This window comes from Youngiibacter multivorans, from assembly GCF_017873395.1.
Taxonomy (GTDB): domain Bacteria; phylum Bacillota; class Clostridia; order Clostridiales; family Clostridiaceae; genus Youngiibacter; species Youngiibacter multivorans.
Genome location: NZ_JAGGKC010000006.1, coordinates 1 through 57671 on the forward strand (window position 1 = coordinate 1; position 57671 = coordinate 57671).

Annotated in this window: 57 protein-coding genes (1 of these 57 running past the window's edge); 12 read left to right on the plus strand and 45 right to left on the minus strand. The window is 45.4% G+C overall.

Annotated elements, in window-relative coordinates; genetic code table 11:
- Nucleotides 1-176 precede the first annotated feature (176 nt).
- The 15 genes from J2Z34_RS04620 to J2Z34_RS04690 form a co-directional block, all read right to left on the minus strand.
- Nucleotides 177-881, minus strand: a complete 705-nt coding sequence (locus J2Z34_RS04620; protein WP_209458699.1) for an ABC transporter ATP-binding protein — start codon at nt 879-881, stop codon at nt 177-179.
- Complete coding sequence (locus J2Z34_RS04625) at nt 874-1656, minus strand: ABC transporter ATP-binding protein (RefSeq protein ID WP_209458700.1); 783 nt, start codon at nt 1654-1656, stop codon at nt 874-876. The genes J2Z34_RS04620 and J2Z34_RS04625 overlap by 8 nt, the downstream gene beginning before the upstream one ends.
- 15 nt (nt 1657-1671) lie before the next feature.
- Nucleotides 1672-2661: a branched-chain amino acid ABC transporter permease gene (locus tag J2Z34_RS04630; RefSeq protein WP_245250514.1), complete on the minus strand. Its 990-nt coding sequence runs from the start codon at nt 2659-2661 to the stop codon at nt 1672-1674.
- A 1-nt stretch (nt 2662) separates the two neighbouring features.
- Nucleotides 2663-3538, minus strand: a complete 876-nt coding sequence (locus J2Z34_RS04635; RefSeq protein WP_209458701.1) for a branched-chain amino acid ABC transporter permease — start codon at nt 3536-3538, stop codon at nt 2663-2665.
- A 24-nt stretch (nt 3539-3562) separates the two neighbouring features.
- Nucleotides 3563-4726, minus strand: a complete 1164-nt coding sequence (locus J2Z34_RS04640) for an ABC transporter substrate-binding protein (protein WP_209458702.1) — start codon at nt 4724-4726, stop codon at nt 3563-3565.
- Nucleotides 4727-4992: 266 nt separating this feature from the next.
- The gene (locus tag J2Z34_RS04645) at nt 4993-5604 is read right to left on the minus strand and encodes a histidine phosphatase family protein (RefSeq protein WP_209458703.1); all 612 of its coding nucleotides are present in this window, start codon (nt 5602-5604) and stop codon (nt 4993-4995) included.
- Nucleotides 5605-5631: 27 nt separating this feature from the next.
- Nucleotides 5632-6084: a MarR family winged helix-turn-helix transcriptional regulator gene (locus J2Z34_RS04650; protein WP_209458704.1), complete on the minus strand. Its 453-nt coding sequence runs from the start codon at nt 6082-6084 to the stop codon at nt 5632-5634.
- 4 nt (nt 6085-6088) lie between these two features.
- Entirely contained in the window at nt 6089-6886 is a 798-nt protein-coding gene (locus J2Z34_RS04655) for a PHP domain-containing protein (RefSeq protein WP_209458705.1), read from the minus strand.
- Nucleotides 6876-7385, minus strand: coding sequence for a flavin reductase family protein (locus J2Z34_RS04660; RefSeq protein ID WP_209458706.1), 510 nt, complete (start codon nt 7383-7385; stop codon nt 6876-6878). The genes J2Z34_RS04655 and J2Z34_RS04660 overlap by 11 nt, the downstream gene beginning before the upstream one ends.
- 144 nt (nt 7386-7529) lie before the next feature.
- Nucleotides 7530-7958 carry a Fe-S cluster assembly sulfur transfer protein SufU gene (gene sufU / locus J2Z34_RS04665; RefSeq protein WP_209458707.1) on the minus strand — a complete coding sequence of 143 codons (429 nt, stop codon included), beginning with the start codon at nt 7956-7958 and terminating at the stop codon, nt 7530-7532.
- Nucleotides 7948-9177 (minus strand): cysteine desulfurase, encoded by a 1230-nt coding sequence (locus J2Z34_RS04670; protein ID WP_342453101.1) that lies wholly within the window; start codon nt 9175-9177, stop codon nt 7948-7950. The genes sufU and J2Z34_RS04670 overlap by 11 nt, the downstream gene beginning before the upstream one ends.
- Entirely contained in the window at nt 9170-10243 is a 1074-nt protein-coding gene (gene sufD / locus J2Z34_RS04675; RefSeq protein ID WP_209458708.1) for a Fe-S cluster assembly protein SufD, read from the minus strand. Before sufD ends, J2Z34_RS04670 begins: the two co-directional genes overlap by 8 nt.
- A gap of 14 nt (nt 10244-10257) precedes the next feature.
- On the minus strand, nt 10258-11667 hold the full coding sequence (sufB, locus tag J2Z34_RS04680; protein WP_209458709.1) for a Fe-S cluster assembly protein SufB: 1410 nt from the start codon (nt 11665-11667) through the stop codon (nt 10258-10260).
- The gene (gene sufC / locus J2Z34_RS04685; RefSeq protein ID WP_209458710.1) at nt 11640-12422 is read right to left on the minus strand and encodes a Fe-S cluster assembly ATPase SufC; all 783 of its coding nucleotides are present in this window, start codon (nt 12420-12422) and stop codon (nt 11640-11642) included. The genes sufB and sufC overlap by 28 nt, the downstream gene beginning before the upstream one ends.
- Nucleotides 12423-12633: 211 nt before the next feature.
- Complete coding sequence (locus tag J2Z34_RS04690) at nt 12634-13872, minus strand: serine hydroxymethyltransferase (RefSeq protein ID WP_209458711.1); 1239 nt, start codon at nt 13870-13872, stop codon at nt 12634-12636.
- Nucleotides 13873-14187: 315 nt separating this feature from the next.
- On the opposite strand from J2Z34_RS04690, the gene J2Z34_RS04695 reads away from it, so the two are divergent.
- From J2Z34_RS04695 to J2Z34_RS04715, 5 genes are read left to right on the plus strand one after another with little or no spacing between them, the layout of a single operon-like run.
- Nucleotides 14188-14937 (plus strand): threonine/serine exporter family protein, encoded by a 750-nt coding sequence (locus tag J2Z34_RS04695; RefSeq protein WP_209458712.1) that lies wholly within the window; start codon nt 14188-14190, stop codon nt 14935-14937.
- Between the two features lie 10 nt (nt 14938-14947).
- Nucleotides 14948-15391 carry a threonine/serine exporter family protein gene (locus J2Z34_RS04700; RefSeq protein WP_209458713.1) on the plus strand — a complete coding sequence of 148 codons (444 nt, stop codon included), beginning with the start codon at nt 14948-14950 and terminating at the stop codon, nt 15389-15391.
- Nucleotides 15388-15573, plus strand: a complete 186-nt coding sequence (locus J2Z34_RS04705; protein ID WP_209458714.1) for a hypothetical protein — start codon at nt 15388-15390, stop codon at nt 15571-15573. The genes J2Z34_RS04700 and J2Z34_RS04705 overlap by 4 nt, the downstream gene beginning before the upstream one ends.
- Nucleotides 15573-16301 (plus strand): HAD family hydrolase, encoded by a 729-nt coding sequence (locus tag J2Z34_RS04710; RefSeq protein WP_209458715.1) that lies wholly within the window; start codon nt 15573-15575, stop codon nt 16299-16301. The genes J2Z34_RS04705 and J2Z34_RS04710 overlap by 1 nt, the downstream gene beginning before the upstream one ends.
- Before the next feature lie 29 nt (nt 16302-16330).
- Nucleotides 16331-16771 carry a DUF1648 domain-containing protein gene (locus J2Z34_RS04715; protein WP_209458716.1) on the plus strand — a complete coding sequence of 147 codons (441 nt, stop codon included), beginning with the start codon at nt 16331-16333 and terminating at the stop codon, nt 16769-16771.
- Between the two features lie 158 nt (nt 16772-16929).
- On the opposite strand, the gene J2Z34_RS04720 is transcribed toward J2Z34_RS04715, so the two are convergent.
- The 10 genes from J2Z34_RS04720 to J2Z34_RS04765 all read right to left on the minus strand — a co-directional run bounded on the left by J2Z34_RS04720 (nt 16930) and on the right by J2Z34_RS04765 (nt 27582).
- Nucleotides 16930-18066 (minus strand): acetylornithine transaminase, encoded by a 1137-nt coding sequence (locus tag J2Z34_RS04720; protein ID WP_245250515.1) that lies wholly within the window; start codon nt 18064-18066, stop codon nt 16930-16932.
- Complete coding sequence (argB, locus tag J2Z34_RS04725; RefSeq protein WP_209458718.1) at nt 18066-18827, minus strand: acetylglutamate kinase; 762 nt, start codon at nt 18825-18827, stop codon at nt 18066-18068. Before argB ends, J2Z34_RS04720 begins: the two co-directional genes overlap by 1 nt.
- An 11-nt stretch (nt 18828-18838) precedes the next feature.
- Entirely contained in the window at nt 18839-20056 is a 1218-nt protein-coding gene (gene argJ / locus J2Z34_RS04730; RefSeq protein ID WP_209458719.1) for a bifunctional ornithine acetyltransferase/N-acetylglutamate synthase, read from the minus strand.
- Nucleotides 20057-20077: 21 nt separating this feature from the next.
- Nucleotides 20078-21115: an N-acetyl-gamma-glutamyl-phosphate reductase gene (argC, locus tag J2Z34_RS04735; RefSeq protein ID WP_209458720.1), complete on the minus strand. Its 1038-nt coding sequence runs from the start codon at nt 21113-21115 to the stop codon at nt 20078-20080.
- 391 nt (nt 21116-21506) lie between these two features.
- A complete protein-coding gene (locus J2Z34_RS04740) occupies nt 21507-22232 on the minus strand; it encodes an amino acid ABC transporter ATP-binding protein (protein WP_209458721.1) in 726 nt (241 codons plus the stop codon).
- Nucleotides 22219-22875, minus strand: a complete 657-nt coding sequence (locus J2Z34_RS04745) for an amino acid ABC transporter permease (RefSeq protein ID WP_209458722.1) — start codon at nt 22873-22875, stop codon at nt 22219-22221. The genes J2Z34_RS04740 and J2Z34_RS04745 overlap by 14 nt, the downstream gene beginning before the upstream one ends.
- Nucleotides 22876-22979: 104 nt before the next feature.
- On the minus strand, nt 22980-23828 hold the full coding sequence (locus J2Z34_RS04750) for a transporter substrate-binding domain-containing protein (RefSeq protein WP_425348038.1): 849 nt from the start codon (nt 23826-23828) through the stop codon (nt 22980-22982).
- A gap of 235 nt (nt 23829-24063) precedes the next feature.
- On the minus strand, nt 24064-24312 hold the full coding sequence (locus tag J2Z34_RS04755) for a GlsB/YeaQ/YmgE family stress response membrane protein (protein ID WP_209458724.1): 249 nt from the start codon (nt 24310-24312) through the stop codon (nt 24064-24066).
- 180 nt (nt 24313-24492) lie between these two features.
- Nucleotides 24493-25083, minus strand: coding sequence for a CDP-diacylglycerol--glycerol-3-phosphate 3-phosphatidyltransferase (pgsA, locus tag J2Z34_RS04760; RefSeq protein ID WP_209458725.1), 591 nt, complete (start codon nt 25081-25083; stop codon nt 24493-24495).
- 39 nt (nt 25084-25122) lie between these two features.
- The gene (locus J2Z34_RS04765; protein WP_209458726.1) at nt 25123-27582 is read right to left on the minus strand and encodes an FtsK/SpoIIIE family DNA translocase; all 2460 of its coding nucleotides are present in this window, start codon (nt 27580-27582) and stop codon (nt 25123-25125) included.
- 387 nt (nt 27583-27969) lie between these two features.
- On the opposite strand from J2Z34_RS04765, the gene J2Z34_RS04770 reads away from it, so the two are divergent.
- From J2Z34_RS04770 to J2Z34_RS04790, 5 genes are read left to right on the plus strand one after another with little or no spacing between them, the layout of a single operon-like run.
- Entirely contained in the window at nt 27970-28794 is an 825-nt protein-coding gene (locus J2Z34_RS04770) for an ABC transporter permease (RefSeq protein WP_209458727.1), read from the plus strand.
- Entirely contained in the window at nt 28795-29577 is a 783-nt protein-coding gene (locus tag J2Z34_RS04775) for an ABC transporter permease (RefSeq protein ID WP_209458728.1), read from the plus strand.
- 11 nt (nt 29578-29588) lie between these two features.
- A complete protein-coding gene (locus tag J2Z34_RS04780; protein ID WP_209458729.1) occupies nt 29589-30626 on the plus strand; it encodes an ABC transporter ATP-binding protein in 1038 nt (345 codons plus the stop codon).
- Between the two features lie 20 nt (nt 30627-30646).
- Nucleotides 30647-31690, plus strand: coding sequence for an ABC transporter substrate-binding protein (locus J2Z34_RS04785; RefSeq protein ID WP_209458730.1), 1044 nt, complete (start codon nt 30647-30649; stop codon nt 31688-31690).
- An 8-nt stretch (nt 31691-31698) separates the two neighbouring features.
- The gene (locus J2Z34_RS04790; protein ID WP_209458731.1) at nt 31699-33405 is read left to right on the plus strand and encodes an adenine deaminase C-terminal domain-containing protein; all 1707 of its coding nucleotides are present in this window, start codon (nt 31699-31701) and stop codon (nt 33403-33405) included.
- A 39-nt stretch (nt 33406-33444) separates the two neighbouring features.
- Here J2Z34_RS04790 and J2Z34_RS04795 read toward each other — a convergent pair whose 3' ends face one another.
- From J2Z34_RS04795 to J2Z34_RS04830, 8 genes are all read right to left on the minus strand, one after another.
- Nucleotides 33445-34818 carry a glycoside hydrolase family 32 protein gene (locus J2Z34_RS04795; RefSeq protein ID WP_209458732.1) on the minus strand — a complete coding sequence of 458 codons (1374 nt, stop codon included), beginning with the start codon at nt 34816-34818 and terminating at the stop codon, nt 33445-33447.
- Between the two features lie 58 nt (nt 34819-34876).
- Nucleotides 34877-36253: a PTS transporter subunit EIIC gene (locus tag J2Z34_RS04800; RefSeq protein WP_209458733.1), complete on the minus strand. Its 1377-nt coding sequence runs from the start codon at nt 36251-36253 to the stop codon at nt 34877-34879.
- A 510-nt stretch (nt 36254-36763) separates the two neighbouring features.
- Nucleotides 36764-37744: a LacI family DNA-binding transcriptional regulator gene (locus J2Z34_RS04805; protein WP_209458734.1), complete on the minus strand. Its 981-nt coding sequence runs from the start codon at nt 37742-37744 to the stop codon at nt 36764-36766.
- Nucleotides 37745-38289: 545 nt separating this feature from the next.
- Nucleotides 38290-38973, minus strand: a complete 684-nt coding sequence (locus J2Z34_RS04810) for an ABC transporter ATP-binding protein (RefSeq protein ID WP_209458735.1) — start codon at nt 38971-38973, stop codon at nt 38290-38292.
- Between the two features lies 1 nt (nt 38974).
- A complete protein-coding gene (locus tag J2Z34_RS04815; RefSeq protein WP_209458736.1) occupies nt 38975-40108 on the minus strand; it encodes a hypothetical protein in 1134 nt (377 codons plus the stop codon).
- Between the two features lie 4 nt (nt 40109-40112).
- Nucleotides 40113-41120, minus strand: coding sequence for a hypothetical protein (locus J2Z34_RS04820; protein ID WP_209458737.1), 1008 nt, complete (start codon nt 41118-41120; stop codon nt 40113-40115).
- A 178-nt stretch (nt 41121-41298) separates the two neighbouring features.
- On the minus strand, nt 41299-41727 hold the full coding sequence (locus J2Z34_RS04825; RefSeq protein WP_209458738.1) for a hypothetical protein: 429 nt from the start codon (nt 41725-41727) through the stop codon (nt 41299-41301).
- 752 nt (nt 41728-42479) lie between these two features.
- Nucleotides 42480-44210 (minus strand): IS1634 family transposase, encoded by a 1731-nt coding sequence (locus J2Z34_RS04830; RefSeq protein ID WP_209458739.1) that lies wholly within the window; start codon nt 44208-44210, stop codon nt 42480-42482.
- 294 nt (nt 44211-44504) lie between these two features.
- Here J2Z34_RS04830 and J2Z34_RS04835 point away from each other — a divergent pair, with 294 nt between their 5' ends.
- The gene (locus tag J2Z34_RS04835) at nt 44505-44948 is read left to right on the plus strand and encodes an SRPBCC family protein (protein WP_209458740.1); all 444 of its coding nucleotides are present in this window, start codon (nt 44505-44507) and stop codon (nt 44946-44948) included.
- A gap of 273 nt (nt 44949-45221) precedes the next feature.
- Nucleotides 45222-46472 carry a L,D-transpeptidase family protein gene (locus J2Z34_RS04840; protein ID WP_209458741.1) on the plus strand — a complete coding sequence of 417 codons (1251 nt, stop codon included), beginning with the start codon at nt 45222-45224 and terminating at the stop codon, nt 46470-46472.
- A gap of 50 nt (nt 46473-46522) precedes the next feature.
- On the opposite strand, the gene J2Z34_RS04845 is transcribed toward J2Z34_RS04840, so the two are convergent.
- The 12 genes from J2Z34_RS04845 to J2Z34_RS04900 all read right to left on the minus strand — a co-directional run.
- Nucleotides 46523-48661 carry a polyribonucleotide nucleotidyltransferase gene (locus tag J2Z34_RS04845; RefSeq protein WP_209458742.1) on the minus strand — a complete coding sequence of 713 codons (2139 nt, stop codon included), beginning with the start codon at nt 48659-48661 and terminating at the stop codon, nt 46523-46525.
- 226 nt (nt 48662-48887) lie between these two features.
- The gene (gene rpsO / locus J2Z34_RS04850) at nt 48888-49151 is read right to left on the minus strand and encodes a 30S ribosomal protein S15 (protein ID WP_209458831.1); all 264 of its coding nucleotides are present in this window, start codon (nt 49149-49151) and stop codon (nt 48888-48890) included.
- Nucleotides 49152-49275: 124 nt separating this feature from the next.
- The gene (locus J2Z34_RS04855) at nt 49276-50208 is read right to left on the minus strand and encodes a bifunctional riboflavin kinase/FAD synthetase (protein WP_209458743.1); all 933 of its coding nucleotides are present in this window, start codon (nt 50206-50208) and stop codon (nt 49276-49278) included.
- Nucleotides 50209-50216: 8 nt separating this feature from the next.
- Nucleotides 50217-51080, minus strand: coding sequence for a tRNA pseudouridine(55) synthase TruB (gene truB / locus J2Z34_RS04860; RefSeq protein WP_209458744.1), 864 nt, complete (start codon nt 51078-51080; stop codon nt 50217-50219).
- Nucleotides 51064-52038, minus strand: coding sequence for a DHH family phosphoesterase (locus tag J2Z34_RS04865; RefSeq protein ID WP_209458745.1), 975 nt, complete (start codon nt 52036-52038; stop codon nt 51064-51066). The genes truB and J2Z34_RS04865 overlap by 17 nt, the downstream gene beginning before the upstream one ends.
- Nucleotides 52025-52396 carry a 30S ribosome-binding factor RbfA gene (gene rbfA, locus J2Z34_RS04870; RefSeq protein ID WP_209458746.1) on the minus strand — a complete coding sequence of 124 codons (372 nt, stop codon included), beginning with the start codon at nt 52394-52396 and terminating at the stop codon, nt 52025-52027. Before rbfA ends, J2Z34_RS04865 begins: the two co-directional genes overlap by 14 nt.
- Nucleotides 52397-52411: 15 nt before the next feature.
- Nucleotides 52412-54496 carry a translation initiation factor IF-2 gene (gene infB / locus J2Z34_RS04875; protein ID WP_209458747.1) on the minus strand — a complete coding sequence of 695 codons (2085 nt, stop codon included), beginning with the start codon at nt 54494-54496 and terminating at the stop codon, nt 52412-52414.
- Between the two features lie 14 nt (nt 54497-54510).
- Nucleotides 54511-54828, minus strand: coding sequence for a ribosomal L7Ae/L30e/S12e/Gadd45 family protein (locus tag J2Z34_RS04880; protein ID WP_342453103.1), 318 nt, complete (start codon nt 54826-54828; stop codon nt 54511-54513).
- A complete protein-coding gene (gene rnpM / locus J2Z34_RS17580; RefSeq protein WP_342453104.1) occupies nt 54821-55087 on the minus strand; it encodes an RNase P modulator RnpM in 267 nt (88 codons plus the stop codon). The genes J2Z34_RS04880 and rnpM overlap by 8 nt, the downstream gene beginning before the upstream one ends.
- A gap of 30 nt (nt 55088-55117) precedes the next feature.
- Nucleotides 55118-56194, minus strand: coding sequence for a transcription termination factor NusA (gene nusA, locus J2Z34_RS04890; protein ID WP_209458749.1), 1077 nt, complete (start codon nt 56192-56194; stop codon nt 55118-55120).
- A 10-nt stretch (nt 56195-56204) separates the two neighbouring features.
- A complete protein-coding gene (rimP, locus tag J2Z34_RS04895; protein ID WP_245250517.1) occupies nt 56205-56657 on the minus strand; it encodes a ribosome maturation factor RimP in 453 nt (150 codons plus the stop codon).
- A gap of 138 nt (nt 56658-56795) precedes the next feature.
- On the minus strand, nt 56796-57671 hold the end of the coding sequence (locus tag J2Z34_RS04900) for a PolC-type DNA polymerase III (RefSeq protein ID WP_245250518.1). It continues 3354 nt past the right edge of the window; only the last 876 of its 4230 coding nucleotides appear in the window; the start codon falls outside the window, past its right edge — the gene reads right to left on this strand; its stop codon occupies nt 56796-56798.

A 57671-nucleotide genomic window follows, 5' to 3' on the forward strand; every position in this document is an offset into this window, starting at 1 on the left:
GGATCCCTTTTAATTTTTGCCATGTTTAAAACCTCCGATTTAAGATTATTATAATCTTAAGCCAGAGGTCCAAACACAAAATTTTCTACACTCTCAATTTCGCCTAAAAAACATGGACCGGCAATTGCCGGTCCATTCCATTTACCTTACATATTTTCTTATCTGTTTTTATCTTACTATTCGCCCAGGTACGCAGCCTTTACAGCCGGGTCATTCATGAGCTCCTTGGCATCGCCTGACTTGACAATCTTTCCAGTTTCCAGGATATATGCCCTGTTAGAAATGGAAAGTGCCATGTTGGCGTTCTGCTCAACGAGAAGGATCGTCGTTCCTGACTTATTTATCTCAACTATAGTGTCAAATATCTTCTGCACTATGAGTGGAGCAAGTCCCATTGACGGTTCGTCAAGAAGTAGCATTGAAGGTCTCGACATTAAAGCCCTACCTATTGCAAGCATCTGCTGCTCTCCTCCGGAGAGTGTCCCAGCCTTCTGCTTCTGCCTTTCCCTTAGGATAGGGAACTTCTGGTAGACCATCTCGTAGTCACCCTTGAGGTTCTCTTTGTCCTTCCTGGTGAAGGCTCCAAGCTCGAGGTTTTCAAATACTGTTAGGTTGGCAAATATCTTCCTGCCTTCAGGAACCTGTACAAGTCCCATTGCAGGTATAAGCTCTGCCTTCTTCTTTGTTATGTCCTGGCCCTTGTAGGTTATGGTTCCGCTCTTTACTTCAGCAAGCGATGATATCGCCCTTAGTGTCGAGCTCTTTCCGGCACCGTTGGCGCCGATAAGGGAGATTATCTCCCCTTCCTTTACCTCAATTGAGATGTCTTTAAGTGCATGTATGACACCGTAGTATACGTTCAAGTTTTCAATCTTAAGCATTCTTAGCCGTCCCTTCTCCGCCCTTTTCTCCAAGGTAGGCCTTTATTACTTCCTCGTTGTTCCTTATCTCGTAAGGATTGCCGCTGGCGATCTTCTTACCGAAGTTGAGGACATTTATCCTGTCACAGATTCCCATGACGAGCTTCATGTCGTGCTCTATGAGGAGTATGGACACGTCAAACTCATCCCTGAGCCTTCCGATAAGATTCATGAGGTCGTGGGTCTCAGCAGGGTTCATTCCTGCTGCAGGCTCGTCAAGCAGAAGCAGCTTCGGATCTGTTGCCAGAGCCCTCACTATCTCAAGCCTTCTCTGTTCTCCGTATGAAAGGTTCCTGGCCTTCTCCTCCCTCTTCTCGTATAGGTTGAAGAGAGCAAGAAGACTATGTACCTTCTCATCAAGAGCAGCTTCGGCCTTGAAGAACCTTGGAAGTCTCAGAACAGCCTCAGCCAGATTGTAGTCTGTCTTGTTGGTGTGTGAGATCCTTACGTTGTCTCCGACAGTGAGGTTTGAGAAAAGCCTTATGTTCTGGAAGGTCCTGGCGATTCCCATGGATGATATCTTATGGGGCTTTATCCCGTTAATGACCTTGCCTTCGTATTTTATCTCTCCTTCAGTAGGAGTGTATATTCCAGTAAGCATATTAAATACCGTAGTCTTGCCTGCTCCGTTGGGACCAATCAAGCCAACCACTTCATTCTTGCCTATTTCGAGATTCAGCTGTGAAACAGCGCTGAGACCGCCGAACTTCATGGTGACATTTTCAACATTCAGCATGATTCATCCCCCTTTCTAAGAAATCTGGTCTTTGTCATCTTTTTTCCGTCCAAACCCCTTGAAGCTGTTCCTGAATATGTTCAGGGAGAGCTCTTTGGATCCCATGAGACCCTGCGGCCTGAATATCATGAGTATGATAAGCGAGGCGGAGTAGATGATCATCCTGAGGTCGCTTACGCTCCTCAGAAGCTCCGGAAGGAACGTGAGGAATATCGCTCCGAATATGCTTCCGGTTATGGATCCAAGTCCGCCAAGGACAGCATATGTCAGGATCTCTATTGACCTTGTGAAGCTGAAGACCTCAGGCTTCAGGTATCCGATATAGTGTGCGTACAGAGCTCCACCAACGCCGGCTATGAAGGCCGCTATCATGAAGGACTGTATCTTGAATTTTGTAGTATCGACTCCCATTGCTTCCGCTGCAATCTCGTTTTCTCTCACAGAAAGCATGGCCCTTCCCGGTGCCGACTTGATGATGTTCCTTATGCCTATGGCAACAAGGACCGTCACTATGAAGGTCAGAGTGAAGTTGGTTTCAAGGGGAATCCCAGTGAAGCCTCTAGGGCCGCCAACATAATTGATGTTGACGAGGACAACCCTGATTATCTCTCCGAAGCCAAGGGTCGTTATGGCGAAATAGTCGCCTCTGAGCTTCAGTGTGGGGATACCTATAAGCAGCGATATTGCAGCCGCAAGGATTCCACCGACAATAAGTGCTGGAATGAAGGGAATGTCAAACTTCGCTGTAAGCACAGCAGAGCCATAGGCTCCGATCGACATGAACCCTGCATGTCCCAGTGAAAGCTGTCCCGTGAAGCCTGTAATTAGGTTCAGGGAAAGCGCAAGAATTATGTTGATAAGGCTCAGGTTGATTATACCCGCATAGTACCTGTTTATCATGCCTGCATTCTTAAGGCTGATAAGAACAACATAAAGCACTATTATGAGGACGACCTTCAAAGCCATTTCAAGATTCTTTTTTGGCATCTTCTTTATTCTGTCCATACTATACCTTCTCACTTTCAACTTTTCCAAGTATTCCCGTAGGCTTTACGAGGAGCACTATGATAAGTATGGAGAAAGCTATTGCGTCTGAAAGGCTTGTAGAAATGTATGCCTTGGTGAGGGTCTCAGCTATGCCTATGAAGACTCCGCCGATAAGCGCACCCGGGATTATTCCGATACCGCCGAGAACCGCAGAGACGAAGGCCTTAAGGCCTGGCATCATACCCATGTATGGGTCAATGCTTGTCCAGCTTAAGGCAACCATTATACCAGCAGCTCCAGCCAGGATGGATCCCAGGAAGAACGTGAAGGAAATGGTCTTGTTTACACTTATTCCCATAAGCTGTGCAGCCTCCATATCATACGAGACAGCTCTCATGGCTTTGCCCATCTTAGTCCTGAATACTATGTACTGCAGGAGTATGACGAGAAGTATGGAGATCCCGAAGGTAAGAAGCTGGATGTTTGTAACCTGAAAAAGACCCAAATCATATTTGTGCACCGGAATAAGCTCCGGGAATGATTTTGGTGACGGTCCGACTATATACCTCATACCGTTCTCAAGGAGAAGACTTACTCCGATAGCGGATATGAGAAGTGTGATCCTTGGTGATTTTCTAAGAGGTCTGTAAGCAACTCTCTCAATCAATACTCCTAAAGCACCAGATGCCAGCATGGCTATTGCTAAAGTCGGAAAAAATGGCAGATTATACGCCTTAGAGGCGTAGAATCCAGCCATTGCTCCAACCATGTAAATATCGCCGTGGGCGAAATTGATGAGACCTATGATCCCATAAACCATTGTGTAACCTAATGCCAGAAGAGCATAAATACTTCCGATCGACAAGCCGTTAATTAGCTGTTGAAAAAACTGCATTTTATGCCTCCCTGGTAGTAACCCTTAAGGGTTGACCTTGTCTACGAGCTTGAGCTTTCCGTCCTCAACCTCAACTATTACAGCGCCCTTTACAGCGGTTCTGTCAGCGTCGAATGTGAGCTTGCCTGTAACGGCTTCTACATTCGTCTTAAGAAGTGCTGCCTGTATTGCTGCTCCGTCAAGTGAGTCTGCTGCATCAATAGCTGAAAGAAGAACCTTCGCTGCATCATATCCAAGAGCTGAGAATGTATCCGGAGCCTTCTTGTATTCTGCCTCGAACTGCTTTACGAAGTTAGAAACAACTGCTGCCTCATCTCCTGAGAAATAGTGAGTAACGAACCTTGAGCCTTCAACCGCGTCTCCGCCGATTGTGAAGAGCTCAGCTGATTCCCAGCCGTCTCCACCGAGAAGCTGTGCATCTATTCCTGAATTCCTTGCCTGCTTTGCAATAAGTCCTACAGTAGTGTAGTAGTCAGGAAGAACGAGAACGTCTACTCCTGCTGCTGCTATTGTAGTAAGCTGTGCGCTGAAATCCTTGTCTCCATCGTTGTAAGTGAGGAATTCAACAACCTTTCCGCCCTTTGACTCATAGGTTGACTTGAATGAATCCGCTATTCCCTTTGAATAGTCTGATCCAACATTGTAAAGAACTGCTGCCTTGGCGCTCTTCAGCGTGTCTACGCTGTAGTTTGCAAGAGCTACTCCCTGATATGAATCGATGAAGCATACCCTGAACATGTAGTTTCCGCCGACCTTTGTTACAGTAGGCTCGGTAGCACTTGGGGATACCATAGGTATCTTTGACTGAGTTCCCTTAGGTCCTGTCGCAAGAGCCGCACCTGAAGTGACCGCTCCGACTATTCCTACAACCTTGTCATTCTCGACGAGCTTGTTGAATGCGTTGCTTGCGTTTGTTCCGTCTGCCTGGTCATCCTCGAAGATTACCTTAACGGTCTTTCCGTCGATTCCACCCTTTGCATTGACTTCCTTGACATAAAGCTCTACACCCTGCTTAACTGACTGTCCGTATGTAGCTGCTCCGCCAGTTAGAGGTCCTATTCCGCCTATAGTGAATTCCTTCACTGCAGGGGCAGTTGTAGGGGTAGTTGGCGTCTTCTCTCCACATGCCGCGAGAAGAGCTGTTGAAAGTGCTGCAACAGTAAATATTGCAAATAATCTTTTCTTCATTTTGTCACCTTCCTTGAAATAATAGCTTTAATATACCAGTTTAAAATCGCAATATCAATAGTAAAATTAATTTCCTGTTAACATTATTGAAGAAAACCCCTATAAAAAATGACGATATCAAATGAGGACAAAATAGTCGTTGTCGGTTTGATATTTATGTCAAAATTGTAAACGATACCTGTGATTAATTCATATTTTTTGTCAATCGCATGATAAAATGAAAAAACACCAGGAATCACTTGTCATGATCCCGGTGCTTATATTCACTAAATGTCAAAATCCACCACATTGTATAGCGCATCCACCTTGAAGCCTTCCCTGGTTAACCTCACCCTAAGTATGGAACAGTTGTAGATCTCAAGCTGGTTGAAGCGGTATGACACATCTCCAAGTATTATGGAGATGATTGTCTTCATGGTGCCTCCGTGGGTTGCTACAAGAACCTTCCCAGGTTTGTTGTCGGAAGCCTTAAGCTCCTCCAGATAATCCCTTACCCTTCCGGAAAACTCCCTCTGGCTTTCTCCACCGTCAGGTGCAAAGTCCAGCCAGTCATTGTCCCAGCTCTCAAAGAGATCCGGATACTTCACAGATATCTCAGGAAAGGTCAAGCCCTCCAGGACTCCAAGACTCCGTTCATCAAGCCTTGGCTCGATTTCAGCGTCATCCATGGAGAATCCCATAGCCTTCAGTGTCTCGTGTGTCCTTTTAAGACCTGATACGACTATCCTGTCAGGTGTGAAGTTCATCATTCTTATGAGGTTTCCGGCCTTTGCTGCCTGCTCCCGTCCAGTAAAGGTCAGCCCATAGTCAAGCCTCCCATAGAAGAGATTGGTCCTGTTGGCTTCAGTCTCCCCATGTCTTACAAATAGGATTTCCATAACTCATAACTCACCTTCAAAATCGTATTACCCTTTGGATTCATACTTCTCCTTGAAGAAGTCAGTAAGTTTCTCAAGGGACTTCCTGAGTATCTCTTCCTCATCAGGGCTGAGCTGCTCAAGGGTATCCTTGATCATCTCCTGGTGGAACCTCTCATGGACAGAGTTTGCAATCCTGCCCTTTTCGGTGAGCTTTACAAGCACCACCCTCTTGTCCTCATCTGTCCTTCGCCTCTCTACATAGCCCTTAGCCATGAGCTTAGCAATCGCAGTAGTAAGGGTGCCCACAGTTATGTTGAGCTTCTTTGCCGCTTCGGACATGGACCTTTCTCCCTCGGTTCCTATAGCCTCAAGAGTATGCATCTCAGTGACCGACAGATCATGCCCCTCGATGTCCTGAAGCGCTCTTTCTTCTATTCTTAGTATGTTGTTGAACAGGTCAACAAGCAGCTCATTCAGTACCTGCTTCGAATTATTCATATACCTACCAGTCAGGATGCAATATCCTGGTCCTTTCCTGATATGTGCAAGGGGCAAGCCTTGTTTCCTTGAGAAGATTCAGACCTTCCCTGAAATTCGCACCAATCTGGTCTGTGTTGTGTGCATCGGAGCCCAGCGTCACAAACCTTCCTCCAGAGCTCCTGTAGCCTTCGAATATGCTTCTGAGGCTTACAAGCACATCGCCCTGAAGAGGTCGCCTGAGGTTAAGCTCCAGGGTTATGTCATTTGATATGAGGACTTCAAAGAGCTCATCGAACTCTTTCTTCGCATCCAAATACCTTACGTTTCTTGGTGACAGCCTCAGGTATCTGCTCGGATAATCAAGGTGGGCAAGGGTGTCAATGTAAGGATTTGCTGCAACTGTCCTTGCGGTTTCCTTCAGATAATCCCTGTAGAACTCAGCTGCGGTCATCTCCTTGAAGTCCGATGGCCTTGAAACATCAAGGCGCCTCATGGAGTGCATGGATCCTATGACCATGTCAAATGGATGGTCTTCTGTCATCCACCTGTTTTTGGTTATATTTTCCATGTCAATTCCAGTCTCAATGCCAAGAAGGAGGGTCTCCCCTCTCTTCCTGGCATATTCCCTGAAATAACTGTCTATATCAAAATTGATCTCAAATCCGCCCACATCCATGTTGTTCAGGTCAACGTGCTCTGTTGTGACAAGCCCGATGCCAAGAGATACAGCCTTTGCTATCGCACCTTCGATGCTCATGCTCGAATCGAACGAGAACTCCGTATGGCAGTGCGTGTCGAAGTAAATATCCTTATAGAGCATCCTTGCCGTACGCTCCGATTATCTCTCCATAGAAAATCTCGTGGTAGTCACCATCAAGGTAAGAGGTCTTGTCTATGTCCCCGCCAAGTACATCCGGATCTATCTTATGCCTGTATACAATCTTGCACTCATAGAATATGTCAGCTTCCTTCACTATAGGAGTCTCAAGGTTCTTGCTCGGGTACTGCGTGATTCCGGCTTCCTTGAACTTGTCGGTCTTTCTTCCTGTCTTCGATCCGCAAACCTGAAGGGCTTTCTTCATTGAAGGAGTCGTTGGAATGGACACAGTGAACTCGTCAGTTTCCTGCAGAAGTTCGTGGGCATACCTTGATTTCCTTATGAGTATTGTGAATATGGGTCTTCCCCATTCAAAGCCGATGTTTCCCCAGCTTATCGTAGTCACATTAACGGCTTCCTTGCCTTTGACCGTAAGGAATGCACCCTGCCTGTGAAGGTACTTCAAGCTTTTGTCCAGATATCTTATAAATTCTACTGCCATGGTCAACCTCCGATTCTAAAATATATGCTGATTATAGCTTATCATACAAATGCAATTTTGTAATTTGACAATTGTCAATATATTGCTAAAATTTCATGCTTCTTGTTAAAAAATAGCGCAGGACTTAAGCCTGCGCCATCTTGATCACTTATTTACCGCTTCCTTGAGAGTATGCCATGCAAGCACGGCGCACTTCACCCTTGCAGGCATGTTAGAAATGTTCTGGAGAGCAAATGCATCCTCAAGTGTCTCCTCAAGGTAATCAAGGTCCGATATCTCCCTCTTGATCATCCCGAGGAAAACCTCTATGGTCTCAAGAGCCTCTTCGACCTTTTTTCCCTTCAGGAGGTCAATCATCATGGATGCAGAAGCCTGGCTTATAGCGCAGCCATGACCGGAATATCCAATGTCCTTAAGGTATCCGTCAACCACTTCTGCCTGGATCGTTATCTCGTCTCCGCAGCTTGGGTTGTGACCTCTCTCTTCATTTGTAAAGGCTTCAAGCAGACGCTTGTTCCTCTTGTCCGAGTTGTGCTCAAGGATGAGCTCAGTATAAAGACTGTTAAGCTCCATATCCCATCCACCTCCTTATCTCACCAAGTTTCTCGAGGAAGTAATCTACCTCGTCAGTTGTATTGTAGAAGCAGAAGGATGCCCTGTTGGACGCCGGTATGCCAAGATACCTCATGAGCGGCTGTGCACAGTGATGTCCTGCCCTGACGGCGATGCCGTAGCTGTCGAGTATGGTCGCGACATCGTGTGGATGTACTCCTTCAACAGTGAAGCTTATTACAGCTCCCCGGTCAGAAAGGTCAGCCGGTCCCACAATATTGATGTATGGCAGCTTCTTCATGCCTTCAAGTGCACGCTCCGTAAGCAGCATCTCCTGCCTTGAGATCTCTTCAAAGCCAAGGCCGTTGATATAGTCTATGGCTGCAGACAAGGACGCTGCACCCTCCACGTTCTGGGTACCTGCCTCGAACTTATATGGAAGCTCATTGAATGAAGTTTCCTGCTCATGTACATATTCGATCATGTCTCCACCGTAGAGGAATGGCTTCATTGATTTCAGCAGCTCTTTCTTTCCATAGAGTACCCCTATCCCAAGCTGTGAAAGGAGCTTATGCCCTGAAAAGGCGAAGAAGTCTGCTCCAAGCTCAGCTACATCAACCTTCATGTGAGGCACTGACTGAGCACCGTCTATAAGTGCTGCTGCACCCACCGAATGGGCCTTATCTATTATCGCCTTTACAGGCATAATAGTTCCCAGGACATTGGACATATGGGTACATGCGACAATCTTCGTGTCAGTGTCAATCTTTTCAAGCTCTGATGAAGGCAGCCTGCCTTCCTTATCCACATACATGTAGTGAAGAGTTGCACCTGTCACCTTTGCCACCTGCTGCCAGGGAACAAGGTTGGAATGGTGCTCGGCTATCGTTATTACTATCTTGTCTCCAGCCTTCAGAGTCTCCATACCGTAGCTGTAGGCTACAAGGTTTATGGACTCAGTTGTGTTCCTGGTGAATATTATCTCATCGGAGCTCTTCGCGCCGATGAATGCCCTTACCTTCTCCCTTGCACCCTCATAGACCTCGGTGGCCTTGATGCTGAGATAATGGGAGCCCCTGTGGGGATTCCCGTTCTGCTCAAGGTCGTACTTCCTTACAGCCTCTATTACGGACAGAGGTCTCTGAGTTGTTGCGGCATTGTCAAAATATACGAGCTTCTTGCCGTTTATCATCAGGTCAAGTATCGGGAAATCTTCGCGAACGTTCTTCAACTCACTCACCCTTTATCTCCCTGTCCACCGCTTCGAGGACAAGCTCTCTTATTTCTTCAACAGGTATCAGATCCACAATAGGGCGTATATAGGACTCGACTATCATTTTCTTTGCCTCATCCTCTGAAAAGCCTCTGGACATGATGTAGAACAGCTTCTCTTCATCTATCTGGCCTGCGCTTGCAGCATGGTTTCCTATGACATCATCCTCTTTGCAGAGAAGGAGAGGGATAGCAAAGGACTTTACCTTAGGACTCAGGAGTACTGTGAACTCCTCTTCATTACCCTTTGAATGGGTGGAGCCTCTCTTGAAATCAAGAGTGCCTCTGAATACCTTCTTCGAAGTGTCCTTCAGTGCTCCCTTGAACATCATGTCGGAAATTGTCTTCTTTCCAATGTGGTTCATGTGGTGTGAAAGGTCAAGTATCCTCTCGCCGAAGCCAAGGTAAACATTCTTGACGTACCCTTCAGACTCATCTCCTGACAGGTCTGTCATATAGTTCACGACAGCTTCCTTGCCGCCGATCTCCACTGATATGTAGTTGACCTTACCCTTTTCAGCCACTTTCGTGAACCTTGATTCAAGATGCCTGGACAGGGAATTCAGCCTCTGCACCTTTATGATGTTCAGCTCAGCCCCTTCGCCGACCTCTACCTTGTTCAGTATGTCAGAGAAAGTAGCTGTTTCGTCTGAGCTGTAGTCCATGACGAGGTCAAGCTTTGAGCCCTTCCTCAGGACGATGACATTCTTTTCAACGAGGACCGGATTCTCAGAGTGCAGCCTGTGTGTGATCAACACGCTTGCTGAAAGGTTCTCCTCTACTTCCATGTAAAGTCCGGCGTTGCTCTTCTTGTCAGCAAGAGCTACCATGTTTTCATTCACGCCCTTGAAATATTCAGGCATTTCCATGTCGCGGCCATTCAGGGACTCGACATCAAGCGTAGTCTTTATCTCACCGTATGCGTATGGAACAGATGTATCTACTTCAAGGCTATCCAGCTCAAGCTGATTTGCCTTTACCCACCTGAAGGAAATCCTCGGGAGTACATTGTATGTCTCTTTTATTGCGCTCATTTAAGTTCTCCCTCCTATCCTATCGCACCTTCAAGCTCAAGTGTGATAAGGTTATTCATCTCTACGGCATATTCCAGAGGAAGCTCCTTGGAAATAGGCTCTACAAATCCCCTGACTATCATCGCCTTGGCTTCAGCCTCTGATATGCCTCTGCTCATCAGGTAGAATATGGCTTCCTCGGAAATCCTTCCGATCTTTGCCTCGTGTCCGATATCTATGTCGTCATTCTCGATGTCTATTACAGGTATTGTATCCGAGCTTGATATTGAATCAAGCATAAGGGATTCACAGGATACCGTCGATTTTACTCCATATGCATTTGGAGCTACTCGAAGAAGCCCCCTGTATATTGCGTTTCCTCCAGACTTGGAGATGGACTTTGAGTTTATGTTTGATGTGGTGTTCGGCGCTGCGTGGACTACCTTCGCTCCAGTATCAAGTGTCTGGCCCTTGCCGGCGAAGGTGACTCCTGTAAATTCGCACCTTGCTCCTTCACCTCTCAATATACTCATTGGATAGAGCATTGAGACCTTGGAGCCAAAGGATCCTGAAACCCATTCTATGGTGCCGTTCTTATCCACAAGTGCCCTCTTGGTGTTGAGGTTGTACATGTTCTTCGACCAGTTCTCAATGGTTGAGTACCGGAGGTATGCCCCTTCCTTGACGAAGAGTTCCACTGCACCTGCATGCAGGTTGTTAACCGAGTATTTAGGTGCCGAACAGCCTTCTATGAAGTGACAATGCGCACCCTTCTCCACGATGATGAGAGTATGCTCGAACTGACCTGAGCCTGGGGCATTGAGCCTGAAATATGATTGGAGAGGAATATCCACCTTTACGCCTTCCGGAACGTACACGAAAGATCCGCCTGACCATACAGCGCCGTGAAGGGCTGCAAACTTGTGGTCCGATGGAGGGATGAGTGTCATGAAGTATTTCTTCACGATGTCCTCATAGTCACGAAGAGCGCTTTCGAAATCAGTATAGACGACTCCCTGCGCTACAAGCTCTTCCTTGATGGAATGGTATACGACCTCGGAGTCATACTGGGCTCCAACACCGGCAAGAGACTTCTTTTCAGCCTCAGGTATTCCCAGAAGGTCGAAGGTCTTCTTGATGTCATCCGGAACATCGTCCCAGTTTGACTGCATTTCTACGTTCGGCCTGACATAGGTGACTATGTTGTCAATGTTCAGGTCCGATATGTCAGGACCCCATGTAGGTACATCTATCTTGTTATATAATTCCAGGGACTTCAGCCTGAACTGGAGCATCCAGTCAGGTTCGTTCTTCTTTGCCGATATGTCCCTGATGATGTCTTCGGTAAGTCCGGATTCGGACTTGTAGCTGTATGTAAATTCATTCTTTACGTCATAAATGCCTCTGTCGAGGTCGTCTATATTAGTTTTACTTCTTTTTTCCATTCCGACTCCCCCTTCTCAGCCTGCTTGTATTTGTCGAAGCCGAACTCCTCTATTTCATGGGCGAGGCTCATGTCGCCTGTTGCGACGATCTTCCCGTCAACCATGATATGTACCACGTCAGGCTGAAGGTATTCAAGCATCTTGTTGTGGTGAGTTATTACAAGAACCGAATTCTCACTGTTCTTGAACCTGTTGACACCCTCTGATACGACCCTTACGGCATCAACATCCAGGCCTGAATCCGTCTCGTCGAGGATGGCAAGCTTCGGGTTCAGCACAGACATCTGAAGTATCTCATTCTTCTTCTTTTCGCCGCCGGAGAAGCCCTGGTTAAGGTACCTTGACGCATAGGCCTTGTCCATGTCAAGCTCCTTCATCTTAGCATAAAGCTCTTTCTTGAAGGCTATGGCCTTTACCGCTGTACCAGTTATCTGAGCCTTCGCTGTCCTCAGGAAGTTCTCTACTGTAATTCCCGGTATCTCCTGGGGAGCCTGGAAGGAAAGGAATATTCCCTTTACCGCCCTCTCATTTACAGGCATAGCAGTTATGTCTTCACCCTCAAAATCTATTTTGCCCTGAGTGACCTCATACCTGGGGTTTCCCATCACCACTCCTGCGAGAGTTGATTTTCCAGCCCCATTCGGACCCATGATGACATGGACCTTTCCCTTTTCAACAACCAGGTCAAGACCCTTCAGTATTTCCTTTTCATCTACGCTTGCCTTGAGATCAGCAATCCTTAATATCTCTGACATTCCAATTCTCCTTTAATCCGACCATTTTTATCTGATTTCACATGTTTCAATTCTACAATTAAATCAATTATGCGTCAACCGAAGTCTATGGTTTTTTTGAATAAGCGAGTCCGCAATAAAGGCTCTGCAAAGCTGAAAGCCGCAGAGCCTCATATGTTTTCTCGTTTGACTACATTTTAACGATTAGCATGTATTTTTTTATCTTTCCAGACTATTTCTTATATAGAGGATACTTTGCGCACAGGTCCCTGACCTTCTGCTTCACTTCAGACAGGTCATCGTTCCTGTGATTCACTGCATAATCGATGAATTCTGCTATCTTGTCCATGTCCTCAGGCTGGAAGCCTCTGGTTGTTACAGCTGCAGTTCCCATCCTAACTCCACTTGTAATGAAAGGACTCTTGGTCTCGAAAGGTATGGTGTTCTTGTTAGTGGTTATCCCTATCGTATCAAGAAGCTTCTCGCATTCCTTTCCAGTAATTTCCTTGTTTGTGAGGTCAACGAGTATCAGATGATTGTCAGTTCCTCCTGAAACGATCCTGAATCCCCTCTTCATCATGGCTTCAGCAAGAGACTTTGAATTCTTTACAAGGAGGTCAATATACTCCTTGAAGGAATCCTCCATGGCAAGCTTGAAGCAAACTGCCTTTGCAGCTATGACATGCTCAAGCGGTCCTCCCTGCATTCCCGGGAATACAGACTTGTCGATGTCCTTTGCATACTCGGCTTTGCAGAGTATGGCACCGCCTCTTGGTCCCCTTAATGTCTTATGGGTTGTTGTGGTAACGAAGTCCGCGTATGGCACCGGACTCGGATGAGCTCCAGTAGCTATAAGTCCTGCAATATGTGCCATATCTACCATGAAGTAGGCACCGACCTCCTTGCATATGTCTGACATCTTCTCGAAGTCTATTACCCTTGAATACGCTGAGGCTCCTGCAACTATCATCTTAGGCTTTTCTGCAATTGCCTGCTCCCTAAGTGCATCATAGTCGATTGTCTCAGTGTCCTTCGACACGCCATATGATATGAAGTTGTAGAGCTTGCCTGAAAAATTGACCGGGCTTCCGTGAGTAAGGTGTCCGCCATGGGAAAGGTTCATACCCAGTATCTTGTCACCGGGCTGAAGCATCGCCATGTATACAGCCATGTTGGCCTGTGATCCGGAATGAGGCTGAACGTTGGCATGCTCAGCACCAAACAGTGCCTTCATCCTCTCGATTGCAGCAGTCTCAACCTTATCAACTATTTCACAGCCTCCATAATATCTCTTTCCAGGATATCCTTCAGCATACTTGTTTGTCAGCGCTGTTCCCATAGCCTCCATTACTGCCTCGGCAACGAAGTTTTCCGATGCGATGAGTTCTATGTTGTGCTCCTGCCTGTCCTCTTCCTCTTCAATATATGAGTAAATTTCAGGATCGGCATCTTTTAGATAAAAACTTTTCATGACGTACCCCCTAGTTTATGATACTAACATTATAATCTCAGTATTACGTTCAATCAATCAAAAAATTGATTTAATATTCGTCATTAATGCCTTTTCGACTCTTTTTCACACATAAATGCAATTTTCTTTTCTCAATCTGCCAAAACCTCGGTATCACCAATGACCCCATGAATATCCTTTGATTTGCTTTCGCCATCTTTTAAATTATTATCTTACGGACAGTCAGTACTGCCCACAATTTCTCTATTTTGTGCAAACCTGTCAGCTGCTGTGCTAAAATGGCTATATGGGAAAATTAATCACGGCAGGTGTCATATGGACTACAACAGGCTTATAAGGCTGGCCTCCAGGGCTGGCCAGATCATACTTGAAAGCGGCGGAGAGACATACAGGGTCGAAGAGACCATAACGAAGATCCTGAACTCCTACGATGTGGGACTTTCAGAGAGCTTCGTCACACCTACAGGGATCATGGTTTCAATAATCGGACCAGGCGGCGAGATAGTCTCACTCATCACAAGGGTCAGGAGGCTCTCCACGAACCTTGAGAAGGTCCACCATGTCAATGCGCTGTCAAGAAGTATAGCGGAAAAACCCGTGTCCGTCGATGAGCTTTCTACAGAACTCGCGAGGATTGAGGACATAAGGGAATACTCCATACCAATGCAGCTTGTGTTTTCAGCGGTGCTTGGATTTGGATTTACCATGCTCTATGGGGGCAATGCAGCGAGCGGCATCGCAGCTGCACTGGTTGCACCAGGAGCAAGGCTCATCCAGCATTATTCGAGGCTGTACAATCTGAATGGGATATTCATAAATATCCTGGCAGGAGCATTCGTATCCGCAGCTTCATACGGACTTATGACCCTTGACTTCGGAAGCGACTTCGATACTGTGCTACTCGGTTCCATAATGCTTCTTGTTCCCGGTATTGCCATAACCAATGCGATACGCGACACTCTCTTCGGAGACTATGTTTCAGGTCTGGCAAGGTTCGTCGAAGCGGCCCTCACAGCTCTTGGAATCGCAGTCGGAACAGGACTCGGACTCCTTATTTTCAGATAGGCGGTGCAGCATGATACTTCAGTTCATATACGCATTCTTTTCAACCCTCGGCTTTGCGGTCATATTCAACCTGGAGCCTAAAAAGGCACTGACAGCTTCCATTGGCGGAGGCATAGGCTGGATAGTATACTCCATTAGCCTTGACATCACGCAGACAGAAAGCACCAGCTTCCTTCTTGGAGCAGTTGCCCTTACATTGTTTGGAGAGATAATGGCGAGGAAGATGAGGACTCCTGTCACGAGCTTCGTGACCGCTGCCCTTATTCCGCTTGTCCCAGGAAGCGGTCTCTACAACACAATGCTTGAATCACTCTCCGGAAACTATTCCGGAGCAGCCTCAAGCCTGATCAATACAATGAACAATGCAGGTGCCCTGTCGATAGGGATTCTCCTTGTCTTCACAGGAAGCCGCGCTTACACATACTACCAATCTACAAAGGGGGCCATCAGATGACAAGAAGGACGAAGCTTGTCCACGCAACAGGCAAGGAATCTGACCTGAATGAGCAGGTTGAGAAGGCATTGAAGCAGTATAAGATTGGCAGGGATGACATCATAGAGATCAGGCGCAGCAAAAGAGGAAGCACTGAAACTGCACTCATAATATACGAGTATAAGAACGAAGGAGAAATTTGATGGATGGTTTGACAACAATACTTTTTGACCTGGACGGCACTCTTCTGCCGATGGACCTGGAAAAGTTCCAGGAGCTTTATTTCAAAAGCCTGTCCATGGAGTTTTCTGATCTCATTGACCCCAGGAAGCTTGGCGGACTGGTCTGGGAATGTACCCTCGAGATGGTAAGCGACAAGAGCAGGCGAACCAACCGCGAGGTATTCATGGAAGCCATGGGCAGGAGAGTCGGTAATGAATTGCTGCCTGAATACGAGAGGCGTTTCATGGAATATTACGGAAGCAATTTCGAATATGTCAAAGAATCGACCTATGCTTCGGAACCCATGAGAGAGGCTGTTGCATTTCTCAGGGACAACGGATATACCCTTGCCATCGCAACGAATCCCGTGTTCCCGGAAGCTGCAGTGCTGAGGAGAATCGAGTGGGCAGGCCTTTCAAGGGATGATTTCGAGCTTGTCACAACCTTTGACAACAGCCACTACTGCAAGCCTAACCTTGAATATTATGAGGAGATACTTAAGATCCTCGGAAAGTCAGCAGAAGAATGCATGATGGTCGGAAACGACGAGCTTGAGGATATGGTTCCAAAAAAACTGGGGATGAGAACCTATCTTGTTACAGACAATATGGTTCCAGGAAATATGAAGGGACCGGAACCGGATTACAGAGGATCCTCATTTGACTTCCTTGGATTCATAAAGTCAGGAGTTCTTAAAAGCAGGTCATGAGGACCGAAGCCACCAGTTCCCAGAAGATCATGGAAATAATATCAGCGCTTCTCCTGTGCCTTTTCATCTCATACATCGCATTGTCCTGGTATAATTTACCTGACTTGATTCCAGGACACTACAATGCCTTCGGAGAGATTGACAGGTGGGGACCAAAGGCAGAGATACTTTTCCTGCCAGCCGTCACACTTTTCGTATTCTTCATTCTGACACTAATATCACACTACCCCTCCTTATGGAATGTACCAAGGATAAGAAATGAGGAGAATGCAGCCGCTGTATATTCCTGCCTTAAGACCATGCTGGTACTCCTGAAGCTTGAAATCATCATCCTGTTTTTCTATTTAAGCTCTTTTTCTGTAAGCGGGAAAAACCTTCCTGCAAGCTACCTGCCAGTCCTTCTATTGGTTACCTTGTCTACCACAGCCTATTTCACTGTGAAAAGCTACCGTCTGGCAGGAATGGAGTAAAGCACTATAATAACAGTGGAAACTACAAAGTCTTCAAACATAATTTCGCAATATTTAGCAACAAAAGAAAAATCACATGTAAAAGGGAGTCTCAGCTGGCGCTGAAACTCCCTTTGTTTGATTAGTTTTAACGGTTATTGGACTGATGTTAATTTCTGCTACTCGAACGACTTCCTGATCTTCTCTATAGCTTCATCCATCTCCTCATAGGTTGTGTTAAGAGGAGGCAGGATCCTTACTACTGCAGTTCCTGCAGGAAGCACCAGAAGCTTGTTCTCATGTATCCTTGCTATCTTGTCAGCAACAGGCGTGTTGATCTCTATTCCTATAAGAAGGCCCTTGCCCCTTACTTCAACGACTTCCTTGCTGTCCTTCAGGACTTCCCGAAGCCTGCCCATGAGGTATTCTCCCTTTTCAGCGACTGACTTAAGGAACTCCTCCTGGAATATGGTCTTGAGCACTTCTTCAGCGGATGCCATGGCTATGTAGTTGCCTCCGAAGGTTGTTCCGTGGGTTCCTGGTCCGAAAGCTTCCAGGAACCTCTCGTCACCGAGCAGAGCTCCTACAGGCAGTCCGTTTCCGAGACCCTTTGCTAAGGTAACGAGATCCGGTTTGACATCATAGTTCTGGAAGCTGAAGGCTTTGCCGGTCCTGCCGATTCCAGCCTGGACATCATCCACTATGAACAGGGCTCCCTTTTCATTGCACAGCCTCTCGATTTCCTTAAGGAATTCATCTTTAGCTACCAGTATGCCGCCTTCACCCTGGACAGTCTCGACGATTACACCAGCTGTTTCCTCGTCTATGTAGTCCTTGAGTATTTCAGGCTGGTTGTATGGAATATGCACGAAGGTTCCGAGCATTTCCCCGTAGCCCTTCTTTATCTTATCCTGCCCTGTTGCGGACATGGTGGCAAAGGTCCTTCCATGAAAACTCTGCTTGAAGGTAATAAACTTGCTTCTGCCGGTATACTTCCTTGAAAGCTTTATCGCAGCCTCATTGGCTTCAGCTCCGCTGTTGCAGAAGAAAGCCCTTGTGAAATGTGCTGCGTCCGTCAGCCTTTTTGCAACCCTTTCCTGAAGGTCGCTGGGGAAAAGGTTTGACATGTGCCAGAGTGTCTTCACCTGATTGATTACAGCCTCTTCAACGTTATCAGGCCTGTGACCCAGGTTAAGGACTGCTATGCCTGCTATGTAGTCGAGGTATTTCTCCCCGTCCTCTGTTATTATGTATGATCCCTTGCCTTCTTTAGGCCTTATTGAATATCTTGCGTAGGTTGGATATAGATAGGACATTACTTCTCCTCCTTCTTGATTGCAGTTCCGGAGAAGCTGCCGCTGCTCCATACCGCGTCCTGACCGGACACGATCCTTACCGCACCAATTCCGCTCTCAAGCGCATTGAGTGCTCCCTTTACCTTGGGGATCATTCCGCCGTATATGGTCCCGTCCCCTATCATGCTGTCTATATCAGCTTTAGTAGTGCTTTCAAGCACAACCCCATCCTTCATTATGCCCTTCACGTTGGTTACAAACAGCAGCTCTTCTGCCTTAAGTGCAATTGCCGCATATGCTGCGGCGCTGTCAGCATTGACATTCAGATGCTCCCCTGTCGGTCCCTCTGCAAGAGGAGTCACGACCGGTACAAGACCCAGGTCCAGAAGATGTTCAAGAACGCCTGTCTCGGCACCCGTCATGGCACCCACAAGGCCATACTTATCCCTGTCTATCAGTTCAGCCCTGAAGCAGCTGTCCGGTCCCTGTATTCCTATGGCAGGTATCCCGTTAGCCTTAAGGAGCCTGACTATCTGCCTGTTTGTCTTTCCAGCAAGCATTACCTCTACGGCTGACAAAACTTCATCATCAGTGAACCTTAGTCCGTCGACGAATTTCGTCTCTATGCCCTTCTCCTTCAGGTATGACGTTATATCAGGTCCGCCGCCGTGGACCAGAAGAACCTTGAATCCTGAAGCAAGAAGCTCCTTTATGCTCTGGAAGAAGCCTGCTCCCAGTTCGTCTGCGACGCTCCCGCCGCACTTAAGTACAACTGTTCCCATCCCGATGCCTCCTATGACCTGTAGCTTGCGTTGATTTCAATATACTTGTATGTGAGGTCGCATCCCCAGGCTGTAGCCTCGCCTTTTCCAAGATGGAAGTTGACTTCAATGTATACAGTATCACTCTTGAGGTATTCCTTTGCAGCCTCTTCGTCGAAGGGCTGTACCTCGCTGTTCTTCAGCATGTACTGGTCACCGAGAATGACATCTACCTTCGAAGGATCTATTTCAGCTGTTGAATGACCTGCAGCGGATACTATCCTTCCCCAGTTCGCATCATTTCCATAAACTGCAGTCTTTACAAGGCTCGAGCCTACGATCTTCTTGCTTATTGCCCTAGCATCGGCATCATTCATTGCTCCCTTAACCTTGACCTCGATAAGCTTTGTAGCTCCTTCTCCATCCTGGGCTATGGATTTTGCCAGGTCCTCCGAGGTCTTCCTCAGCATTGTGTAGAATACGTCCCACTGCGGATGGTCTTCACTCAGGAGATTGTTTCCTGCCATGCCGTTCGCCATGAGAAGGACCATGTCGTTGGTCGATGTCTCGCCGTCAACGGTTATCTGGTTGAAGGAAATGTCAGTTATCTTTGAGAATGCCCTCTGAAGAGCTTCCTTGTCGACATTGGCGTCAGTAGTTATGAATCCGAGCATGGTCGCCATGTTTGGATGTATCATTCCTGAACCCTTGCAGCATCCGCCGATGGTTACCTTGACTCCGTCGATCTCAGCCTCATAGCCTGTGAATTTCTCAATGAGGTCCGTTGTCATTATGGCCCTCTCGAAGGACTTTGCACCTTCAACGGAAGCCTCAGGAGAAACCTCCCTTATTCCCTTCGCTATCTTCTCCATGTTGAGGAATTCACCGATTACTCCTGTGGAGGCGACTCCCACATAGTGCTCAGGGATTTCATACTTCTCTGCTGCGAGCCTTCTCATGATTACAGCATCGTCCATACCGCGCTTTCCGGTACATGCGTTTGCACAGGCGCTGTTTACCACAACCGCCTGGAGAGTCCTTTCCGTATTTACGCTTTCCTTTGTCACTATGTTAGGTGCAGCTATGAACTTGTTCAGGGTATATACAGCTGCTGCAACTGCAGGAACCTCGGAATAGATCATTCCGACATCCTTCTTGTTGTACCTTAAGCCTACATGGACACCATCTGCCATGAAGCCCTTTGCGCTTGTAACGGAACCTTCCTTCAGGTGCTTTATGTTGTATTTCATATCAAATTCTCCTTCGCTCTTTTATGGATACATCGGCAACAGGTCGAGGCCTGCAGCCTCATCAAGTCCCGTCCAGATGTTTGCGTTCTGTATGGCCTGCCCTGCGGCGCCCTTGACTAGATTGTCAATTACTGACACTATCACTGCCTTGCCTGTTCTTACATTCACTGAAACTCCAATGTCGCAGTAGTTGGAGCCCTGAACTTCCTTTGTGGAGGGGAACTCTCCAAGCGGTCTTACCCTTACGAACTTCACGTCCTTATAGGTCTCCGTATAGAGCTTATGTAGCTCCTCTGCAGTAATCGGTGACTTCAGGTCCACGTATTCGGTGGCCATGATCCCACGGTTCATCGGAATCAGATGAGTCTCGAAGGTAATCATCCCGATTTCAGGGTCCCATCTGTTCAGCTGCTGCTCAATCTCAGGTGTATGCTGATGTGTGTTGACCTTGTATATCTTAAGGTTTTCGTCGATCTCAGAGAAAAGGTTGGCAACAGATGCCCCTCTTCCCGCTCCGGTCACTCCGGATTTTGCGTCTATGACTATACTGTTTTTGACAATCATTTTTTCCTTGGCAAGCGGATACAGGCCAAGCACCGAGGCAGTAGGATAGCAGCCCGGATTTGATATGAATGTGGCATTCCTTATCTCATCCTTCACTATGTCGGCAAGGCCGAAAACCACACCTTCAAGCTCTTCCTTTGCTATCGGATCCTTCTTGTACCATTTTTTGTAATCCTCGACATCCTCAAGCCTGAAGTCCCCTGAAAGGTCAACGACCTTCAGTCCTGCATCCCTGAGCCTCTTTGACCAGTCCCTCGAAATGCCAGCTGGCACAGCAAGGAATACCAGGTCAGATTTGGCTTTTATTTTTTCCGGGTCGATATCGTCCATTATTAGCTCTACAGCACCTGTAAGATGCGGATAATAGCTTCTTATGGATTCTCCCCCCTTGGAATGAGAATAGATGGCATTGAGCTCGAATACAGGATGATTGTGCAAAAGCCTTATAAGCTCTACACCACCGTATCCGGTCGCTCCGACCAGGGCTACTTTCATTGTCTTCACTCCCATCATGAAAATTTATGCTAATTGCAATTATAGTATGAATACTTATAATGTCAATTGCATTTTTATCGTTTATTTTATTTTATCCCTATCTGCACCTTTTGTATACACTAAAAGTCAGCTAAAAACCCCTGCGAACCCTTGCAGGATATGGCTCCTCAGGGCATATCAATGAAGCCTCTCTGTCCAGGTGATTCAAAAAGTTGAATATTCTACTGAAGCGCCACGGAACCTGCCTTCGCCTGAGATTCCCATCATTTGGCCACTTGCAGAAATAAATGCAATTTCCAGCCAGATTTTATTGCATATATATACCATTGTTTCAAATATTTATACATATTAAAAAAGCAAAATGCAGGCATTACGCCTGCAGACTGCAAAATTATTTTAAAACCTTGGAAAGGAAATCCTTCGTTCTTGGATGTTTTGGACTGATGAAAAGATTCTCCGGTGAGTCATCCTCAAGCACCACTCCCTCATCCATGAAGAGTACCCTGTCAGCGATTTCTTTTGCAAAGCCCATTTCATGTGTAACCACAACCATGGTCATTCCTTCGAATGCAAGCTCCCTCATTACGTCAAGCACCTCACCGACCATTTCAGGGTCAAGTGCTGAAGTAGGCTCGTCAAAAAGCATGACGTCGGGTCCCATGGCGAGGGACCTGGCTATGGCAATCCTCTGCTTCTGTCCGCCAGAGAGCTGTCCAGGGTAGCTGTTCGCCTTGTCTCTCAGTCCTACTCTGTCCAGCAGCACATATGCTTCCTTGTCGGCTTCAGCCTGAGAAAGCCCCTTGAGCTTCCTGGGACCAATATTAATATTCTCAAGTACGCTTAAGTGTGGGAAAAGGTTGAACTGCTGGAATACCATTCCCATTTTCTGACGTATCTTGTCAATGTCAGTCTTTTTCTGGGTAATGGAAATACCTTCGAATATGATCTCTCCACCCGTAGGCTCCTCCAGCCTGTTCAGGCACCTTAAAAGCGTGCTCTTTCCTGAGCCTGAAGGTCCTATGACCACTACAACCTGGCCTTTCCCGATTGATAGGTCGATTCCCTTGAGCACTTCCAGTTTTCCAAAGCTCTTTCGAAGACCCTTAACCTCGATCATCTGTGTTCATCCTCCTTTCGAAGTAGCCCATCAACTTGGACAAGCTGAAAGTCAGGATAAAGTAGACCACAGCCACCACTATCAGCGGTTCGAATGGCTTGAATGTATTTCCCCTTATCGTGTCAGCGTTGAACATAAGCTCATTTATTCCTATGATGGACGCAATGGATGATTCCTTTATTATGGTTATGAACTCGTTGCCGAGTGCTGGCAATATGTTCTTCACCGCCTGTGGAATTATTATGTATCTCATGGACATTGCCTTGCCCATTCCGATGGACCTTGCAGCCTCCATCTGTCCCTTGTCAACTGCCTGAATACCAGCTCTGATTATTTCGGCGGTATATGCGGCGCTATTGACTGAAAGGGCAATAACTCCCGCTGTCAGTCCGGGAAACGATATGCCCAGATGCGGCAGACCATAGAAAACTATATACAGCTGAACGAGAAGCGGTGTTCCTCTTATGAACTCGATGTATGCAGTTGCGATGAAATTCAGAAGCTTGTTCTTCGACAGCTTGAGAAGAGCAAGCAGAAGTCCGAAAATGAATCCTACAATGACAGTGAAAAATGCGAGGGTTACTGTGATCTTGGCACCTTCAATGTAAAACTGGTAGTATTCGGACATGAAACTAAAATCCAATGGATATTCCTCCAGTCTGACGGCAATTTAGCCGTGTATTGAAAAAAATGTTAGGCGGCAATTGTCACCTAACATTCCCAGAATCATTCTATCATAAACAGAGCTTATTTTTCAGACAGCTGTGTAGCTTCAAGAACAAATTTTTCAAAGGTCCCGTCTGCAAGGATCCTCTCAAGAGTCTTGTTGACTTCAACAACAAGGTCAGCAGAGCCCTTCTTGACTGCAGCTACCTTTCCTTCGCCCTCATTCTTGATGACGATGCTTGAAATCACAAGGTCAGTGTTTTCCTTGACGTTTGATTCTGCTACAGGAACCTCGATTATCGCCGCATCAGCCCTGTTGGACTTGAGAGCGAGGATAAGGTCTGAGATCTTACCAAGTGAAAGCACTGTCGCGCCTTCAACTGCCTTTGCAGCATCTTCCTGTATGGTACCCTTCTGGGCTGCTATTGTCTTACCCTTGAGCGATTCTAATGTTGTGAGTGTGCCCTTGTCGGCTCCTCTTACAACTACAGCCTGCTCAGCTGAATAATACTGGATTGAAAAGTCAACGCTCTTTGCCCTCTCCTCTGTAGGTGAGAGTCCAGCAATGACTATATCTACGCTTCCCTGGTCAAGTGCAGCAAGAAGTCCATCGAACTTAAGGTCCTTTATCTCGAGCGTTACGCCAAGGTCCTTCGCAATTTCCTTTGCCACCTCTATGTCGAATCCTACTATTGTATCCTTGCCGTCAACTGATGCATGGAACTCGAACGGTGGATAATCAGCGCTGGTTCCGAGTACAAGCTTACCGCTGTCCTTTATCTTCTTCAGTGAAGCAGACATGGCTATAGTTGCCGATGGTGCTGTAGTTGGTGCTGTTGTAGGTGTAGTCTTGCTTCCGCAGCCAGCTGCGAATATCGCCATGGCTGCAACTGATGCTGCCACAAGCCTCTTTATGCTCTTCTTCATAATTTATTCCTCCCATATTTCATGTTTTACCAAGTAATTATACGTCACATTAAATAATTATTCAATAGTATGCATATCAATAATCCTGCTCAAATATTGATAATCTACTTATAAAGAAGAAATAATTTTAATGATTTTGCAAACCGGCATATTTCTGAAGAAGAGCTGCTCTTATTTGAGTGTAAAATTGTACTTGGCAAAAGAACAGCCTGCTGACAATCAGCAGGCTGTTCCCAATTCATTTCTTAAGCATCTTCAAAAGCGTAAGCAGCACAATTGCTCCAACTACAGATACAGCTATGCTCCAGAGGTTGATTCCGGTCGGTCCGGAAAGGTCCAGCAATTTTGCTATCCATCCTCCGATAATGGCACCACCGATACCAACAAGTATGTTGGCACCAATACCCATGCTTCTGTCTCTTCCAGTGAACTTGCTGGCAATCCAGCCTGCCAATCCGCCAACTACTATCCAGCTTAATATATCCATACCTTTTCTCCTTTAGATTAAGTATACTTAATACTCTATTCAATATATTCCTATACTTGAATCTTATTTCTAAAGGAGCATCAAGTCAACAAAGCAGATGCATTATTCAGGCATTGTTATCTGTTTGTTCTTCTTTTAGTCAAAAGAGTGCGGCTTTTCTCATAATTGTAACATGTATCCCTATTTATTGGAATCGATATACTTCCATCCTTTGACGAAATAGTCAACACCAGACATAAGTGTGAAGAATACTGCAAGATACATGGCAGCCATCGGCACTATCCTGAAGAATCCATCGAGGAAAGGTACAGCTTCAAAGAGTCTCATCATGTATTCTTCCCTTTCTCCAATGAGCTTTATAAAGAATGCTATGATTGCAATCATCTGGGTAGTCGTCTTCACCTTTCCCCAGAAGCTCGCTGCTATGACCTTGCCGTCTCCTGCTGCAATTGACCTGAGACCGGATACTGCAAATTCCCTGGCTATGATGACAACCACCATCCAGGTGCTTACCTCGCCGAATTCTACAAGGGCTATGAGTGCGGAAGTAACCAGGATCTTGTCAGCAAGCGGGTCCATGAGCTTCCCGAAATCAGTGACAAGATTATATTTTCTAGCCAGATGACCGTCAATGTGGTCAGTAATAGAAGCTATGATGAAAATCACAGTAGCGATGGTAATATTGAACGTTATCGCGTCAATCGCAACCAGAAGCAGGAAAAAAGGCACGAGTACCATCCTGAATACCGTTATCTTGTTTGGTAAGTTCATCTTTACATCTCCATCCGTTCGGGCATGCAAATCCCGGACCTAAATATCTGTATTCTTGTATAGTATCTGCCTTGGCTTGGCTCCATCCTTCCCGGTAATGACGCCTCTTTCCTCAAGCTGGTCCATTATCCTTGCTGCTCTGTTGTAGCCTATCCTCATCCTTCTCTGAAGAAATGAGGTGGATGCCTGCTGGTATTCTACTACAACCTTAACAGCCTCATCGAATAGCTCATCTCCATCCTCTTCAGATTCTCCATCCTCACGGCCCTTCTCGATATGGTTGATGATCTCTTCGCTATATGACAGCTCCGAATCAGGAACCTTTATCCTTGCTACAATCGCTTCCACCTCTTCTTCAGAGATGAATGCGCCCTGTACTCTCTTGGGCTTCTGTTCCCCTACCGGATAGTAGAGCATGTCGCCTTTTCCAAGTAGCTTTTCAGCTCCTCCTGAATCAAGGATTGTCCTTGAGTCTATTGAGCTGGAAACTGCAAATGATATCCTGGATGGTATATTTGCCTTTATGACGCCAGTGATGACGTCAACAGAAGGTCTTTGGGTAGCTATGACAAGATGCATGCCCGCCGCCCTCGCCATCTGGGCAAGCCTTGCTATGTAGTCCTCGACCTCGTTGGCAGATACCATCATAAGGTCAGCAAGCTCATCTACGACAACCACTATGTATGGAAGCTTTGTAAGTTCCTTCCTCTTTTTTGCAAGTTCGTTATGGCTTTCAATGTTCCTAACGCCATATTCAGCAAAGCTCTGGTACCTTCTAGTCATCTCATTTACTGCCCAATTAAGTGCTCCTGCAGCCTTCTTAGGATCGGTGACAACAGGTATTAGTAGATGAGGTATGCCATTGTAGACATTGAGTTCTACAACCTTAGGGTCAACCATAAGCAGCCTGACCTCGTCAGGATTGTACTTGTAAAGTATCGATATGATCAGGGAGTTTATGCAAACTGACTTTCCTGAACCTGTCGCTCCAGCTATAAGCACATGGGGCATCTTGGTCAGGTCACCGATTATGCTCTCTCCGGAAATGTCTTTCCCAAGTGCTACCGCGATCTTCTTCGTTGATTTCTGGAACTCCTTGGACTCGATTACTTCCCTCAGGTATACCGGAGTCGTCTCACGGTTCGGGATCTCTATGCCGACTGCCGCCTTGCCCGGAATAGGAGCCTCTATCCTTACTCCGCTCGCAGCAAGACCGAGAGCTATGTCATCTGAAAGGCTCACAATCCTCGACACCTTAACTCCGGCCTTTGGCTGAAGCTCATACCTTGTGACGGAAGGTCCCTTTGATACGTTGATGACGTGCGCTTCGACACCGAAGCTCATAAGTGTCTCCTCAAGCTTCCTGGCATTGTCCCTGATTTCAGTCATGTCTTCCCGCTCGAGCATTCCCTTGATATTTTCCTTCAGCAGGCCAATCTCAGGGTAATGGTACCTGGGCTTGGGCTTTTCCTTGACTCCGACACTCTCTATGTCAATATCAATCTGATGCCCTTTAAGCGGCACCAGTTCTTCCAGATCCACCTCAGGCTCTTCAGGCTCATCATGAAGTACCACCTCTACAGGTGCTGCTTCAATTATGACATCAGGCTTATTTTCTTCAGCCTTCATTTCCTCTTTTTGGATCTTCTCCTCAAGCACATTTATGAAAGGACTCTTCTGGAACCTTTCGGGATCAGGCTGGATCACTTCTGCCTTGGCTTCATTCCTTACCTCAGCCTTCGGTTCCTCACCCTTCTTCATTATGTCGAGGATCTTCATCTTCTCTTCAATCCGCTTATCGTCCTCAAGCTTACCTGCACCCTTCACTTCCTTATTAAGGGTCCTCTTCATCATCATGTCCTTGGTTGCAAGCCTGACCTGGTTGCCCTTCTTAAGCGAGTCATAGACTGTAGTATTAAAAACCAGCACTGCAGAAAGTATGGCAAGGCATCCGGCAACTATATATGCACCAACAGGTCCTATCAGTCGGTACAAAGGTGTTGCGAAAATCAGGCCCAGGATACCTCCATGGTACCTGTCCTCAAGGTTCATTAGATTCTTCATTGTAGCAAAGAATCCCGTCGAATGGATGCTCTCCATCCTGTTCAAAGACATTATCATTGCAATGGTCGCTAGGAGAAGCATTGCGCCATAGGTTCTCCTGTTTGAAAAAATACCCGGTCTTCTCAATATCAGGGAGATGCCTGACAACAAAAACAGGAGAGGTACCGCATATGCCGTTATCCCGAATGCAGAGAATACCGCTTCACCGATGGTTTTTCCAAGAACTCCTGAATTGCCGGAAAACAGTGTCACAGCTATGAATATGCCCGTCCCCGTCAGAGTCAGGCCGAGTATTTCAGCTCCGAATATATTATCCTTCTTCTTTGCTGCGGTCTTTGCAGCCGTCTTTCGGGTTCCGCTTCTTTTGGCAGTCGAAGCCTTCGCATTTGTCTTGGTGCTTGTCCTCGCAGCAGGCTTCCTTGCAGCTTCCTTCAAATGGACCCCTCCTTCCTGTGGCAGATGGTTATCCGCCTATCATGAGTATAATTTTAGCATATATTCCAGATTATTTGAAATGGAATCAGGCCCATTGCGGCATTTAATCATGACCGGTGAGCCTTTATAGGAGTCTCAAGGACTCCGGGATGACGAATATGGGTATAATCTTGATTTAAACTATGATATAAATATTATATTTATATACACAATCGGAATATCAAAGGCTCTCATAACACGAATTTTTATTTCAATTTCGCGCTAATTGTTTGTCTTTTACTGTATAATCAGATATAATACCATGTGTGTCAGGTCTGACTCGGAATACAAATCCTGATGCATATGATAAGTCTTATTCGCAAATGCCAAATTACCGGAGGAATTTCGATGAACAAACGAAACGCTTTGTTTTTCCTGGCTCCCGGACTCGTTCTTCTGACACTATTCCTTGTGTTGCCTCTTGTGAGTATTCTGTGGCCTACAATCTATGTCGGCGGAATTACATTTGAAGGCTACATTAACTTTTTCAAGGATGAGTTCAACCTGAAGATACTTGCGAGGACCCTCAGGATATCCGCTACAGCTTCAGTGATCTGCATATTGCTGGGTGTTCCAACGTCATACTACATATCGAGGACCAGGCAGAGCATGAGAAGCTTCCTCATGGCCCTGTCAATGTTCCCAATGCTCACCAATTCGGTAGTCAGAAGCTTCGCCTGGATAAATATCCTTGGAAAGAACGGAGTACTTAACAACCTGCTGGTAGCATCAGGAATTGTGTCAGCACCTATAACAATGCTTTACACCGAGTTTTCCATACTTGTCGGTACTGTGTACCTGTTCCTTCCTATAATGATAATAACCCTTGTAGGAGTCATGGAAAACATCGAGCCTGAGGTAGTTGAAGCTGCCGAAACATTAGGTGCTGGACGAGGTAAAGTCTTCATGAAGGTCATACTCCCACTGAGCATGCCGGGGATACTTGTTGGAAGCGTTCTTGTTTTCACAGGTGCTATGACCGCATACACAACACCACAGCTTCTTGGAGGCAACAAGAACATGATGCTCGCAACCTTCATTTACCAGAAGGCCATGACACTTGGCGACTGGAACGGTGCCGGCATAGTAGCTGCAATCATGATAGTTGCCACACTGATTGTCATGAAGATACTTAACAGCATAGCGGAAAGACTTGACAGGAGGGTTGCTTAAATGAGAAAAAACAGGCTCCTTACGGCATTTTCCTTCCTTGTGTTCATGTTCATGTTCATACCACTTGCAATCATTGTCGTGACCTCCTTCGGAGAAGGCTCGACCATAGAGTTTCCAATAAGCGGATTTACCCTGAAATGGTACAGCAACATATTTGCTTCAAGGACCTTCGTCTCTGGATTCACTCTGAGCCTACAGATAGGTCTTGCAGCGACCATACTGGCACTGATAGTTGGAATTCCAGCTGCATATGCCCTTTCAAGGTCTGAGCTTACTGGAAAAAGCAGGATCAAGAGTTTCTTCCTGTCTCCGACAATAGTCCCCGGAGTTGTTGTAGGCTACTCGCTGTATCAGTTCATAGTAGTCTCGCTTGGAATAGAGGTTTATTCAGGTCTTCTCCTTGGACACTTCCTGATTTCCCTGCCATATGTCATCAGGGTTGTCGGATCAAGCCTTGAGCAGTTCGACTTTTCCATCGAGGAGGTCGCCTGGACCCTTGGCTGCGGAAAGCTACGGGCATTCATGAAGGTTGTCCTTCCAAACCTCACCTCTGCCATATTTGCAGCCTTTATGCTGGCGTTCATCAACTCCTTCAACAACATACCTGTATCAATGTTCCTGTCGGGACCCGGAGTAAGGACACTGCCTGCAGCTCTCATGAACTACATCGAATATTATTACGACCCGACCGTTTCTGCTGTGTCCGTGCTGCTTATGGCAGGCACTGTGGTCCTGATGTTCCTCATCGAAAAGACGATGGGAATTTCAGCGGTCAATAAATAGGAGGCTTTCGAATGTCATTTTTGGATCTTAAGAACATAGGAGTCACCTACGACAAAAAAACAAGGATACTCCAGGAACTGAACCTTTCAATAAACAAGGGTGAGCTGGTTTCACTCCTCGGCCCCAGCGGCTGTGGAAAGACTACCACCCTGAGGGTTATCGCAGGGCTCATAGAGCCTTCCGAAGGAACCCTGACAGTAGCCGGCGAGGACATGACGAAGATACCTGTACACAAAAGGAACTTCGGACTCGTGTTCCAGAGCTATGCTCTTTTCCCCCATCTGACAGTAAGGGAAAACATCGCATTCGGATTGAAGCTGAGAAAGGAAAGCACCGAGTCGGTTGACAGGAAGGTCAATGCCATTCTCGATTCAACGCATCTCGGTGAATTTGCAGACAGGTACCCAAGGCAGCTTTCAGGTGGTCAGAGGCAAAGGGTGGCACTGGCGAGAGCGCTGGTAATTGAGCCGAAGCTGCTCCTTTTGGACGAACCCCTTTCCAATCTGGACGCCAAGCTCAGAATCGGTATGAGGGTTGAAATCAAGAGGATACAGAAAGAGCTCGGCATAACATCAGTTTTCGTCACCCATGACCAGGAGGAGTGCTTCTCCATTTCGGACAAGGTAGCAGTAATGAACAAGGGAGTCATCGAACAGTATGACACTCCAGAGAACATATACAAGAAGCCAGCTACAGAATTCGTCGCAAGGTTCATAGGCTTCGAGAACTTCATTGAGCTTGAGCCTGCAGCCAACGGAATGTTCAAGGCAAAGGATGGAAGCCTTTTCAAGGCAGAAGAGTCATCAGACAGGCCTGCACTTGGAACAATAAGGCCTGATGACATTGAAATACTCGAATCGTCATCTGAAAAAACTTCCAACATGGTGACCGGCAGAGTTATGGTCAGGACATTCCTCGGCAAGAGCTACCAGTATGAGGTAGAAACTGCCCTTGGTAAAATCATTGTCAACGGACCTGACAAATATGTCAAAGAACCGGGAGATGAGCTTCTGCTTAATCTTCCATCAAATAAAATAATACTGGTTTGACCAGAAAAAGGAGCAAAACAATGAAAAAGGTACTAGCAATCGTAATGACCGCCGTCCTAACAGTAACAGTTCTCGCAGGATGCGCCAAGAAGGTCGAGGAGCCAACAAAGCTCGTCATATCAACCTTCGGACTCAGCGAGGATATCGTTACAAGGGATATCTACGAGCCTTTCGAGAAGGCCAACAACGTCGAGATCATCGTTGAGACAGGAACTACATCAGAAAGGTACACCAAGCTTGAGTCAAATCCGGCAGCAGGTGTAGACCTTATCGAATTGTCACAGGCTACCGCGGCGAAGGGCTATGCGAAGGGTCTCTTCGAGAAGATCGACTACTCAAAGATACCAAATGCAGCAAAGCTCATTGCGAGCACAAAGGGAATAACCGACAAGGGATTCGGCCCGGCTTACACCGTCAACAGCATCGGCATAATCTACAACAAGGAAGCAGCCGGCATGGAGATAGATTCATGGGAAGACCTTTGGGATCCTTCACTTGCAGGTAAGATATCCATACCTGACATAGCTACAACATTCGGACCTGCAATGGTTCATGTCGCAAGCGACTACAAGGGCGTTGACATCAAGACTGACAACGGAACTGCAGGCTTCGCGGCTCTTGCTGAACTCAAGCCGAACATAGTAAAGACTTATGCCAAGTCCTCAGACCTTGCAAACATGTTCAAATCCGGTGAGATAGCAGTAGCTGTAGTTGGTGACTTCGCGATTCCAATAATATCAGCAGCTGACCCTGCTGTGGAATATGTTGTTCCTGCTTCAGGCACATATGCAAACTTCAACACCATCGACATCAACGTCAACTCCAAGAACAAGGAGCTTGCATACAAGTTCATCAACTGGAGAATAAGCCAGGAGCTTCAGACTGTTACAGCCAAGTCCCTCAACGAAGCACCTGTAAACTCAGGAGTCGTTCTTGATGCTGAGACAGCAAAGAACAAGACTTATGGCGATGTGGCAAAGAACGCTAAGTCAATAGACTACTCATTCGTAAATCCGATCCTTTCAGGATGGGTCGATACCTGGAACAAGACCCTCAACAACTAGGTGAATCCATGGAATCAACGGTCGACCTTTTAATTGAAAATGCGAAGGTGTACAACACCTTCACCCACAGCTTCACTGAGAAGTCAGTGTACATAAAGGACGGCAGATTCCTGCACATATCAGAAGGCCCCGAAGAGGGCCTTTCTGCTATTGTCAGGATGGATGCCAACGGTATGCATATGATTCCGGGGCTTATCGACATACACATGCACATCGAAAGCTCCATGACAGTACCGGGCATCTTTTCAGATGCAGCCCTGCCTCTTGGTGTCACTACTGTGGTCGCTGACCCCCATGAGATCGCCAATGTCTTCGGAATCGAGGGTATCGAGGCGTTCATGAGGGAAGATACCCTTCTTGACATATTCTATGGAATACCTAGCTCAGTGCCATCCACAAGCCTAATGCTTGAAACCACAGGAGGCGAGATCGGCCTCAAAGAGATAGATAGGCTGCTCGACGACCCAAGGGTCCTTTGCCTTGGTGAGGTCATGAATTTCAAGGACATAGTATCCGATGAGGAGTCTCTTTCCAACAGGATCATCAGGCTCTGCAATGAAAAAAGGCCCACCCTTGCTATCGAGGGACACTGTCCCAGGGTTTCTGGGCTTGACCTGTCAAGGTTCCTTTACCACGGCATCGATGCGGACCATACCCAGCAGTCGCCTGAATCAATATACGAGAAGATATCAAACGGGATGTTCCTGGAAATGCAGGAAAAGTCACTGACTACCGAGAACATGAAGGTCCTGGTTGAGAACAGCTTCTACGAGCATTTCGCACTCATCACCGACGATGTCATGGCAGATAAGCTGCTTACCGGCCATCTGGACCGTATTGTAAGGAAAGCCATAGCATGCGGACTTCCGACAGAAAAGGCAATATATGCTTCGACCTATACACCCTCTAGGCGTATGGGACTCAGAGACAGAGGCTCCATTGCCCCAGGAAAGCTCGCTGATTTCATATTCCTCGAAGACCTAGAAGAATTCAGGATACACACAGTATTCAAGAAAGGCAGGAAGGTTGAGAGGGTTCAGGCAAAAAGCCATACCCACAGCTTTCCTGACAGGTTCCTGGATTCGATATTTTGCAGGAGGGCAGCTGCAGCTGACTTCACAATAAATGCATCGGGAACCGGCACAGCTCTTGTCAACTGCATCGCGATACAGAAAGTCGGCACCTTCACCTCGAGGATCCAGAAGAAAGCTGCTATAACTGGCGGATTCCTTGACTGGGAATCCTCAGGCTCAGCACTTATAGCGGTTATGGAGAGATATGGGAAAACTGGAGATATCGCCTACGGATTGGTGGACAATGCGATAAGCGAAAGAGGTGCCATAGCAACGACCTGGGCCCATGACCACCACAATGTCATGGTAATGGGGACAAGCAAAGAGGACATGGTCATCGCACAGAACAGGCTCCTTGATATTAAGGGCGGATATGTGGTTGTTGAAAACGGCAGTGTCACCGCTGAGGCCAGACTTGAAGTCGGTGGAATAGTGAGCCTATCCCCAATTGATGAGCTGGGACGGGACCTTCAGAATGTCAGGGAAGCCATGAGAAGACTTGGGTACGACAACACGAATGAGATCATGTCATTCTCGACCCTGTCACTCCCTGTATCACCTGAAATCAAGATTACCGACAAAGGCATCATGGAGACAAGGACCCAGAAGATGATTCCACTTATCGAAGAATATTTAGAATAGGAAAAAGGCGGAGGCTCCATTGAGCTTCCGCCTTCTTCCTTATTCCCTGCCTGATTCCAGCCTGTATGATACTGCCTCAATACCAGAACCTGCGCCTTCTATCTCCATCGATACCTTCCTGTCGTCTTCCTTTGCAAAGTATCTTAGGGAGAATACCTCTTCTCCACTATTGATGAATATTTCCATGGAGGTCTCTTCGGTATAGATTTCGATGCTCTTTAGGTTCCCGTCAAGGGTAACACTTCTTGTTTCCCGGAGCGAAGTTGCCCAGTTTGTCCTCTCAACGATAAACCTTCTGCCCACTGCCTCAAACCTTATTTTTATCTCGTTGCGATAGAGAAGATCAAAGGTTTCTACATTGCCTTCTAGTCTGATGCCCAGCTCGTAGGCTCTATGAGGAATTTCAAATCCGATATTTCTGCCACTATATTCTTTCTTCTCATGCCTCAGACTTCTAAGCTCCTCAACTGGTACCTGGACAAGTTTTCCGCCAGCAGTGCTAACTTCCCTCGGAAGTGATAGATGATGAACCCACCCTTCTTTAACTGTAGGCATCGCATTCTCCATTTCAGATGGCATGGTTCCCATCCATCCGAAGAGTATCGTCCTACCCTTCTCGTCCACAAAGGTTTGCGGAGCATAGAACTCAAATCCTCTGTCCAGCTCCTCGAAAGGCTGTCCATCCCAATGGAATCTTCCACCCTGGAAGCATCCCATGTAGTAGCCCGTCTGGAAGATGTTGTTGAACCTGTAGCCTTCCGGTTCAAGTCCCTGGGGCGAGAATACAAACACATCCTTCCCCTTAAGCTTAAGGATGTCCGGGCATTCCCACATGTAACCAAGCTTTTCCCTGACTGACATTATGGATCCCATAAATTCCCATGATAGCAAATCTTCTGACCTGTAGGCTACCGTATCTCCTGTAAGGTCATCCCTCTGTGCTCCAAGGATCATGTAGAATACTCCATCCTCACCTCTCATCACCTTTGGGTCCCTCATGTGCTGAGTATATCCTTCAGGATGCCTGGTTACCGGTCCAAGCTTTTTAAAGCTCATTCCGTCCTCTGATACGGCAAGACATTGGTAGCTCGTACGCTCACCTTCTTCACTTTTGACATTGCCTGTGTAGAACAGGTACAGCTTTCCGTCGTGCTCTATTGCGCTGCCTGAATAGCATCCGTTCTTGTCAAACCAGTCCACCGGCTGAAGAGCCGCCTCATGATATTCATAGGTCACAAGGTCACTGGATGTAGCATGGCCCCAGTACTTGAAGCTGTGGTCAGTTCCATGTGGATTCCACTGAAAGAATACATGGTAAAGTCCCTTGTAGTATATGAGTCCGTTGGGGTCGTTAAGGAGCCCTTTTGGTGGCAGCACATGATATTCCATTGATCTGTTTGGTTCGGGTTTCATATGTATCCTCCTACTCCAACCGGGCACCCTATGAAGGATGCCCGTGAGGTTTTCTTAATCACTGGTTGATCTCTGAAGATATCTTCTTCGACTGGACTCTGACCAGCACGAATCCGGTGATAAAGGCCACAGCGATTACTATGACATACTGGATAAGGCTTGACGAGCTGCCGGTGTAAAGGAGCAGACCTGGTATGAATGTAATTCCCATTCCAGTCGCCTTGAGTCCCAGGATGTATGTTACAAGTCCGCCCAGTGCTCCGCCGGCCATTCCTGATACGAATATTCTGGTGCTTCTCAGGTTTACGCCAAACAGAAGAGGCTCTGTGATTCCGAACAGCGTTGACGTCGTAGACGAAAGTGCGTTGCTCTTTTTGAGCTTGTTAGTCATTAGCATTGCGGCGGCAATCGCTGCTCCGAACTGTCCTGCCATGCTTGCTGTTCCAAGAGGATTCAGCACGTTCTTTCCAGTGTCAGCCAGAAGCTGAAGCTCTATTATGCTGAGTGAGTGGTGCAGTCCTGTTATTACAACAAGCTGCTGCAGCGCCCCGTATATTATGTATCCTATTCCCAAAGGTGCTTCAATGAGAACTATTATGAAATCAGTGACTGCCACTTCAAGCTGATGCGTTACAGGTCCAAGAATGAAGAGCATCAGGAATATGGTGATCGTAAGCGTAAAGAATGGCGTCACGACAAGGTCTATCATCTGCGGAACGAAGGTCCTGAGCTTCTTCTCGATCTTCGACACCAGGAGACCTGCAAGTATAGCCGGTATGATCGATCCCTGATATCCAACGAGAGGTATGCTGAGTCCAAGAAGGCTCACATAAAGCGGCTCTGCCCCTCCGCTAGCTACAACCCATGCATTTGGCAGCTGCGGCGCAACCATCATGAGACCTACGACAATACCTATAATAGGATTGCCTCCGAATTTCTTCGTCGCGCTATAGGTTATCAGTACAGGAAGGAATGCGAATGCCGTATCTGTCAGCATCTGGAATATGCTCAGTCCAGTAGACCCAAACTCCACTCCCATCTCAAGAAGAAGTCCCCTGACTCCCATCAGGAGTCCTGTAGTGACAAGGGCAGGTATGAGCGGTATCAGGATGTCTGCAAGAGTCCTTACGATCTTCTGTCCAAGATTCATGTTTGCGTAGACATCGCCCTTGAAATCTGATGCGTCAAGGCTTGTGTACTCCTTGAAATCCTGGAACACCTCATTTACCTTACCGGTACCGAATATGAACTGATGCTGTCCTGTATTGAAAAAGTAGCCCTTGCTGCCTGGTACGTTATCTGCCTTTTCCTTGTCAACAAGAGCATTGTCCTTGAGTATGATCCTCAGACGCGTGGCACAGTTTTCAAAGTTCTTTACGTTGTCAATTCCTCCGATAGCTTCCAACAGGCTCTTGATTGTCTTTTCATTCTTCATTACATTTCCTCCTCGTGGATCAGGTTAAAACACAGGCATCATTCACAGGCACCGGTTCCGTAATTTTCAGCATTTTACATCATTCAATTCATACAACTCAATTGGTTTAATAAAATACTTAATCATGATTGCATCGATATTCTTTTCATACCAACGGTTTTGAATATTTGAGGTTTTGGTTTAACTTACTTACTTTTGTTTTTATTTTTGGAACCGGTTCTATTTAATGCCATTGTAAACGTATCTTCCCGTAAAGTAAAGCATTACTTTACGAATTAGCATTTTCATCAAAATATCCCATATGATTGTTAAAGTATTAATTTGTTTTCAATTAAGCCTACAGCAAATAGCAAATTTAAAACCAAAATGATGCAATGACCGATCAGTTTTCGGAACCGGTTCAGTCATTTCCTTAATCATCTGTATCCTGATCCGTTACACCCATCAGCGATCATCTCGCAAATAAAAGTAAAAACCGCGATCCTTGAATCACGGTTCGTATATCCACATCTATAGTTTTGCAGTCGATTCCTTTGGCTGGAATTCATTCCCCAGGGTTATGCATTTAAGCACCTCTTCCCCTTCAATGAGCCTTATCATATTCTCCACCGCTATCCTGCCCATCTCCTTGTAGTGATATTTCACGGTGGTTATGGATGGAGTAACAAGGTTTGTAATGTCATATCCGCCAAAGCCCGAAATTGAAATGTCTGTCGGAACTTTCTTACCAAGTGTCACCGCAGCCTTGTATACGGCAAGCGCGATGTTATCTGTCGCACAGATGCAGTACGTGGCATCACTCTTCGGAAGGTACGAAAGCGCCTGCTCATATGCCTTCTGATAATTGAAGTCGCTCGTTATTACCTTTACCTCAATGTCCTTATATTCTGAAAGAGCATCCAGCACACCCTTCTTCCTAAGCTGGCCAACAGCGACATCATCCTCGAAAACAGTAACATAAAGTATCTTCTTATGTCCAAGGTCAGCTGCATGTTGCCCTATGCTCCTGCCCGCTTCAATCTCATCATGCACTATTGAGTAGGAATCCTTTGCCTTCTGGCCTAGGAATATCACCGGAATGCCAGAGCTCCTGATCGCCTTCATGTGTGCGGGAGTTATAACCGTGGCAAGGATTATGATACCAGCTACCTTCTGCCTGGAAAGGGTATTTATGTTCTCTATCTCCCTGTCAATATCCTGATTCGTATTTGTGATGAGCAGCTGATACTGCTTGTTCCTGAGTTCCTCGTCAATACTTGACAGTATTTCATTCGTAGCATACGAATTAAGTCTTGGGATTATTATGCCGATCATGCTGGGCTTCTTGGACTTCAAGCTCTGCGCGAATGCATTTGGTGTATATTCGGTTTCCGCGATTATCCTGTCCAGCTTTTCCTTGGTCTTCGCACTTACAGACCCACCGTTCAGATACCTTGATACGGTGCTCTTCGCCACTCCCGCAAGTCTCGCGATGTCATTTATCGTAACCATAGTAAAATCCCCCTTCCTGACGTTTTCATCATACCATATACATATACATATAAACAAATACATGAACAGTTTCAGAATCCAATTCATTCCTCACTTATAATCCCTCTGTCAAATGCCACTAGATTACAGAAATTTCACAGCATGTATAAACCTATGAAATCATATGCATGTATATTGTAGATGTTCAAGCGCTGTGCCTCGGGTTACTGCTATGAAAGTCGCGGAACATCAGACAAGTCAGTTGAGTCAAAAGCTCCGGCATATCTGAGCTACCTACAGTATCCGAAATGCCAGAAGTGCCTGCTGAGGAATCTACACATACTTAAGATGTCCCGCTGACACCTGAACCCCCGGACAATCCAATATTGGACGACAGTCTATGTTATCTGTCTATTCATAGAAAAATGGACCGCTAAAAATACATTCCGTTGATTTCGCTATTTGTTATCATATCCCGCTCCATTGCAACACATCAATGGGAGTTAGCTCTCGACTTAATAAATTGATACTTTAATGAAATCTTCTCTATATAATTGTGATGCACTTTAGATTTCCCTCGAATATACCTCGCCATCCTTCATTCGGATTATTCTGTTACACCTCTCTGCAATCGAAAAATCATGTGTTACTATGATGATTGACTTAGATTTCTCCTCACAAAGTCGTAAAAATATATCCATTACAATCTCTTTATTTCTTGTATCTAATGAACCCGTGGGTTCATCTGCAAGAATAATAGGTTGATCGCAAACGATAGCTCTCGAAATCGACACACGTTGTCGCTCACCACCAGACAACTTTGCTACTTTTTTGTACAACTTATCTTGTATACCGAGACTCGTTGCAGCCTCTTCGATTCTATCCCTATACTCATTTTGTTTTATCTCCTTATTATATATAAGAGGAATTTTAATGTTATTATATACAGTCTCATCAGCTATCAATGCAAAATCCTGAGCGATGTATCCAAAATTCTTATTCCTAAACACGCTTCTTCTATAATCACTAATACCACTAACTATTTTTTCATCTATTAAGATGTTTCCACTGTCTGGATTCATGATCAGACCTATCAGATTTAGTAATGTTGATTTCCCAGATCCAGATGGACCAACAACTGCAACCGCTTCTTTCTTATAAAAAGACAGTGTAACATTATTGACAGCATTTATGTTGTATTGGTTAGTAATATAGCTTTTGGAGACATTTTCAAGCTTGAGGATTGGCATATTATTCACCCCTTAATCCTTGTTCGAACATAACTTGAAATTTCATGTACGCTAGTTCTGTAACAAAGAATATCGAACCAAAAACAATAGTTAAAATCATGAAAATATTCACAGGACTTAGCATTCGATTCAATCTCAACATGAGAACTGATCCTAAAACTGGAATTATGTGGTAAGCCAAAGCAAAAACAAACATGCGGACATAAATAGATGTTTTAGAAGCCCCAAATAAATGGTGTATTATATAGTCCGGAATTCTCCGATTCATAATGTTATAAATATTAAGTAGCATTGATACAATCAAAGCTGTTAATGCTGATACATAAAAAAGCAAATATGTTTTATGAGTCCTAGTCCCACTGGAAGATACGCTACTTATAAAATCTTTAGTAGACTGAAAACTGACATAATCACCCGTATTTCCAACGACAACATTACGCAGACGAAGCAAATCCATATTATTTGGTTCAGCCAAAATTATGCGTTCTAAAAAAATGCTTTCCCCTAATTCTGGATACTCGGTCCTCGGAAACAACTTTTGAATTGTCTCATAATCGTGTGAAAAAACAAACAATGTGGAGTTTAACAATTCTGAATTAGGCGGCAGGAAACTTAAGGGGTGATATATAGACATTCCTTTAGGTGCAATATGCAGAGGATAATCATTTCCTTTAATAGTAATTGTAGAATTTGAATTATTCTTTTGATCATAAGAAACTGCAAAAGTTACACCATCAATTTGCTCTTCGTCAAACGGTGTTAGATTTGAATAGGCTCCAAGCAGCAAAATAACCTGTTGATATCCATTTCTACCGCTCAAGACAACATAAGTTCCAGCATTTCCATCCTCTGAAAAAACATATTTGTAGTAATTGTCAAGTGATTCAACCAGTTTGGTATTTATTCGTTCTTGCTCAGCTTTTGAATCATTATGTAATCCCACACTTCTAATTTTCGCCATAGTTATATTATGGTTCAGAAATCTATCGATTGCTTCACTTTTTGAAGCGACTGCATTATAGCTACTACCAATTAAAATAAACGCCATAATTACGATAGTCGTTATTATGCCATATATAAGTACCCATTTTATTTCTTTTATTATGTCTAATAATACTTGCTTAATTAATTGCATCGCTCTAATCCCTCAACTTAAATTGCTTCATCAAATAATAAATCCCAATTAAATTTGCTATAGATATCAATAATATAATCGTAACGGCTACAGATTTAGTAATTCTATTTATATCACTTGAATTCAAATATGTTAGACCATTCACAAGTAAGCTTTTAAGTAAAATTGTTGATATTAAACTAATTATAAATAATATAATAAAAATAGCTGTAATAAATCGTTTAAAAGTAAGTCCAAATATATGATGTATCCAAAGAAGTGAACAATTTTCTCTATACATCAATAAAACACAATAAATAAAACAAAAACATAATCCAATCAAAGCAATTAATAATGCTTTTGAAAGGAAATTATCTTGAAAAAGAGTCTGTAACAATGAAATGATAGTCATGTTCTGAGATTGACGTATACTCAATACTTCATACCCACTTTTCTCGAACAAATCAATTAGCGTACCAATTTCTGTTGTATCAGTAAAATACATCCCTTCAACTGATGTAGATAATGAAAGTGGGTATATAAAATCTACTCCATTAATAATCGCGGGAGTATTGTTTCCATCATAAGTACCTAAAATTTCCAATGCCACAGTTTCAGGCAAAAAAACATCGCCAATTACATATGCATTATATAAATTTAAGTCATTCAACAAATAAACTCCGCTTTTATCAATGGAGTTGACATCGATATTCATATTATTTTTTATCCAATCCGAATAGCTACAAAAACCTACACCTGCAACAAATCCATTTTTTTGAATGATTGTCGCATTAGCGCCTTTAGCCCATTCATCAATTTTATTAAGCATTACTTTAATATTTTCCGATTCATTTTCAATATCATTTTCAACACCTGGTTCAGATGATAAATATGATGAATCAATGATATTTACAGAAGCAATAAATCCTGTAGGATTATAAATGTAGTCAGAATAGATTATGGAAATCCCTAGTCCGATTGAAGTTAAGATAGAAATAGATATTAATAAAAAAATAGCATTTTTTATCTTCACTGTCATCACCTCTTAAAAGAAGAACATCATTAATGACTGATCAATAACTACAAATTTCTTAGTGTTATTATATAATTACTTTGATATTATATTAATTTATATTTATTTTATTAGTATATCATAATTGTTTGTGAACCTACTTTATTAATTTAAGCAAAGGAGCGTTAAAAGAGTATCGTTATTCTATAATGTAATCTACCGGAATGCTGACAGGCCATACTCCCGTTCCATCAGGAACCCAGGTAAATCCATACCTAAACTGTGTTTTATAAGGATTCGGAAATATTGAATCAATGAATGTATGGTTTCTAGTCAAAATCCTACTATCATCAGGTCCATTTCCATAATTGGTATATAATCGATTAGTATCTTCAACTATATTTCCGAATATATCATATCTCCAATAGCGAATATAACCTCGTGCAGCATGATATCCATTTTCTACAAATGAAGGTTGACATTGCACATAGCCATAGTAATAAATCGAATTATCGTTATGAGTATTTGTAGCAAAATTTGGTGAAACTATCGCTAGCGCATTGATTGCTCCAGAAAGCAGGATAACAATAATCATAACAGACATACTGATAACAAAGCGTTTTTTCATACCATTCTCCTCTTATATTGGTAATATTTGGGGTTCACAAACAACAAATGCTATTAAACACTATATATATTATCTTATTACTATAATTATATATTATATTGAATTAATATTAATATTATGCTTTTATAACATGAATTATAATATTGATTTGTGATATATAGCCTGGAATTAACATCATCATTTAGAACTATGAATAAATTCCTCTATCCTATAATTTTTTTGAGATTGAAACGAATGTCGTCAGCGATTACCTTATTCCATTTATATAGATTTCAGAAAAACACGTGTAACTACTTATATTTTTACTATTTTGTTTATTGTTAATAAATCATCTACTTATCAATTATAATCATAGTGATGTGTATGCTTTTATTGTAGTACATAAGCAAAAAAAATGATATATCTAGTCATCAAAAATAATATTTATATATCAATTAAACTCTCATAATTTAATAAATTTTATACCTATCTCGTAGCACTACCACAGGATATTTCCCAATTTTTGATTTTCTGAACAATTATTTCTTTTGGAAAACTTCAATACCCCTTAGCTATAATAAGCTATTAGTCAGTATTTTGTATTTTCCCCATATGCAATTGGCCAATCACTCGGTATCCTTATTCGATTACAGAAATTTCACAGCCTGTATAAACCTATGTAATCATATGCATGTACCTGTCTTTGACACTTCAAGGTCGAAAAAAGCCTGGGAAACGTTGGTATCATGCGTTTTCCGGGCTTTTGAATTTTGCTATTTTTTGCGTAATGTTTTTGGATTTTCGGTGTGTTGAATAATTTTTTTCATCATATTTTGTGTCAGTACTTCCCGGTCAGTCTGGAATCCAAACTTTTCATGCAGTGTGTCTGTCAGATCTGTCCTTGTGTATGCCGGAATATATCCCTTGGACTTTATGGGGACCATCTCCATATCTCTCAAAGTACTGATGATCTCAGGTACTGTGTACTTATTTTCAGTCTTCTGCTCCAGTATCCTCAGTATCAGCAGGGACAGGAAGCATGTCAGGAAGTGAGCCCTGATGCGGTCTTCCCTTGAAAGGTGCACCGGTCTTGCCTTGAATTCTGTCTTCAGAATCCTGAACGACTCCTCGATTTCCCACCTTCTTCGATTGATCTTAAGTATTTCATCCACATCGCCTTCCAAGTTAGTGCATACCCCATAGAAACCATCATACTGTTCCTCATTGGCTAATCGGCCAACGTCAAGACGGACTAGTTCTTTTTGTGCAATTTCCCCATCCTGAGTGCAGTGGGTTGATGACAGGAATCTCTTGGGGTCATTGCTTCGCTTCTGCTTGAGCTTGGCCGGTTTGTCAGCCAGTGCCTGGGCTCTTTCGATCTGCCTGCCTCGGATGGTCCTCATGTAGTTCTTGTACTTGGGGGAGTAGGTTACAATCAATCGCTGAGACAAACCATTTTCGTTGATCCATCGTTCCTTGTAGTAGATACGTGTATTGCTGGATAGGTCGCTGACTCTCCGGATATCTATGTCTGCTTTAACATTAGGCAGATGCCAGCCTGTTGGATCAAGCGCCCATTCATTAAGGTGAGCCTTCAGCCTCTTTATGGATTGGGTGACTATGTAGGAGCGATTCTGCTTGTTGTTGAACTTGCGGTTGTCAGTGCTGCCCAAGCCGGCATCAGTGCAGACAATGAACTCAGAAAGATCAAAATCCTTGATTATCCTTCTTTCCAGCGGTGTAAGTGTATTCTGCTCATTTTTGGATCCCTCATCTATGCAAAAGGCCAGAGGCATTCCGCTTCCATCCATGAACAATCCCATCTGTACCAGCGGATTAGGCTGATGCTGCTTTCCGACTCCATACTTGCGGAGTGAATCCTCTTCTTCTATCTCAAAAAAGTAATTGGTGCAGTCGTAGTAGAGGACTTTGGTGTTCCTCTCCGCTAGCTGGAGACTGTTCTTGTACACCTGCATCTCAATCTTTTCAATGTTCTGGCTAAGTAGGCTCAAAGCCCTGTAAACCTGATGCAATGTGAAATCAGGCGGCTCGATGTAGTTGAGGCTGGCCTCGTAAGACGAACGCTTGGATGAAGGGTTTAAGATCCTCGTATATAGCAGCCTGGAAAGTATTGAGTCCAGGTTGTATTCAGCTTTCGTCTCGCTGGAAATTGAATGGCATATCTTGTCCAGTTCCAATCCGTTGTAGATGCTTTGTAGGAACAGATATCCGCTTTGTACTTTATTGATCTTCTCTTTTGGAATCTGCTTTGCAGTAGAGAGCTTCTGGATTACAGTTTCCTGATCCTGGCTCTTCTTCTCGTTAAGTTCCTTGACGTAGGCTTTGGCCCATTCTATTGGGTCCTGGCCATTGAGTTTTGCTTCCAATTCATTGACAGAGCCTAAAGACTCCACAACACGTGTAGTCCTCTTGCCGTTTTCTTTGACATCTTCGATGACGAAGATATTTGTAGCGTTAGGAGATTTGGAAATTGTCAATCTCATAATTCATACACCCCTATATATTGTAACACATTACGATACATTACGCAATATATAGAGATCAAATTTGACGTAAAAAAAGAAAAAAGTCCTTGAAAACAAAGACTTTTGAGATTTGTTCAATTAGCGTAAGTGTCAAACTCCCGAGCCTGTATAAACCTATGAAATCATATGCATGTATATTTAGATTGGAAACATTGGTACGTTTTGGCAGATTTTCATACAGCTTGAACATTTTCTGCATTTCCTCTAAGTTCAGCATCTGTCATGCCATCATGGCATGGAAAGGAGTGTACCATGCATAGCAACAAGAAGAGCATTTTCATCAATTCGACACCGGAGAAGATCTATGCATTTGCGAGGGATCCTCTTAAATGGGGACAGTGGTATGCAAACCTTAGCGAGATAAAGCTTGAGAAAGGCGACGGTGGAGTTGGGTCAGTCATTAATTCTGTGTATAACCTGTTTGGAATGCACGTCCCTACAATCGTTGAGGTCACAGAGGACGTTTCATCACCAGAACTGTGCAGGTGGGCAGGCCTGATAAAGGGCAACATCACGGGCAAACAGATTTTCACCTACACAGCAAAAGATGACGGAACTGATGTTGAGATCGAGCTCGAATATACTCTGCCTGCAGGAATCATCGGAAGGATTGCCGACAAGCTTCTCATCGAAAAGGTAAAAGATAATGACCTTGTCCACACTCTGGAGAACCTCAAGGCCTTCTGTGAAGGATAACAACGGAAACCAGTCAATAAGGAGCCTTCCGGGCTCCTTACTGTTTGGCAGGTTAAAATCCAGGCATTTTCCCAGCATCAGGCAGACAATAATTCAAAATTCATATTATTTATTATGTAATTTTAAACTGACAATTCATTCCTGCTGTTTAATAAATATGTAATCAATTTGAGAAAATATCAATGTACAATGAATGTGAAAGGAAGGTCACGACTTGTGCTCCGCTTCAATACTTTGCACCAGAGGTCAAGTACTGTGCCTGGGGTGATAGCTATGAAAGTCAGGAAACATCTGATAGCTTTGTTGCTTGTTCCAGTGCTTTTCGTCGTTCTTAACGGCTGCAGCTCACTTACTCCTGCTGTTCCAACAACTACTGATCCAGTAATATTTCCAACACAAACGGATCCTACGGTAACTCCAACCGTTCCATCAGAAACAGATCCTTCTGCAAAACCGACTGTACCATCAGAGAAGCCAGTTGAGCCAACAGTTCCTGTATCGCCAACAGTTCCGTCTGAACCGACTACAGCTCCCGAATCACCGACAATCCCGGAAACGCCAGCAGTGCCTGCTGAAGAGGTCCCACCCGCTCCGGAAGTTCCGGAGCAACCAGTCACATACGGTGCAGGTATCCATGGACAGATTGTCAAGGACATCCAGACCCGTCTGACTGTTTTCGGATACAAAATCTCAATTGATGGAGACTTCGGCCTCGTTACCCAATGGGCGGTAAGGGATTTCCAGAACAGGAACAGTCTTCCGGTCACAGGTGTCGTTGATGTCATGACCCTCGAAAACCTCAGACTTGAGCCTACAGATTCCACCCGATTCACCGGACCTTTTTCTGAGATTCCTCTGAAGAAGGGCGCAAAAGGTGATGAGGTCCTTGAGCTTCAGGTTTATCTTAACAGGTTCAACTACAGGTTGGTTTTGGATGGAAATTTTGGTAATGCCACACTTTGGGCCCTCAAGGATTTCCAGAAAAGGAATGGAATACCAGTCACTGGAATCGCAGATGGACCAACTTATCAGAAGCTTGCACTTGAACCGACATCGAAGACCAGATATTCAGGACCTCCTGCAGCCACATCAATTTCTGCATCAAAAGCTGAAGCCTTCGTGAACAATAAGGGGTTGTCCAGCCCGTCAGAATATCTCATATGGGTCAGCACACCGACAACACACCTCTACATATTCCAGGGATCAGCTGGTAACTGGAAGCTTCTCAAGGATATGAGGTGCACAGTCGGTAAGCCCTCCACACCAACCATCAAGGGTACTTTCTCAATCATAGGAAAAGGCGGTTACTTCACCGTGCCTGACCATGAGGAATGGATATGCAGATACTACACCCAGTTCTATGGAGATTTTCTGATACACTCCGTAGTCTACGACTGGGACCTGAAGCTTGTTGACGGCAGGCTTGGAATGTACCTGTCAAAGGGTTGCGTAAGAGTATCCTTGGCCAACGCGAAATACATATATGACAATATGCCATACGGAACGACAGTCTTTGTGAATTGAAAATATGTGCCAACGCAAAACGGACCGCTTGCCGCGGTCCGTTAATTTTGCTATTTGTTTTCTGAGGCTTCCTTTTCCTTGGCTTCCTTTTCCTTCTTCTCGAGGTCAAGTAAAGCATCTCTTCTTGAAAGGTTTATCCTTCCCTGGTTGTCTATCTCAGTAACCTTTACGAGTATCTCGTCGCCTACTGCAACGATGTCCTCGACATGCTCTACCCTCTTGAGGTCAAGCTTGGATACATGCACAAGTCCTTCCTTGTTTGGAAGAATCTCAACGAAGCATCCGAAGGTTGTGATCTTGGTGACCTTTCCAAGATAAAGCTCACCTGGTACTACATCCTTAGTGATACCCTCGATGATCCTTATCGCTTCCTTGGCTTTCTCGATATCCTGAGCTCCGACGAATACCTTTCCGTCATCCTCAATGTCTATCTTTACTCCAGTCTCTGCGATTATCTTGTTGATTGTCTTTCCGCCTGATCCGATTACGTCCCTGATCTTCTCAGGATCGATCCTGATGATGAATATCTTAGGAGCGTACTTCGAAACTTCTGGTCTCGATTCCTTTATGGCGCCTTCCATTACCTTGAGGATCTCAAGTCTTGCAGTCTTCGCCTTTTCAATGGCGGTCCTTATGCAGTACTCTGAAAGTCCATGAAGCTTGGTGTCAACCTGGATGGCTGTGATTCCTTCTGTCGTTCCTGCAACTTTGAAGTCCATGTCTCCGAAGAAGTCTTCAACTCCCTGGATGTCAGTGATTACTTCCTCAAGCGCAAGGTCGTCAGTTGTGAAGAGTCCCATTGCTATTCCGGCACATGGTCTCTTTATTGGCACACCAGCATCCTGAAGAGCCAGTGTGGAAGCGCAGACAGATGCCTGTGAAGTGGATCCGTTCGATGAAAGGACCTCAGATACAAGCCTTATTGTGTACGGGAAGGTCTCTTCGTCCGGTATTAGCGGCTCAAGCGCCTTCTCGGCAAGTGCTCCATGTCCGATTTCCCTTCTTCCAGGACCTCTCATAGGCCTGGTCTCTCCAACGGAGTACGATGGGAAATTGTAGTGGTGTATGAATCTCTTGGAATCTTCCTGGCCTACGCCGTCAAGGATCTGCTCGTCGCCTATTGCTCCGAGAGTCGCGACTGCAAGTACCTGAGTATTTCCTCTTGTGAACAGGCCTGAACCATGTGTCCTTGGGAGAATGGATACATCGGCTGCAAGTGACCTTATTTCGTCAAATGCCCTGCCGTCTACCCTCTTCTTCTCGAATATAAGCATATCCCTTACGACTTCCTTCTGGATGTTGTAAAGAGTTTCTGCTATATCGTACTTCTTGTCAGGATATTTCTCAGAGAATTCAGCTGAGACCGAAGCCTTGACAGCGTCGATTCCCATGGCTCTCTCATCCTTTTCAGCTATGTGCATGGCAGCCTTCATAGGCTCTGTAGCAAAGGCTCTCACTGCAGTCTCAACCTCTTCGTTAAGAGTGTAGAGTACAGGAACCTTCTTTACCTTTCCGAATTCAGCCCAAAGCTCCTTCTGGAAGTTGATGATAGGCTGGCAGGCGTCAAAGCCGTAGCTTATTCCCCTGATCATTGTCTCTTCGTCAATTTCCTGTGCTCCGGCTTCGATCATCATTACCTTGTGCTCTGTAGCACAGACGGTAAGGAACATCTTAGACTGCTCCCTTTCTTCTGTATTAGGGTTCAGTACAAATTCTCCGTCGATGAGTCCTACCTGGACCGCAGCAAGCGGAGTCGTGTATGGAACTGAAGACAGAAGCAGTGCAGTTGAAGCTGCATTTATGGCAAGTATTTCAGGAAGGTTATCTGTCTCAACGGACATTACTGTGGCAATGACCTGGACATCATTCCTGTATCCCTTGGGGAATAGTGGCCTGAGCGGCCTGTCTATCGCTCTGCCATGAAGTATTGCCTTTTCAGTTGGTCTTCCTTCCCTCTTGATGAATCCACCAGGGATCTTACCGACTGAGTACATTCTTTCTTCATAATCCACCGACAAAGGGAAAAAGTCTATACCATCCCTCGGTTTTTCAGATGCGTTTGTGTTTAGCAGAACTACGGTTTCGCCATAGCTCATGAACAGTGCAGTATCTGAGAGCATTCCCAGATTTTCACCGAACTCCACACCTATTTTTCTTCCAGCTACGAGCAATTCTCTTTTTGGATGCATGATTTACCTCCTTGCAATCGTTTTTTTCTCGAACCGATGCAGTCGGGTTCCGCCATACCTTATCCTCACAATTTTTTAAAAATCAAAACATGCAGACTAAGATGTATGCTTTGGTTTTTAAAAAATTTTGGAAAGATATGGTTAAGGCTTCCCTCTGCATGATCCGGCTAAGTAATATACAAAGAGCCTGCTTTACCTTAAGCAGGCTCTCGGCATTCAAACTGAACTATCTTCTTATGCCAAGCTTAGCTATGAGAGTTCTGTATCTCTCTATGTCCTCGGCCATCAGGTAGTTGAGAAGTCCTCTTCTCTGTCCGACCATCATAAGAAGTCCTCTTCTTGAGTGGTGGTCTTTCTTGTGTTCCTTCAGGTGCTCTGTGAGAGAGTTTATCCTGTCGGTAAGGAGAGCTATCTGCACCTCTGGTGAGCCTGTGTCTCCCTCGTGTCTCGCGTTTTCAGCGATGATCTGCTGTTTCTTTGCCTTGTCAATCATTTTTTCATTCCTCCTGAATTTTAAAATCCCCTAAGCCCAAGATAAAAGATGGCAATCCTAAAATCATAGAACTTGGTTCCAAATTGCATTATACCACAATGCCCCTTACTCTGTAAATTATTTACAGAAGTTGTGCCAAATCTTTTTCAGCGGCAAAGTCCCTGTCCTTGTTCAGCTGTGCTATCAGTGCTTCAAGTCCTTCGAACTTTACTTCCCCCCTCATGTATTCCATGAAGTAGAGCCTGACCTCCTCGCCATATATGTCTTCATTGAAGTCCAGTATGTAGGTCTCTATTGTGAGCTTCTGGCCTTCATCTATGGTAGGGTTGTATCCAACGGAGCTTATGCCCCGGTGAAGCTTTCCCTTAACCCAGATATTGGTGTAATAAACCCCTATCTTGGGTATCAGGTACTTGTTGTCGTAGGTCATGTTCGCAGTCGGGAAGCCAATTTTCCTTCCAATCTTACGTCCGCCAACAACGGTTCCCCTCAGCATGAACGGTTCGAACAGCATTGCGTTCGCTTCCTTGACATGTCCATTTATGATAAGGTCTCTGATCCTTGTTGAGCTTATGACTGCCTCGTCCATTTTTGCAGCGTCAAGGACCATAAGCTTGAACCCGTATTTATGGGATAGCTCCCTGAGGGATTCCACGTTTCCTCTGTTCTTGTAGCCGAACTTGTAGTTGAATCCTACAACTATGCCTTTGGCGTTGTACTTGTCCATGAGCATGGTTATGAATTCTTCAGGTCCGGTCATCATGTAGCCCTTCGTGAATGAAATCATCGCCGTTACATCAATACCCGAGCTTTCCAGAAGATGGAGCTTCTGCTCGTTGTCCATAAGTAGCTTCGGTACAGCTTCAGGCTTGGCGATAGTCAGGGGATGGTTCTTGAACGTGTAAACCATACTCTTGACACCGTCTGCAAGTGCTTCATCCACTACCCTGTTGATAAGCGACATGTGACCCATGTGAAGCCCGTCAAAGCTCCCCAGGGCGATGTACGTCCCCTCATTCAGTTCTCCCTTGTATGTCTCATCTATTACTATCATTTTCAACCTCACACTAGATTGAGCTTCAGATATAAGAAGTCTTCCACGCGCTCGCCGAGCCCGAGGAAACTCCCCTCTTCCGAATAAACCCTGTATGTTCCAGGTTTTGCTATGCCTGTCACCCTGGTGTCCTTGATCTTCACGCCGTTGATAAGAAGCTTCCTGAAGCCTTCAGGGATTGTCATGCTGCCATATTCTGAGAGCACCTCTTCCATTGGGATCAGATGCTTTTCCGGTTCTACAGCAAGTCCTTCAACTGTCACAGCATTCTTCAAAGTGAACGGACCTGTCCGTTCTCTCATGAGACTTGTCATTACAGCACCACAGGAAAGCTCCCTTCCAACGTCATCTATAAGGCTCCTTATGTATGTGCCTTTTCCGCAGTCAACCCTAACCGAGCCTATCCTGCCATCGAAGGCGAGGAGCTCGATGGATGTTATCTCTATTTCACGGGCTTCCCTTTCAATTTCGATGCCGCTTCTTGCAAGCTCATAGAGCCTCACTCCATCCTTTTTAAGGGCAGAGTACATTGGTGGAGTCTGAAGGGTATTCCCGATATGATCTGCAAATGCTTTCCTGACTTCTTCCTCTGGCGGTATCACTGCATTAGTCGACCTTACCTCACCAAAGGCATCCAGAGTGTCAGAAACTAACCCAAGCTCGAAGCCTGCCACATATGTCTTTTCTTTTCCCATTATGTAGTCGACGAGCTTTGTAGCCCTGCCCACGCATACGGGAAGGACCCCTTCAGCCTCAGGATCGAGAGTTCCGGTATGTCCTGCCTTCTTTACATTCAGGGCTTTCCTGACTCTAGACACGCACTTGAAGGAGGTTTCGCCCCTTTGCTTGAATATGTTAATCACTCCGTCCATCAGGCAGCATCCTTTCTATTATCGCCAGAATCTGCCTTTTGGCATCTTCAACGTCCACAGCCTTGATATTGCCGCCGGCAGCCCGTACATGGCCGCCGCCGCCGAACGCCTCGCATATGGCTCTTGCATCCAAAAGCGATTTCGTCCTGATACTGACCCTGTAGAAGCCTTCAGCTTCCTTGAGAAGCACAGACACATCGCATGTCTTCGATTCAAGTCCGTAGTTAACTATGTCACCTGAATCCCTGTCCGAGATTGACAGGCTGTTGAAGTCCTCAGCGTTCAGATACATGAATGTCACAAAGCCATCCATACGTTCCTCAAGGGACTGGAGCCCTTTGCCCATAAGCTTAAGCCTCGCAAAATCCCTGGTCTTGAAGAGTACCCTGTGTATCATCGAAAAATCTATGCCTGTCTCCATAAGTTCCTTGGCTATGATATGAGTTTCTCCCGTTGTCGATTCGAAGCTGAATGATCCGCAGTCAGCGACTATCCCGGCATAAAGGCTCTCGGCGATACCCTTTGTTATGGTTACACCCATGAGCTTCAGCAGCCTGTAGACAATCTCAGCTGTAGCAGATGCCTTTGTATCGACATGGTTCTCCACCCCGTACATGTCGTTGGACAGGTGATGGTCAATGTTTATGACCGGCACAGTTCCAACAGAGTCAAGGTCAAGTGAAAGCCTGTCAAGGTTCCCGCAGTCAAGTGCAATCAGCAATCCTGATTCCTTGGGAATCTTTGGACTGGTACCTGTATACTCTTCATAGAGATTCAAAAATGTCAGGTTGTCGGGGGCTCTGTCCCTTGAGATCACCACGGCTTTCTTGCCAAACGACCTCAGTCCCTCAACCATGGCAAGCGTGCAGCCCACGGCGTCCCCGTCAGGGGCGACGTGGGTCACGACTGCAATATTGTCCTTTTCAGAAATGAGTCTTGCTATATCAACGAGTCCCATTCTTGTCATCCTTGTCAGTTGAGATCTGCCTGATAAGATCGTCTATATGCATACCCCTGTCAATGGTGGTATCCAGCATTATTACCAGCTCAGGCGTATGCCTGAGATTCATCCTTCTGCCTATCTCCCGTCTCAGAAAGCTCGAAGCGTTCTTTATCGCTTCAAGGCTGTCCGCTTTTTCCTTCTCGGTGCCAAATATGCTTACGTATACCTTAGCATAGCTAAGGTCCTTGGTGACTTCAACTTCAGTGATGCTTACCATGGCTGTCAGCCTTGGGTCCCTGATGTCCGTCATTACAAGTGAAGCAAGCTCTTTCTTCATTTCTTCATTGATCCTTCCGGATCTGTATCTTGCCATCGGAATTCCTCCTTCCTACAGCGCTTTTCTCTTGACTTCCTCCATCACGAAAGCCTCGATGATGTCGCCTTCCCTGATGTCGTTGAACTTTTCTATGGAAAGTCCGCATTCATAGCCTGCAGCTACTTCCTTGACATCATCCTTGAATCTCTTGAGCGATGCAAGCTTGGTCTCGACAAGTATTATGCCGTTCCTTATGAGCCTTATCTCAGAGTTTCTTGTTATCTTGCCTGTAAGCACGTATGCTCCGGCTATGGTGCCGATTGCGGATACCTTGTAGGTAGCCCTGACCTCGACTCTTCCCTGTATTACTTCCTTGATGTCAGGCATCAGCATGCCTATCATCGCAGCCCTTATGTCGTCAACTGCGTTGTATATGATCCTGTAGGTCTTGACGTCAACCTTTTCCTTGTCGGCAAGTGCTGCCGCATTATTGTCAGGTCTTACATTGAAGCCGATGACTATGGCATTTGAAGCGGTAGCAAGTGATATGTCAGTCTCTGTTATCGCACCTACTCCGTTATGTATTACCCTTACCTTGATCTCGTCGGTTGAGAGCTTCTCAAGTGATCCCTTGAGGGCTTCTATGGATCCCTGCACATCCGCCTTGATTATTATCGGAAGCTCCTGGATCTTGCCTTCCTTCATCTGGCTGTAAAGGTCCTCGAGGGATACCCTTACTGAACTCTGAAGCTGGCTTCTTTCCTTGATCTTCCTTGCCTCTGCCATTCCCCTTGCAGTCTTCTCATCCTTGACTTCATGGAACTTGTCACCTGCAACAGGAACATCTGAAAGTCCAAGTACCTCAACAGGTATTGAAGGACCGGCGCTCTTTATCTTCTTCTGCTTGTCATCGAACATTGCCCTAATCCTGCCATATGTTGATCCGACAAGTATGGAATCTCCTACGTTAAGAGTACCCTTCTGAACGAGAAGCGTCGCAAGAGGACCTCTTCCCTTGTCAAGCTTTGATTCTATGACTGTTCCGGTAGCCCTTCTGTTGGAATCTGCCTTGAGCTCCTTCATTTCGGCTGTCAGAAGCACCATTTCCAGAAGGTCATCGATACCGATCTTTGCCTTTGCTGATACCGGAACGCATATGGTGTCTCCACCCCACTCCTCGGATACCAGGCCAAACTCAGTAAGCTCCTGCTTAACCTTCTCGATATTGGCCCCTTCCTTGTCTATCTTGTTTATTGCCACAACTATTGGAACATTCGCCGCCTTGCAGTGGTTTATGGCTTCCTCAGTCTGAGGCATTATTCCATCGTCTGCAGCGACAACTAGTATGACTATGTCAGTTATCTGCGCTCCCCTGGCTCTCATGGCAGTAAACGCCTCATGGCCCGGTGTGTCGAGGAAGGTTATCTTCTCGCCATTTAGAGTTATGGTATACGCACCGATATGCTGTGTGATTCCGCCGGCTTCGGACTCAGTTACCTTGGCCTTTCTTATGGCATCGAGAAGCGAAGTCTTGCCGTGGTCTACGTGTCCCATTACTGTGACTATCGGAGGCCTCTTGACCATATTGATGTCTTCCAGGTCTTCAGTTTCATCCTCTTCGATTCCGAGGGACTCTTCTTTTGATTTCCTGATCGACACGCTTAGCTTTGCAGCAGCCTTGGTTGCAGTCTCAAAGTCGATTTCCTGGTTAATACCAGCCATGACTCCGCTGAATATGAGCGCTTTGATGACTTCATTTACAGGCTTTCCAAGCTTATCAGCAAACTCCTTGACTGTTATGAAATCTCCGATTTCAATGGAATCAGATGCTGAAGTCCCTTCAAGCTCGTCCTTTTCATCTTTTCTGCCTTTTTTCTTAGGTTTAATTACAGGCTTGTTGACTTCCTCGGAGAGTATCTCCTCATAAACCTCAACTATAGATGGAGTCTTCTTTTCATCCCCAACCGCAGTCTCGACTGCAGCAGTCGTTTCTGTCTTTCCGGTCAGAAGTTCCTTTATGAGTGCTGCGTCTTCATCCTCGACAACGCTCATATGGTTCTTTACTTCTATTCCAAACTCGTCCTTCAGTATTGCGATCAGTTCCTTGCTGGTTATGTCCAGCTCTTTTGCGAGTTCATAAACTCTTATTTTTGACAATAGGACCACCTCCGTTATTTATTGTTCTCCTGGCCTTGTCCGGCTATCGAAAGCAGCTTTGCAGCCATCTTAGCGTCCTTTATGCCGACCACGGCTATTTCGTCCATTCCAAGCGCCTGTCCAAGTTCGTATGGAGTGAAATCCTCTATCAGGGGCACTCCGGCTTCGCCGGCAAGTCTTACAAACTTATCCTTGGTATTCTGTGCAGCATCCTTTGATATTATCACAAGATGCAGTCTGCCTGTCCTCAGTGTTTCCTCGTTCTTGTTGTACCCGAGGACAGCATTGCCGGATTTTCTTGTTATGCCCAGAAACGATAAAAACCTATTCACTTTTGATCGCCTCGTTAAGAGCTGCAAATATCTCTTCGCTAATATCAGCCTCAAGATTCTTTGACAGCCTCTTTGATTTGAACGAAAGCTTAAGACAGGCTTCGTCCCTGCAGACATACGCTCCCCTTCCGGGTTTCTTGCCCTTCATGTCGATGGAAATTTCACCCTCGCTTGACCTGACCACTCTGATAAGGTCCTTCTTTGGCTTCATCTCCATGCATCCGGTGCACATCCTCATTGGTATTTTCTTTGTTTTCACGGAAACACCTCACTTATGGGCTTCGTCAGGTCAGGCCTTTGCCTGCTCCCACTCATCCCTCTTGCTCTTTATATCTATCTTCCAGCCTGTCAGCTTCGCAGCAAGCCTTACGTTCTGGCCTTCTTTGCCGATGGCAAGTGACAGCTGGTTCTCGTCTACGAGCACCTTGCAGGAATTGGAATTCTCATCCACATGCACATCCACTACCTTTGCAGGGCTCAGGGCATTTGCTATGTATTCTGCAGGGTCCTTCGACCACTTGATTATGTCAATCTTCTCGTTGCGAAGCTCCCTCACGATGTTCTGTACCCTGGTTCCCTTAGGACCCACGCACGCTCCCATTGGATCAACCTCAGGGTCTTTTGAGTATACTGCGATTTTTGTCCTGGATCCGGCTTCCCTCGATATCGACTTTATTTCAACGGTTCCATCGAATATTTCCGGAACTTCTCTCTCGAACAGCCTCTTCACAAGTCCTGGATGTGTCCTTGAAACAGCTATCATGGGACCCTTGGGATTCTGCTTTACCTCAACGATATACAGCTGGATCCTCTCGTTGAATTCGTAGGACTCGCCAGGTATCTGTTCGGTAGGCCCGAGCACAGTCTCAGTCTTGCCAAGGTCAATATAGACATTGCCCTTGTCTTTTCTCTGCACTATTCCAGTGATAAGGTCATATTCCTTCTCGGAATATTCGCTGTAGAGTATGTTTCTCTCAGCTTCCTTTATCCTCTGAGTGACTATCTGCTTTGCACTCTGCGCTGCAACCCTCGCAAAGTTCGCAGGTGTCACCTCGTTCTCAACGAAATCTCCGATCTCGTACTTAGCATTTATTGCCTGGGCTTCCTCAAGCGAAATCTCTTCGGCATCATCAAATGATTCCTCGACTACTTCCCTCAATGCGAATACCTTGATTTCCCCTGTCTCCCTGTCGATTGACACTCTGACATTTGGTGATCCCTGATTCGCATAGTTTTTCTTGTACGCGGCTATGAGCGCATCCTCCAGGGTCTCGAAGAGCAGTGCCTCGCTTATGCCTTTCTCTGCAACAATTGCTTTGAGGGCGAGGATCACCTCATCTTTTTTCCTGACTTCCTCTTTTGCCATTTTATCCTCCTTATATATCCTCTTCCAGATTCACTGATTTTATGATGTTTCTCGGTATGACGACGTTGCCCTTGTCTGTCTTCAACTCCAGAGTCTCATCTCCTGATGAAATGAGTATCCCTTTGTTGCTCTTTGACCCATCGACAGGTTTCTTCGTCTTTACAAGCACCTTCAATCCTACAGCTTCCTTCAGGTGCTTGTCGGTGAACAGGTTCCTGAAGATCCCCGGTGATGATACTTCGAGGAAGTATTCCTCTTCAATCGGGTCCTTTTCATCAAGGATATCCGACATCCTTCTCGAGACCTTCTCACAGTCCTCCAGAGTGATTCCTCCATCTTTCTCGATGTAGAACCTCAGATAGTGCTGCCCCATTTCCCTGACATATTCCAGGTGATAGAGTCCGTATCCCAGTCCATTGATTTCTTTCTCAAGGTAATCCTTGATTCCTTCAAGCCTTTCCAATCCTTCCACCTCCAGTCATGACCAATGCCAAAAGCGGCATATGCCGCCTACAAAATGAAAGAGCGGGTTTTGCCCACTCTTTCCGCTTCGTATATTGTCCGTTATCATATTATCACATAATCCCGGCAATATCAAGGATTATAGACTAAATAGGGATATCTGGTTAGTGTCGCTCAGTCCTTCCAGTGCTCCGCTTTCCTCAAGTGTCTCAATGACTGTCCTTGATACCCTGCAGCGCGTCCTCAGGTCTTCCTTTGATATGAACTCACCCTTCCTGGCTTCTTCGCATATACTGGCTGCAGCATTGGCTCCGATACCAACAAGAGCATTGATAGGCGGCCTTATATCCCCGTCCTCGATAAGGAATCTCGTACCATCTGACTTGTACAGGTCGATGCCCTTGAACCTTAACCCTCTCTTGTAAAGCTCATAAGCCAGCTCAAGAACTGTTATCAGGTTCTTCTCCTTGTTGCTCGCTGCATTACCAAGCGCGTACAGCTCTTCAAGCCTTGTCCTTACAGTATCCTCTCCCTTGAGAATGAGGCCTGCATCAAAATCCTCAGCCCTGACACTGAAATATGCGCAGTAGTATGCCAGCGGCCTGTATACCTTGAACCAGGCGATCCTCATCGCCATCATGACATACGCAACGGCATGTCCTTTAGGGAACATGTACTTTATCTTTTTGCATGATTCGATATACCATTCGGGGACATCATGTTCTCTCATGACTGCCTCGAACTCGTCGGACAGGCCTTTACCCTTTCTCACCTTCTCCATTATGTTGAAGCTGGTCTTGGGAGGCAGTCCCTTATAGATCAGGTAGACCATTATGTCATCCCTTGTACTGATACAGTCTGAAAGCGTGGTGTCTCCGTTCTTTATGTAGTACTGCGCATTGTTCAGCCATACGTCCGTACCATGCGACAGCCCTGATATCCTCACCAGGTCGGCGAAGGACTTGGGCTTTGTGTCCTGGAGCATGCCTCTTACAAACTTGGTTCCGAATTCCGG

Excerpts from the sequence above, each read along its gene's own strand:
- argJ (WP_209458719.1), bottom strand. The coding sequence starts at position 20,056 with ATGAAATACAACATAAAGCACCTGAAGGAAGGTTCCGTTACAAGCGCA.
- J2Z34_RS04825 (WP_209458738.1), bottom strand. The coding sequence starts at position 41,727 with ATGAAAAAACGCTTTGTTATCAGTATGTCTGTTATGATTATTGTTATC.
- J2Z34_RS04865 (WP_209458745.1), bottom strand. The coding sequence starts at position 52,038 with ATGGGACTCGTTGATATAGCAAGACTCATTTCTGAAAAGGACAATATT.
- sufC (WP_209458710.1), bottom strand. The coding sequence starts at position 12,422 with ATGTCAGAGATATTAAGGATTGCTGATCTCAAGGCAAGCGTAGATGAA.
- J2Z34_RS04700 (WP_209458713.1), top strand. The coding sequence starts at position 14,948 with ATGATACTTCAGTTCATATACGCATTCTTTTCAACCCTCGGCTTTGCG.
- J2Z34_RS04840 (WP_209458741.1), top strand. The coding sequence starts at position 45,222 with ATGAAAGTCAGGAAACATCTGATAGCTTTGTTGCTTGTTCCAGTGCTT.
- J2Z34_RS04755 (WP_209458724.1), bottom strand. The coding sequence starts at position 24,312 with ATGGATATATTAAGCTGGATAGTAGTTGGCGGATTGGCAGGCTGGATT.
- J2Z34_RS04795 (WP_209458732.1), bottom strand. The coding sequence starts at position 34,818 with ATGAAACCCGAACCAAACAGATCAATGGAATATCATGTGCTGCCACCA.
- J2Z34_RS04785 (WP_209458730.1), top strand. The coding sequence starts at position 30,647 with ATGAAAAAGGTACTAGCAATCGTAATGACCGCCGTCCTAACAGTAACA.
- J2Z34_RS04835 (WP_209458740.1), top strand. The coding sequence starts at position 44,505 with ATGCATAGCAACAAGAAGAGCATTTTCATCAATTCGACACCGGAGAAG.
- J2Z34_RS04625 (WP_209458700.1), bottom strand. The coding sequence starts at position 1,656 with ATGCTGAATGTTGAAAATGTCACCATGAAGTTCGGCGGTCTCAGCGCT.
- pgsA (WP_209458725.1), bottom strand. The coding sequence starts at position 25,083 with ATGAACTTACCAAACAAGATAACGGTATTCAGGATGGTACTCGTGCCT.
- J2Z34_RS04715 (WP_209458716.1), top strand. The coding sequence starts at position 16,331 with ATGGAAATAATATCAGCGCTTCTCCTGTGCCTTTTCATCTCATACATC.
- J2Z34_RS04790 (WP_209458731.1), top strand. The coding sequence starts at position 31,699 with ATGGAATCAACGGTCGACCTTTTAATTGAAAATGCGAAGGTGTACAAC.
- argB (WP_209458718.1), bottom strand. The coding sequence starts at position 18,827 with ATGGGAACAGTTGTACTTAAGTGCGGCGGGAGCGTCGCAGACGAACTG.
- J2Z34_RS04775 (WP_209458728.1), top strand. The coding sequence starts at position 28,795 with ATGAGAAAAAACAGGCTCCTTACGGCATTTTCCTTCCTTGTGTTCATG.
- sufU (WP_209458707.1), bottom strand. The coding sequence starts at position 7,958 with ATGGAGCTTAACAGTCTTTATACTGAGCTCATCCTTGAGCACAACTCG.
- sufD (WP_209458708.1), bottom strand. The coding sequence starts at position 10,243 with ATGAGCGCAATAAAAGAGACATACAATGTACTCCCGAGGATTTCCTTC.
- J2Z34_RS04635 (WP_209458701.1), bottom strand. The coding sequence starts at position 3,538 with ATGCAGTTTTTTCAACAGCTAATTAACGGCTTGTCGATCGGAAGTATT.
- J2Z34_RS04830 (WP_209458739.1), bottom strand. The coding sequence starts at position 44,210 with ATGAGATTGACAATTTCCAAATCTCCTAACGCTACAAATATCTTCGTC.
- J2Z34_RS04640 (WP_209458702.1), bottom strand. The coding sequence starts at position 4,726 with ATGAAGAAAAGATTATTTGCAATATTTACTGTTGCAGCACTTTCAACA.
- J2Z34_RS04740 (WP_209458721.1), bottom strand. The coding sequence starts at position 22,232 with ATGATCGAGGTTAAGGGTCTTCGAAAGAGCTTTGGAAAACTGGAAGTG.
- J2Z34_RS04800 (WP_209458733.1), bottom strand. The coding sequence starts at position 36,253 with ATGAAGAATGAAAAGACAATCAAGAGCCTGTTGGAAGCTATCGGAGGA.
- J2Z34_RS04655 (WP_209458705.1), bottom strand. The coding sequence starts at position 6,886 with ATGCTCTATAAGGATATTTACTTCGACACGCACTGCCATACGGAGTTC.
- J2Z34_RS04815 (WP_209458736.1), bottom strand. The coding sequence starts at position 40,108 with ATGCAATTAATTAAGCAAGTATTATTAGACATAATAAAAGAAATAAAA.
- J2Z34_RS04645 (WP_209458703.1), bottom strand. The coding sequence starts at position 5,604 with ATGGAAATCCTATTTGTAAGACATGGGGAGACTGAAGCCAACAGGACC.
- J2Z34_RS04845 (WP_209458742.1), bottom strand. The coding sequence starts at position 48,661 with ATGCATCCAAAAAGAGAATTGCTCGTAGCTGGAAGAAAAATAGGTGTG.
- sufB (WP_209458709.1), bottom strand. The coding sequence starts at position 11,667 with ATGGAAAAAAGAAGTAAAACTAATATAGACGACCTCGACAGAGGCATT.
- J2Z34_RS04855 (WP_209458743.1), bottom strand. The coding sequence starts at position 50,208 with ATGATAGTAATAGATGAGACATACAAGGGAGAACTGAATGAGGGGACG.
- J2Z34_RS04705 (WP_209458714.1), top strand. The coding sequence starts at position 15,388 with ATGACAAGAAGGACGAAGCTTGTCCACGCAACAGGCAAGGAATCTGAC.
- J2Z34_RS04710 (WP_209458715.1), top strand. The coding sequence starts at position 15,573 with ATGGATGGTTTGACAACAATACTTTTTGACCTGGACGGCACTCTTCTG.
- truB (WP_209458744.1), bottom strand. The coding sequence starts at position 51,080 with ATGGACGGAGTGATTAACATATTCAAGCAAAGGGGCGAAACCTCCTTC.
- J2Z34_RS04720 (WP_245250515.1), bottom strand. The coding sequence starts at position 18,066 with ATGTCCTATCTATATCCAACCTACGCAAGATATTCAATAAGGCCTAAA.
- J2Z34_RS04630 (WP_245250514.1), bottom strand. The coding sequence starts at position 2,661 with ATGGACAGAATAAAGAAGATGCCAAAAAAGAATCTTGAAATGGCTTTG.
- J2Z34_RS04805 (WP_209458734.1), bottom strand. The coding sequence starts at position 37,744 with ATGGTTACGATAAATGACATCGCGAGACTTGCGGGAGTGGCGAAGAGC.
- J2Z34_RS04780 (WP_209458729.1), top strand. The coding sequence starts at position 29,589 with ATGTCATTTTTGGATCTTAAGAACATAGGAGTCACCTACGACAAAAAA.
- rbfA (WP_209458746.1), bottom strand. The coding sequence starts at position 52,396 with ATGGCAAGATACAGATCCGGAAGGATCAATGAAGAAATGAAGAAAGAG.
- J2Z34_RS04660 (WP_209458706.1), bottom strand. The coding sequence starts at position 7,385 with ATGGCAGTAGAATTTATAAGATATCTGGACAAAAGCTTGAAGTACCTT.
- J2Z34_RS04695 (WP_209458712.1), top strand. The coding sequence starts at position 14,188 with ATGGACTACAACAGGCTTATAAGGCTGGCCTCCAGGGCTGGCCAGATC.
- J2Z34_RS04650 (WP_209458704.1), bottom strand. The coding sequence starts at position 6,084 with ATGAATAATTCGAAGCAGGTACTGAATGAGCTGCTTGTTGACCTGTTC.
- J2Z34_RS04620 (WP_209458699.1), bottom strand. The coding sequence starts at position 881 with ATGCTTAAGATTGAAAACTTGAACGTATACTACGGTGTCATACATGCA.
- J2Z34_RS04810 (WP_209458735.1), bottom strand. The coding sequence starts at position 38,973 with ATGCCAATCCTCAAGCTTGAAAATGTCTCCAAAAGCTATATTACTAAC.
- argC (WP_209458720.1), bottom strand. The coding sequence starts at position 21,115 with ATGAAAGTAGCCCTGGTCGGAGCGACCGGATACGGTGGTGTAGAGCTT.
- J2Z34_RS04770 (WP_209458727.1), top strand. The coding sequence starts at position 27,970 with ATGAACAAACGAAACGCTTTGTTTTTCCTGGCTCCCGGACTCGTTCTT.
- J2Z34_RS04690 (WP_209458711.1), bottom strand. The coding sequence starts at position 13,872 with ATGAAAAGTTTTTATCTAAAAGATGCCGATCCTGAAATTTACTCATAT.
- nusA (WP_209458749.1), bottom strand. The coding sequence starts at position 56,194 with ATGGCAAAAGAGGAAGTCAGGAAAAAAGATGAGGTGATCCTCGCCCTC.